Raw genomic sequence first — 57,671 nt, 5'->3', positions numbered from 1 at the left:
TTTTGCGCAGATTAAAACAGTAGTCATAAAGTTTCGGATGAGTGTCTTTGATCAGTTTGGCGATAGCAATCGTCGCATAAACATCAGACATAGCATCATGGGCCTGTGTATGAGCCAGGCCGTTTTCTTTGGTTAATAACTCTAAACGGAATGACGGTACATCATTATCATCTACCGGCCAGTTGATGCCTTCCGGACGTAATGCGTAACAGGTGCGTACCAGATCGATAATATCCCAGCGTGAACAGCCGTTTTTCCATTCGCGCTGATAGGGGTCCTGAAAGTTTCTATATAAGGTAAAGCGTGTCACTTCATCATCGAAGCGGATGTTGTTATAACCCACCACACAGGTATTTTTTTTACTGAACTCCTGGTTAATAAGGTCGATAAACTGGTTTTCCGGCACACCATGCTGCAGAGTCTGCTGCGGTGTTATACCGGTTATTAAACAGGCTTCCGGGCTGGGCAGGTAATCACTCGGTGCACGGCAGAACCATTCATCGGCTTTAGATACGACGTTTAAATCCAGATCTGTACGGATACCGGCAAACTGCGAAGGGCGGTCCGCACCCGGATTAAGTCCGAATGTTTCATAATCGTGCCAGTATAAGGTGGGCTCATTGCTTACTTTTTTTATTGTTGTTTCTTGTGAAGAGTTACCCATTTCATGCCTTGTAGTTACTGTGTTTGTATTGAATTAATATCAAGAGGTTAAGCTAAGTAATGCTTGAGAGCAAGTGATTAAGCTGAGACGTGCGTGGCTTGAGGGTATTGATGCTCAGTATTTTGCTACATTCGCGTAATACTGAGCTTAGAGAAGCTTTGGGTTGATAAGTTTGGTTTCAAGTCGACAGTTTGGATCCTGACGATTTTAGACACACTATTGTCACCCGCTTAAGTAAAAACGACATCATGCCCCATGTAACTGAAAAAATGCTTGGTCATGAACTCGGTGGAATAATGGCAATCTACAATAAGCACGACTGGCTTGATGAGCAGCTGGTTGGATATGAGTTGTACTGGCAGTTGCTGGAAAAAGAACTGCTTTAAATCCCTTCTATATATAGTCATCATTTTCAGAGGTAAGCTTCTTACCTCGCACCTGCCTTTTTTATAACCTAATGATTTTTCAGTGATGATGTAATGGGGTGTAATATTTTTTATTTTCTATTTCGTATAGTATCTCGCAATTAACCATACCTTTTAAAAGGATATGGGTTTGGATGTATTGCTTCTTCCATAGTGACGCACTGGTCGACGCACTACTCTGCTTTAAACATTACTAAGTCTTTGACTTTGTGGTTGTTGTGATGTTGTGGGGCATTAATATATACAACGGAACAATCGCGTCACTCTGACGTATATAAAGCTGTTAGAGCTATCGCAAATTTATACTATTTCATCAAGATAAATATGGAGTTTAAATGTTAACTAGAGCATTAAATCAATGTAATGAAGCATTACCAAATTATCAATGTTGCAAAACTGATGGAACGGCATGTAACTGTCTTTCCTCTTTGAAAGATGATTATTACAACAGAGCAGATACATATAACTGTAACAAAAAAATGAATACATATGTACTTAGGTTTGGCCTTGCATATGCGAGCGAAATTTATCATTATTTATCATTTTCAAAATTTAAAAATAAATTTGATTTATCTAAATCTCTCAATGTTAAGTCTCTCGGGTGTGGTTTTTCCCCTGATTATTATGCTTTAAAGCAATATTTCCAAAATCAGAATATTCAAACTCAAATAAATTATGTCGGTCTGGATAGTGGTGAGTGCTGGAATCTAGCTCGTCCTAATGACGATAATTGTACTTATCCTTTATCGGATTTAACTATCCCATTTGATCTTTCAAATACTGATGTTGTATTTATATCTAAAGTATTCTCTACACTCTATAAAAACGGTAACGGCCCTGTTTTTCTGCTTAATTTAGAAAACGCTGTTAAACAAACACTAAAAGCTGGTGCTTTAATTGTTTTTATAGATATTAATACTAATAAAATGGGAAGAGACCAATTCCATAGCTCAGTAAGTAAATATTTGCCAAATTTTAACCAGTATTACTTCGAAGGTTACCCAGGGTATAACTGGTTGCAAATAAATGAAAATGAAATGGTTTTTCCAATTCCTCCCATGCTTGCTATTGAACCGTTGACTTCAACAGGGCAAACTGTTGTTTTTGAGTATAGGAAGTGATTTGTGATAATAAGCGCTAGCCGAAGAACAGATATTCCCGCGTTTTATCATCGCTGGTTTATGAATCGCATTAGAGATGGTTTTTTATTAACAAGAAATCCATATAACGCTAACCAGATTAAAAGGGTCTCACTTTTACCTTCTGATGTTGATGCTATTGTTTTTTGGACTAGAAACCCTGAAAAATTGATAAAACATCTGCCAGAGTTAGACCGTTTAAATTATAAATATTATTTCCAATACACAATTACAGGGTACTCAAAACCAATTGAAAAACATTTGCCTAGTCCTTATAAAGCAATTAAGACGTTTACGGAACTAAGTGACTTGATTGGAAAAGATAAAGTAATTTGGCGATATGACCCTATTTTATTATCTAACGTCACTTCCCTCAATGAGCATAAAAGGCTTTTTAATAAAATTGCACAAATGCTATCAGGAAAAACAGAAAAAGTTGTGATTAGCTTTGCTGACTTATATCAAAAAACAGAGCGAAATTTGAATGCTGTAACTGATTTAGAATACTATGATATTTTAACTAAAACAGATGAGTTGAAAGATTTAAGTCGTTATATGGAAGAGGTTGCAGCTAAAAATGGTATGGAAATTTCTACTTGTGCAGAGGATCTTAATTTAGAAAGCATAGGTATAAAAAAAGGTAAATGTATTGATGAAAAGCTACTTAAAGAATTATTTAATTTAGATTTTTCTTCTGTAAAAGATCCTGGTCAAAGGGAAGCATGTGGTTGTATTAAGAGTATTGATATAGGGCAATACAATACTTGTTTACATGGTTGTTCATACTGTTATGCGACATTTAGTGAAAATATGGTTAAAAAAAATCAATTGAACCATGATCCTGAAAGTCCTTTCTTGGTTGGAAATGCAGATGGCGTCGACAAGAACCTTCTTTTAAAACCTATTATTCAGCAAACATTATTTTAATATTTAAAAAAGCTGTAACAAGTACAAGCAAACGGACGTTGCAGTCGTGGCGCTATTTTTGTAAAAGAAAATCCGCAAAAATACAGCCAAGCCTGCACGCCATTGTTGTAAGCGATAGGTTTTTTGAGGAAAATGCGATGGAACAAGATCTTACTATTTCGCTTGAAGACTTTGCTAGTGAAACGGATGCAAATTCTTTGGGTAATGCCGTGATGAGTGCTATTCGAGCTTTACATAAGCAGCATCAACTTGATTTAACTGGTTTAAAGATAATCTTGATCTCTTTCGATTTTGCAAGTGCGCTAAAGAAAGTGACTGAGGGATACGGTCATATATCACCTTCTTCATTTACTGACTCAAAACAAGCGATAGCTATAGCGCAGTTAGTAACGAAAGGGGCTCGTGAAGAGTTTACGCTTGTACTCGGTATTGATTTTTTCTTCGAGTGGTTCAATAATGACGGTAGGTGTGAAATTAGAGAAGACAACATATCTGTTGTTTTACACCGAATTCATCATGAGTTGATCCATATTCACGAGAAGAACGTTTTAGCGCAATTAGACGCTTCTCTTTTAATTGATGCTTATGATGATGCTCTATTAATGTCAGCTACAAGATCTTGGTCAGAGTATCTAGCTAATCTGAAATCGGCGTCGTCAGCTCCTGAAGAAACAGTCGACCTATTTCTCGAACAACTAGATACGATAATCAAGGAAGTCCCAAATGAAATCGAGTCTTTGGTTCGTAAGTATCAGTATCGCTTAATTCTTCTTGATGAAATGTACATAGCTGTAAAAGATAGAATTAAGCTTATTTCCAACTCATATGCATACGCCTTCGGATATGTTGATGCTTTCGGAATCGACTTAGAAAGCAGCTTTCCCGAAATAACTAAGAGTCTTAAGGAAAGTCAGTTATCAGATACGCTCCAGCAATTGGGAATTAGTTTTAAAGTTGTTACAGAGTCATATGAGCAAGGGTTTATTGAAAGCTACGACGCATTCGATGAGATAGTAAAAGTGATTGATAGTATGTTTAAAGTTTTCGGTCTAACCTTGGAGCGGACTCAGAGTGATAATGGCATTGGACTATATATACATGTCGAATGAATCACGTCTTTTAGGGCGCTTTAAATGAAACCAGACTCTAAGCTACTGGAATAAATAGGGGCACCAAAAGAGCTGGACACCCATACCTTTTTGATTGATTGCTAAGGGGGGCTGGGTCAAATCTTGCGTTTTGCCTTTTAGATAAAAAGGCAAAAGCTTGATTCTTGAACGTGCTAATCTGCTGACGTTGCTTGGTTCTTCCTGCTTTCAATAAACTTCAAAACATCTTTTAACTGGTATTTTGGTGCGCCGTTGCCGTAAAGGCGAACTGGCGGGGCTATCTCTAAAAAGTTGGTGTTTGGTACTATCTTCTGGCTGAAATAGGTGCGCCCAACGCCCAGCAATTTGCTGATTTCATTTACGTTAATAAGGCGCTCTAGTCCGAATTCATCTGTTGTATCTATTGCTGCAGTCATTTTATTCTCCTTAAGCTATTTCTGGTAACGGCATCCACGCTTTAAGCGCATTGGCACATTCGTATTCAGTTTTAAAAAAAGTGTCGTTACGTTTGCCCTGATACAGGTCTACGTCAACCAGGGAAAATACCCATTGCTGTTTGGGCTCATTCCATGTTGCAGAAACAGGTATCGGACAGTCATCAAAGCAAGCAGTGATAATGCTGTCTTTCGGTGCGTTTTTAGCCGGCTGCCAGCCAGTGATTAGAGTTGATTCAAATTCTTCCATTTCTATGAGTAAAACACTCACAGTTAAAATTTCGGATGCGTTGATTAAACGTTATGCCGGTGATACAGATGTGGGAACGCTGCGTGATGCCCGCCATCCTGAGCTTAGATTTCGTTTTAAATCCGAGGCGCGTGGTTCATGGTTTTTGGTACTTCACCAGAACGGTAAGTCTTCGTGGAAAAACTGGGCAATTATCCGGCCGTTAAAACCGCCAGTGTGCTGAAATTCTTCCCTGATGTGTTGGCGCAATATGCGCTGATGCCTCATGCGAGTGTGGTTTTACCGGAATGGGACTGTGTGGCGGATCTATTAACCTGGTATGAAAACCGAGTGCTTGTGAATCGTTTTTTATCGCTTAAGCGTAAACGTTCGATTAAGTCTGTGTTGAAAGTGCATCTGCAGCCGCGCCTTGGACATGTGCTGATTGAAGAGTTAGATCATGCGCTGCTTGATGAACTGCTCATCTGGCCGTTGCAGGAACAATATGAACTGTCGACGGTGCGTTTGATTTTGTCTGTGTTGAAAAAGGCGTGCAAACAGGCGCGAACCCTGAAACTGATTGCGTTTAATCCGATTGCTGAGATTAAGTTTTCTAATTTTACCGATGCGAAGATTTTACCCAAAGGCTGTGCGCTGCAGTCCAATGCGGTGCCGATGTTGTCCAAACAGCTACAGAATTATCCCTGCGGAAAACACCAAAACCAAAACGGCGCATCACCTGCCGCTTTCTGATACGGCATTGATGATTTTAATGACACATCGCGGGGTGATGAACTCGGGCTTTATTTTTAAAACTCACCCAAAGCCAAGACTTTCTGAAGTAGGGGCCAGTTGATTTCAAATAATACGGGATGGTTATTATCTCAGTGGGCGAGATGGGCCAAGCAGGGCAGTGGTGCTCCAGTCGGCTTTACCAGCCCGATGTTTCAGGACGTTCTTTCAGAAGTGAAGAAGCCCGATTTACTGTTCAGCGAAGAAGAAGCGATGCTGATTGATTCGATAATCGCCAAGCTGAAAATACGCGATCGGGAAATGGCCAAAGCCCTGGTGCTTTTTTATTTCAGCAACGGTAACGCATCTCATGTTGCCCGGGTACTCTCCGCCGGCACCGAGCAGAAGGTAAACCGTAAACGCGTCGATGTATTAGTAAAAGCCGCCACCGCCTGGGTAGATGCATGTTTGTTTATGAGAGAGGTGGCTTAGTGGTGAGCGATCACTACATTTTGATTTAATAGAGCGTAGTGTTCTGAGTCTCCCATCTTTGTCCCTTATCGAGAGCGTGTAATAGAGTGTAATAGCCGTAAACTTATTATGGTCTATTGTTGTTGATAGTTATTGATTAAATGTAGATAGGTGACAAGTGTTTTCGTGCATAGTGCCGTCTATAAAGCTGTTATGCCTCACGAGGGTGAGAGGAAGCACAATGGAACGCTGTAGAGATATATTTAACAGAATAAAAGATCAAGGATTGGAGGCCATAGAGTCCTTTGTCGAAGACAGGGCGTCGGAAGAGCTTTTTTTAGATTTCAAGAGATCTGCAGATAACGGCGCAGGGCGTAAGCTTCATAATAATGATCGAAATAATTTTTCAAAGTGTGTTTCTGGTTTTGGTAACTCGGAAGGTGGGGTTGTTGTTTGGGGAGTAGATTGCTCAAATAATAATACCGGTGCAGATGTAGCGCACACGCTTGTCCCTCTGGAAGATCCTAAGAAATTTTTAAGCCTATTGGAGGGAGTCGTGTCTGGTTGCACTATTCCTCCACATTCAGGGGTAGAGCAATACGCGATTGAAACTGAAGCTGGTGCTGGGTATGTCGTTACATTAATACCTAAGAGTAATTCTACGCCTCATCAAATGGTACAGAAGAAGCAGTATTATATTAGGGCGGGCTCTGATTTTGTTCCTGCTCCCCATGATGTTTTAGCTGGAATGTTTGGGCGAAGACCACAACCACACGTGTTTCATCATTTTATTTTGCCGAAACCGACTATGAACTTAGGTGAGTTAAAAGTTTCATTTGGAACCATGTTGCATAATGAAGGGCCTGGCATTGCACAAGATTTGTTTGCGATTTGCCTATTGGAGCAATTGCCAGGTGATAACTGTCAGGTAGAGTTTGAAACACCTGATAGAGAAAACTGGACAGGCATGTGGGAATTTGACCGCCAATTAAGCGCTATCACCAAACCAGAAGTTAGATTACCTCCCGGGGCAAATTTGCAGCCTTTTATTGTCCATATTTCTTTAGCACCTCCTTTTGATAGAGAGTTGGTTATATCTGGCTCTGTTGGAGCATCGAATACTAGGCAATATCAATTCAAGATCGATACATCGTTTGAAATGATCCAGAAAAAATATGAGCTATTTGCTGAAAAGGCCCTTAATAATTCGTTTTCTGAAAATGAAGAGCATGAAATTGCTACTGCAATCCTCAAAGATGGTAGGGCATAACAAGCCATCTTTGAGAGGGCCCAAAAATGCTCTTTCGTTCTGGTTTTTCGATCCCTGCTGGCTGCGTTATGTAATGAACAAGCAGAAAAACAATCTATTTCAAATAAGGAATCTGTAAATGGAACCAATGGACAAAGATCAAGTAGAGTTAGAAGTAAGAAGAGTTTTAGCTTCTGAAGAAACTAAGTATCGAGACTTTCTCCAGTCACATTTCAAACAATTAACTTGGGCAGTTGGAATTATTTTTACAGCTGCTGGTATTGTTTTCAGTTTCTTGTTCGGAAATTCTATGGATAAGCTTGAAAAAAGAATGGATAGTCTAGTTGATGCCAAAATGCTGGAATACAGCATTGACAAAAAGGTAAGAAATGAACTTATAAGTAAAATTCAAGATTCTGTTCAACAACAAGCTACTTCACCTGAAATTGTTAAAACAATAAAAGAACTTGTAACAAAAGTTAGCGAGGAAATTGGTTCAGATTTCGCTGATGATGCACTAAGAAAGACATTGAAAGTAGAAATAGAGAAATTAGATCTGCTTAATCAAGAAACCATCTTATCAAGAGTTTCGATACCAAAGGGGAGTGTGCTCGCATTTGAAAGACAAACATGCCCAGAAGGGTGGAGCGAATATGTTCAGGCATATGGTCGGTTTATACGTGGTATTGATAAATCTGGAAGCTCTATTGATCCTGCTGGAGCAAGATTAGTAGGTAGTTTACAAAGTGATGCTATTAAAGTGCACCATCATCATGGAGGTTATCCGGCTCATATAATATCAAGATATGGAATAGAAGATGGACTTCCTTCACCCAGTGGTACTCGATATGATTTTAGTGACAGCCAAGGACCTGCTGGTTGGACTAAAGCTGCCAAGACTAACTCTGTTGGTGAAATCGAAAATAGACCTAAAAATGTAGCACTACTATATTGCAAAAAAGAATGATTTGCATAACAAACGGGTCAACACGGACTCGCTGAAGCTCGCCGATTACCCTACATGAGTATGAATTGGGACGTGTCTTGCCTTTTGTTTTTTAGGCAAAGCAACAATAGTTGCTCTTCAAAGCTGATTAACTTCAAAACCGTGACATTATCGAGATAGCTTTTTTTGCGAATGTAGAACAAACCCAATCACACCAAGGCTTAGAGAGTTTTTAAATATTTATCATAGAGGAAGATATTTAACGATAAAAATGGACGGGCATTATAAATGCTAATTCGTATAGAGCGTAGGTTGTTTTATCTGGCTTTTTATAATAAGTCGGTATTTTTACATACTGCCAGTGTTTTTTGTTGTTCTTTCTTGTGATTTGTATTTGACTTTTTATTCTGGCGTGTTGGTGTGTGCCTTAAATCAAGTAATATGACCTCATATTTCAATTAATAATCGAATGCCGTTTTTCCACTGGAAATACGGCATTTTGTCGTATAAAGCGGTTATATTTTTAAGGAGGGCAAATTGAGATCTTTTCTCAGCATTATCTTATTCATAACACTAACAGGATGTTCGTCTATAGAACGTGTATCAGAAATTAATAACGTCAAATTAGTTGTTGGTGAAGCTGTAAAAATGGACGTGGTTGACCAAATTGGTTTACCTAATAAAGTAGAACGAAGAGACGGGAATGAATATTGGTTGTATTCAGGTAGACCATTAAGAAGTGATCTGTTTATTCCTCTTCCAGTAGGAGCAAATCAAATGTCTGCAAATATATACCAAGTTTTTTATACTGACATAGGTCCGTCTACTAACATTGATTTTAAACCTATCCTCGTCTGTGTCTTTAATAATGAAAACATATTAATCAATACTATTAAACCTATGGAAAGTAAATAATGAAAGTAGCAAATACCTTAATAATCCTGTTTGTATTATTCATAACAGGCTGTGTGAGTACAAGTCAGATTGAGGAAACCGACTTAGCAAACATGCAAACAAGTAAAGTCGCCACTAATTTTTTTATTGCTAATGAAAGAATCCACTATACAGAAACTTTGTATAGAGTTTTATGGCTAGAGACAAAAACATCTTCTATGGATCTAAGTGGTATTTGGGATTCAAAAACAGATATATTGAATTTGGTCGATGAGTCAGTATCATCACTAGGTATTAATTCACTGAAAATTTCGAATACAGGCACGGATGATGAGTTGTTAAGAGATTATGTAGCAGGGCTAAACAAAGATTATGACTCTAACTCTATTGAAATTCCGGAAACACCTGAAACAAAGCTACAGCCATCTAGCAGTTATTTTTCAAAGTACCCAACATATAATGAATTTGAAAATTTACGAATAAGTCTTTTAAACAATGGAGTAGATTTTCTTTTTGAATATTTATCTCCGGAGATATACGGAAATGCAATAGGCTACGGCATTGTTCAAATCATAATGCCTTCTCAATTGAGGATAATTGACCTTAAAAACAAAAAGGTAATATGGAATTACTCTGGTATTGCTGTTGAGCAATATCAGTTAGGCGGAGATTTGAAGGAACTAGAAAAAAATAATTTAGCTATATTGAAAAAAGGCATAAGAGCTGGGGTGACAAATGTATTGTCAAAAGACCTCCATGGCCCAACATTTGGGGTAAAGGAAATATAACGAATAAGGATAGATCGTGCGCTCTGCGCGGATCACGATCTATCCTATTGTTGAACAAGCCCTGAGTGCGTTAATGAGGGGCTTTATAAACAAATATATTGATTTTCTTTTACGGTGAAACAGCTCATTTATTTAGGACCTATTTCCTGCGGACGAGTTTATCCCTTAACCTATTGTCAGTTAAAATTTTCACTGATTTTCTGTTTCATATTAGTATTGATTCCTCACCTTCAACGGTATGTTAATGTTTTGTTTAGCGCCTTTGTTCAAACCGTGATATTTCCGAGACAGCTTTTTAAGCTGATGTTTGATGCACCCAATAACTGCAAGCGCTACAGCGATTTAAGATATTTATCATAGGGGAACATCTTTGGCGGTAAAAGGGATGAATATTATATAGGGGGCGAGTTAGTTTTCTCCCACTTGTTAAGTTGTACATAATATTGCACATGTTATGCTTATTAGTTAGACTTGTCTTATTAATTGTACAACTAGATAGGTGGCTTATATGCGTATTGTATCATTCACGGAAGCACGAAATGGGCTTAAATCAGTTTTAGATCATGTTGTTGATGATGTTGACTGTACTGTAATTACTCGTCGAGATGCCGAAGACGCAGTTGTAATGTCTATGGAACATTACAATAGCTTGATGGAAACTGTTCATTTATTAAAATCGCCAGCTAATGCTGTGCACTTATCAAAGTCAATCGAACAATTTCAATTAGGTAAAATTACTGAGAGAGAAATTCCAAATGACTAGGCTGCTTGCGTGGACTGATGAAGCATGGAAAGATTATGTTTATTGGCAAGGGCAGGATAAAAAAACGTTAAAGAGAATTAACAAACTAATAAGCGATACGAAACGCTCTCCATTTGAAGGAATCGGCAAACCAGAAGCATTAAAAGAGAACTTATCTGGTTTTTGGTCTCGTCGTATCGATGAAACAAATAGGTTAGTTTATGCTGTTACTGATGCTCATTTGACAATAATATCTTGTCGATATCATTATTAAAATACGCTGGCTTTGCTCCTCTATCGCTAAGTATAGCCAGCAATTTTTCACCGTTAAGCTGACGGTAAGATCCCCCATCCAAAGTTAACTGTGTAAGTTATTGCTCCTGGTGCACTTCAAATTACCTTTTTCTCCCTTGTCTTAATCCCCAATAATCACATTAAAAATACAGGGTATTAGTGGAATTCTATATGTCTCTAATATTTGCTTTAAAACCGTGACATTGCCGAGACAGCTTTTTTAGCCGATCTTTGATGCGCACAATAACGGCAAAAGCAACAGGAGAAGAGCACTAAGTTACCTGCGGCATTGCGTCGGTTAAGAAGTTACGCCAGCCGTATGAGTCTGCGGAGAGCGCAAATCAGGTCTGTAGAGATGAACTGATTAAAGTTAAGCGCCAAGGTTCAAGTGTGAGAATGGATTTGCCCGGTGATCCGTTTCTGGTTGCCGAGGGTTTTTTAACCTTAGCTAATAATTTTCCGAAATAAATGACGGGTAGCTGGTCAATAGATAAGGTTACAGCTAAAAGTGACTACAAAGGCGGTTACCGTTGTGCGGTAGTCGCGACACAACCTGTAAAGTGAGGGACGCAGAATACACGCTCGATAACTCCCTGATATAACAATCACTAGTGCCTGCTTGGTAATCCATACTATTAGGCACATATACTCATTGTATGCGGTTTCTAAATATTCATCAGGAACTGCTACAATGTTGAAATATCATCATTCTTTGTTGTTGTATTATCAGGATTAATTGTATGTTTCAGATGCTTACAATTGAAATAGGGTATGTTATGGCCGGGATTGTTGTTACGCTCCTGGCGGGATCTGTTGCCATTGTATCGCTTCGGCCGAAATTTTCCGTCGAAACAGGAGTGAAGCATCTGGCGAGTATGAGATCGTGGTGGATACTCGTTTTTCTTTTCTTTCTCGCAATATCGTTCTCAAAGTTTATTTATATAGCTTTGTTCTGTGCTCTTGCGCTGTTGGCATTCAGTGAGTTTTGTCATTTTTCCCGAGCTCGTCTTAATAATTATCCTATTATATGCTGTTTCATACTTATCTGTGCCCACTACTTTGTAATTAGTCAGTATAGCTATTATTACTTTTGGGGAATCGCTGCCGCAACTCCATGTGTTATTGTTTTGGTCGTTAAATACACTCTTGGGTATTCTAAGGTCCTGCGGTTCTCTTTTAAGTTAACTGTTGGCGTACTAATCTGCGGGTTTATGCTTGGTCATGCCGCTGTTGTTATTAATCTCCTGCCAGCAGATAATTACTCTTCAGCCGGGGCTGCTCTTTACCTTGTACTCCTTACAGAGCTTAATGACGCATTTCAGTATGTTTGGGGTAAGGCTCTGGGAAAACATAAGGTGGTTCGAGTGTTGAGCCCGAATAAAACATTAGAAGGTTATGTCGGTGGAGTTATCTCTACTGTTGCTGTCGGGGTGGCTATTTATCCTATGCTGGTACCTCTTTCTCTTTACCAGTCCTTTGTCGCTTCGCTTATCATAGCTGTTGGTGGTTGTGGTGGTGATCTTTTCATGTCGTCTTTGAAACGTTATTTTAATGTTAAAGATACCAGCTCTATTCTTCCCGGACATGGCGGGATACTTGACAGGCTTGATAGTTTGTGTGTATCAAGCCCGCTTTTCTTCTATTATTATCTGAGCTTATAAAGAGTTTCTTATCTTTTCTTTTCACCGGTTATTGCAGAATAACCTGAGCTGTCGTTTAATTCGCTCCATGATTTCATTTGCTAAAGGTTTTGAGCATCACAAGAAAAATACAAACGGGAATGTAAGACGCTAGCCGAACTATTTAGGTTATATAGGCAAAAGCTAAAATGAGATCCTGTCGTTATTTAAACCCCCAAAGGCAACCAGGTGTGCCTTATCCTAAAGTGATTGAGTTAATTAAATCATTGAGCTTGCTCTACAGCCGTGAACGAGAGTTCTTGATCCCCGGCCAGTCACCTAAAAACCATTAACCACTCATGCGCAGAATCGTTTTGTGCAGGCCTATTGCTATCTCTAAAAAGCGGCTCTCTGGTACTGTTTTTTGACTGAAATAGGGGCGTCCATGGCCAGTCATTTACTGCCTCCATAATTTTCGCTGTCGCAACTGGATCATTATGAGGTAAAACATTATGTTCAAGTCGATGTTTTATTTATGTTTTTTTGGTAAGTTTCTCACATTGCTTCTATACTCTATTCTATTCCTATATTCTGTGATCCACTGCTTCTTTTTAATAACCATTAAGTCGAGGAGTTGTACCATGAATAATTTGAAATTAGTTAGTCTAGCTGGTGTACTTTTCTTAGGGAGTAATTCGAATACTCAAGCTTCTGTTTTTGATGCTGATGTTTTTCAAATTGGTGATTGGAGTCGTGCTGATCCTACTCTATTTTTAGGCATCAAGTCTTACCATTTCCAAAAGACTAGTCATAAATACCTTAATGAGAATAATCCCTCAATAGGTATTGAACTTTGGGATATTAGTGTTGTGTATGTTAGTAAGAACAGTTGGGATGATACTTCCTTCTTTGTAACATATGTTCCTGATTATGATGTGAATAACTATTTATCATTAAGAGCGTTTGTAGGTTTTGCAACTGGTTATTATGATACTACTTCAATTAGAGTCCAGTCTGGTGAAAATACATATACTACTCTCACTCCTTCAGTTAGTTCTTCTAGTGGAGTAATACCTATAGCTGGAGTAGGGTTAACTGTATACCCTCTAGGCAGTAATTTTGGTATTAATACTGATTTAACTCCTGAAGTTTTGATGTTTTCAGCTTCTTATAAATTTTAACAATCCGAACTCAACACATTGGCGCATATATTAGCCACTGGGTCGTCAGTTTTGTTGAACGTAATGGATTGCTGGTAAGCGAAAATAAGATCTGAACAGCCAGAAGCTGTTAGGATCAAGTCTTATGTTTTGCCTTTTAGAGTAAAAGAGAAGGTTTTGATCCCTGATAGTCCTAACCTGCTGGTGCGGCTGGCTCTTTCCTGCTTTCAATAAACTTCAACACATCTTTTAACTGGTATTTGGGTGAGCCGTTACCGTAAAGGCGAACCGGCGGGGCTATCCCTAAAAAGTTGGTGTTTGCTATTATTTTTCGGCTGAAGTAGGTACCTCCAACGCCCTGTAATTTACTGATCTCATTTACATTAAAAGGCGTTCTAGGCCGAATTCATCCGTTGTATCTATAGTTACTGTCATTTTATTCTGCTTAAGCGAGCTCTGGTAACGGCATCCACGCTTTAAGCGCATCGGCACATTCTCGTATTCAGTTTTAAAAAAAGTGTCGTTACGTTTGCTTTGATGAAGGTTTACGTCAACCAGGGAAAATCCCCATTACTGTTCTCCCGGTCTTGATGGCGAGCGTTTAACCATTCCATAAAACACACAAAACCTAATCCTCAATCTTTCCTGCTTTTGCTGCATGCCGTGTTTCCGCCATATATACAGTGCTAACCCGCCTTTCTGCTATAGATAAATCCGATACATAAAATATAAACATTTGATAAAGGTCACAAAAAAATGTAAGGTGCATTTTTTTTACATATTGTTGATAGGTTTTTTCCTGCGGGAATATGGAAGTTTTCTGTCGAATACAATTCGATATTTTTATAGTTAAGGAACAACGATGACACACGAGACCCCCTATTTTGTTCATTCAGGAAAAGCGACTGCAACTTCAATTCTTTTAATGATTATCTTTGGAGCATTTGCTGCTTTGCTGCTAAGTACAGTTTACGGTTATGCAATTGCTTATATTCCGTTCATTTATATTAATTTTTTCATCACCCTAGGTTTTGGGGGACTTACCGGAATGGCGGTTGGTATGGGGGGCAAAATTGGCAAAGCGCGAAGACCTGGGCTTTATTTTTTGATTGGACTGGCTGCCGGTTTGTTAGCTGAATATGCCGGTTGGGTTGCCTGGATTTATGCTAGTTCAGACCAGACGCTTTTCTTTGTGCATCCTGATGAATTATTACCAACTATGGAATTAATCGCTGTAACAGGCGCCTGGAGTATTTTCGGGTGGACGCCGACAGGGTTTGCTCTTTACATCATATGGGCTATAGAGGCATTAATAGTAATAGGCGGGAGTGCGCTGGTTGCTTATGTCCATGTAGAGTCTACGCCTTTTTGCGAGCAGTGCTCGAAGTGGGTTGAGAATGCTCAAACTATAGCTGGTTTTCAAGCAATAGACGATGGTGAGGCTTTCAAGCGTAAGCTGGAAGAAGGCCTGGTTGATATGGTGCCAGGTTTGGAAATAGCCGGCGACTCTAGCCTGGCAAGTACTGTAATTGAAATTAATCGCTGCAATTGCTGTGACAACAGCAATTATTTATCGTTAACAACCGTTAACGTTTCGGTGGACGATAAGGGTAAGGAAAGTAAAGACACCGATACATTTGTTCGCAATTTGAAAATAACGAGCAGCCAGTATGCCCAAATTGAGGCCCTCAGTTAGAAACAAAATCAAGGCATCCAATAGTTGATAAATCATAAGCAGATTATTTTAAGTAATTCAATATATGGATGTCCCATCTTTTTTACTAAAAGAACGAAAACAACATTATAAAACATGCGTGGCAACAGTTTCATGGGGAATGAAAATGGATTTCATAAGTAAAGCAAATGGGCTGTAAATCGGTCTTTTTAAGTAGATTTAATTGTCCTGCACCTTATCTTAAATCAACTCTCGTTAAGTGTGGGCCAATCAAACATCTATATATATTTTTATTATTGGCCATTGTGGGCTGTAGTATAAATTCAGGCGAATATGAGAGAGACAGGTTACAAGATAAACTTTCACCTTTAAAGTTTATCCCAACACATTTTATTAAAGGAGATTTTAATGGAGATGGGTTATTAGATGAAGCAACTATTGTTCAATATAGAGGTGAATTTCATGTGCCAAATAGTGTAAATGAAAAACAGTATTGGGCAAAAAGCCAGAATAACAATGAAATAGAGGAAGCGTTAATCGTTGTTTTAGATATTGCTAATGAAGATAGTACGGTTTATGCGCTGCGTTCTGATTTTTCTCGATTTAGTACGCCATCCTTTTCGCTTCTATCCATACCCCCTAGTGATAACTCTGTTGCAGAGTTGGTGGCAGATGGCCATGTAATTGTGGTTCCTTCAGAAGCTGGAATTGATGAATTTATTTTTGTAAAAAATAATGAATTATCATTCTATTCGCCTGAGGAAATTCAATAAAGTTAAAACAAAATTGAGAACATCTAATCATTATTAAATCATAAGTGAATGATTTTAAACAATTCAACGCATGGGGCCCTGCCTTTACTTAACTAGCGTTATTTTAGCAAAAGGGTGTTTTTTCTGAAAATGACGTAATTCTACAGTTCTATTTAAATTTTATAAGGAAGTTATTATGGATATTATTCACGAGTCACCAGATTCTAACCAAGAAGTAAGTACGCTAAAAGAGGCTCCTTCAGTTTTTGCTATTGTGTTTTGGCTTTGTGCTGCATCGGTTTGTGCCGGATTACTAATCTACCTTGCAGAATACTTGCTTGATAAAGAGCTGCCTAGCTCTGGCTTTATTTCAACAATCTTGCCGGCAATGGTGGTAGGGGCTCTTTATGGTGGGAAAAGTGGAGAAATGATTGCCTCCAAGGATAGGTGGCTTGCGATACTGCTATGGGGAGCTGTGAGTTTCTTTGTATTTGGCGTGTTGATGTTTCTTTTCTATCCCTCCCTTCTCAATGAAATCCCTCATTCTTGGGGGCTCTATACAGTAATGTTCGGTGCTGTTATTTTATCTTTTGGAATAGCCTATCTTGCGTTTCGCTCTGGAGAAAAAATGGGGATAAAAACATGGGAAAAGAAGAAACAACAAAAACAGGAGCAACTTACTCACTAATGAGCTGAGTGTTAAGTAAAAAGCCCACAACCGTGGTTTTTTTGTTACAACAAAAAAAGTTGGGTTAAGTTCCTGCTGCTGACTATAAGGAAAAAATAAAAGATTTTAACCGGGAATTAAACAACTGTTTCTTAACGGCACATATCATAAGATCCAAAGAGAGTATGGTGTTGTGCCGTAACGTAAGGAATTTGCTGAAGCATCTTAAAATTATTGAAAAATATTGAAAGTGATTAAGCTATACTGAAATTCCTAAATTATTTAGACATTTATCAAATCAATAGCGTAAAGTCGGATCTACACATTGGTAGACTTGTCCGATGCTTTCGCTGCTGTTTAGGAGCTGGTGGGTCAGCCTTGCCACTTCACTTCTATTAATTAATCCGTGCTCTTCTACATTTTGTGAAAGCTTTCCCTTTCCAGTAGCACTGCCGTCTTTTAAACCGCCGGGCCGTAAGATAGTAAAATCGAGACGACTGCTTTGAAGCCAGGATTCAGCTAACGATTTTTCTCTAACCGCTGCACCAAAGCCGCTTTTTGAACGCTCTGATAAATATTGCCATGAATCCCCGCAGCCTAATGAGGTTATCATTAGAAACCGGCTAATATTTCTTTTTTCTAGTGAGTTGATTAAATACCTGTGGCCAATGTAATCGACGTAAACATCAGCTTGGAAATTTCCCATAGTAGAAACAACCCATGCATCTGCAGGTATGGCGTCAACAGCTGTTTTAACCTGTGTTTGATTTGTGGCGTCACAAGTAATTGTTTTAATTCCCAGCTCAACCAGGCGTGGATTTTTTGCCGGGTTTCTGGCTATTCCAATTACAGTGAAGTTTTGCTTATGAAAGTATTCAACCATTGCCGCCCCTAAACTGCCTGCTGCTCCCCATATTGCGATAGTTTTCATATACACCTCTTTTTTAATTGATAATGATAATAGTTTGCATGCTTTGTGCTGCTATTACCAGAGAAAGGTAATAAATTTATGCAGCAGACAAATACGAAGTTCGTGAGGCATTTTGTATAAGGAGTTATTGTTGTTGAGTAAGCCTCTTAACAATAATTCTCAAGTGGAGAGTTTGTTCTTCACAAATTTAGCAGTTTAAAATGCTGTTAGGGGGCGAATTGGTGCGAGAGGTTGTTTCATTTTTCGAAGACCATACGGGCAAAGAAGCGGTAAAAAAACAACTTACCGAAACAGTGAAATATCTTAATGAAATGCCGGACGTTAAAGAGTTTGGTGATGAAAAACTCATCAAGGATAAAGCAGGCACTTCAGATGTCGAGTTGTGCCAGTCACAGTACATTTACCAATATATATTGCCCAATTTCTTGTTTCACATAAGCATGGTTTATGCGATAGCAAAAACGAATGGTGTGGCGCTAAGTAAAGGAGACTACGATGGAATTCATTCATATCCTTCGGGTTTCAGCTTGGTGAAACAGCTCTAACAAATAAGGATAGGTGCCGCGCGCCGTTGTTGTACGTATTTTGATTTCAGCTGCATTTTAGATCTTAACTTATCGAGTGCAGCCTTTAGCAATCCACTGCTGCCAAACAGCTTTATTATTCGTTAGCCAATACTCTGCGGCCTGTTTATAAGTAAGCTTATCAATATCGACTAATGCGGCCAGGGCGGCGATTTGATTATTATCAAAACTAATATTCTGCAGTGTCTGGTATGCACAGCTCCATTTAGCCTGCATTCCTGACCATGCCGCTTTTCTTAGCCAGCCGCCAGGGGGATTACTGCAGTCATACAGATACTTCTTATTAATTCCCCAGGCTGGATCTGTTTCGCATTCAGGGGAATATTCAGGAAACTCAATAAATCGGCCTTGGTAATGAGAGCTAATCCAGTTAGGTGTCCAGTTATATAAGACAATCGGCTGTTTCTTTTTAAATGCTTTATCTAATTCCTTCCACAGCTTATTGCCTGTGCTAAGGAGCTGCACTTTAAAATCCATCTGCAGCGCTCGGATCCTGGCCTTGTCTGACTTTTCCCACGGCCCGGCAAAATATACGCCTTTACCGGCGGAGCCTGGTCTTGCAAATAAAGCGGCACATTTATTTAGTGCCTGCCAGTCAGGCAAACCAGGACAAAGATCTTCAACATAGGCGGGATACCACCAGTCTTCGCGCGTTTTTGCCTGATGAGCCCCAAGATCACTGATGCGGCCTTTTGCAATCATACGTTTAAACTCATCTGACATTGTACCTTCCCAGACCTCTATCTGAACATCGGCAAAACCATGAGCAAGCGCTCCCCACTGATCCGATACAGCGAGAGGTAAGTAGCTAATGTTATAACCCATTGACTTAAAAATATTTCCGGTAATATTGGAAAGTACAATTTGACTGGTCCAATTATTAGTGATTATTTTGATCGGCTCATTATTAGTAGCATCAGCGTTAAGGCACAGGTGTAATAATATAAAAGCAGGTAAAACTCGATTATTCATAAAGATCCATATTTTCATTTATTACTGCACTTTGTTTAGTATAGGCAAACTACTTAATGTTATGCACTGGGTTTTCCAATACGGTGTAATGCTAATAGTGCTGCTGTTTAGGTTGTTTAACGATATCTCAAATATGAATAAGATAATCCCGAATTCAACATCAAAGTGCATCAATATATCTAACTTTTTGAAATAAGAAGTCGGCCTGAAGTTTCTATTATTTAACTCAGACAAAACAGCTTATTGATATGGGCGGTTTTTTGCCATCACTAAATGTGATGACCAGGCATCTAAATGTATTAAGCATCTATGGGGCAGCGCTTCCTCTTTTATCTGTTAAGTCTCTGAGCAGGCTTAAAAAACTAAGATTGGTGACAATGTTTTTATAACTTTACGATGCCTGTTACAAAACAGAGTGATTAAGCTAGTGTTATATTTCATGTTTTGTCACAATAAAGCAATCTGCTCATAATATTTTGATGAGTTAGTAATGTAGAATGAGATTAGGATTTCATGGAGGAAATCAGACGTGCAGCTTGAAGATTATTCACACATTCAGCAGAAATATAAAAGCCAGCAGCATATTGTTTTTAATGCAGTACGTAATCAAGACAATCTTCTAGTCAGCATAAAAACTTCAGCACAAGAGTTCCCAAGTTCGCGTCAGGCCGCATGCTTAAGTCGTGAGTATGAGATATTAAGTGCTATTGAAGGAAAAGGAATTCAAAGCGCTTTAGCATTTATTGATACAAATAATTCTGCAGCTCTGATAACGAAAAGGGCAGATGGTATTTCGCTGAAAGAATATGAAAAACTGTCCCGCATCGACCTGTTAACCGCTCTTAAAATCAGCATAAGTGTTACAGAGATAGTTGCTGATATTCATCGCCAGTCATTTTGTCATCGGGATCTCTCTCCTAATAACATCATTATTAATCCTGAAAGCGAAGAAGTGACAATTATTGATTTTGGCTGTGCTTTAGAGTTTCCCCACAGCGCAAGGGCGATGATCAAACCAAATTTTATTGAAGGCAGTCTCGCTTATATGTCGCCTGAACAAACAGGCAGAATGAACCGCGGGCTTGACTACCGTACTGACTTTTATTCGCTTGGTGTGGTGCTTTATGAGCTGCTGGGCAAAAAACTGCCTTTTACTGTGAATGATTCAAATGAATTAATTCACAGCCATATTGCGCTGCATCCCCAGCCCCTCTGCGAGTTTGATCCTGCTGTTCCGCAAGTTTTATCGGATATTGTTGCAAAGTTAATGAGCAAAGATGCAGCTGAACGTTATCAAAGTGCGCAGGGATTACACTCTGATCTTAGTAAATGTCTGAAACAATATAAATTAAGCAGGCAGATAGAAGCCTTCCCGCTGGCTGCTGATGATCTGCATGATCGCTTTATTATTCCTGAAAAACTCTATGGCCGCAGCGCAGAAACTAACAAGCTGCTGGATACTTTTACTAAGGTAAGCAACGGTAATGGTCATTTTGCTTTTATTGCGGGCCGCTCAGGTACGGGTAAAACATCTTTAATTAAGGAGCTTTACACTGCTGTGATAGCCGAAGGCGGTTATATTGCAGCCGGTAAATTTGATCAGTTTCTGCGTCATCAGCCTTATTCTGCTTTCATTCAAGCTTTGTCTGCCTTGTTTAAACAGATAATGGAGGAAAGTGACGAGAAAATAGCAGGCTGGAAAAAGACTGTACTGAATGGTATTGGCGTTAACGGGCAGATCTTAATTGAGGTTATTCCTGAACTGCAGCTGCTTATCGGAGAGCAGCCGGCTGTTGCTAAACTTAGCACGGAAGAGCAGTCCATACGTTTTAATACTGCTTTTCTTAATCTGTTATCGAGTTTGGGAGACAGCCGTTATCCTCTATTAATATTTATGGATGATCTGCAGTGGGTTGACGCCGCAAGTCTTTCTCTGCTTGAAGCTTTAGCGCCGTATATTGAACAGAAATCACTATTTATTATTTCAGCTTACCGCAGCAATGAAGTGCCGAGCAGCCATCCTTTATTACTTTCAATGCCTGTACTGCAGGCCGCAACTCAAAACATTGTCTCGCTTGAGTTAGCTGAGCTGGATGCTTCTGTTCTTGCCCTGCTAGTACAAGATACGCTGCCGTTATCTCGAGATGATGCAGGCCGGTTAAACCACTTACTGTTTGAGAAAACCCGTGGTAATCCGCTGTTTTTCAAAACCATGTTTAATACTCTGTATAACGATCGGCATATTTTCTTTGACTACGAGCTGAGATCATGGAGCTGGAACCGTAAAGCGATTGAAGTACTGCCCTGTGCTGATAATGTTATTGATATGCTCCAGAGCAATATTAATAACCTGCCGCGGCAAAGTGTGAAACTGTTACAGCTGGCGGGTTGTATCGGCAGTCTATTTGATTTAGCTATTCTAAGTAACGTGGCTCAATTACCACGGGCTAAGGTCGCCGGCTCGCTTCTACCTGCTGTTTCTGCGGGATTAATTCAACCACTGCATGATGATTTTGAACTGCTGACGGTAGATCAGGCTGTGCAGATGCCGAGCATGTTATTTCGTTTTGCACATGACCGTATTCAGCAGGCCGCATACGATATGCTGTCAAAAGAGAAGCAGGCAAACCTGCACTGGATTATTGGTAACCTGCAGCTGAGCCACATCGAAGAAAGCGGATCTGAGGATAAATTATTTAGCGCTGCTGCACATTTAAATCAGGGGGATTGTTTTTGTCCGGCGAATGAAACAGATAAGCTGATAAAATTGAACCTCAAAGCTGCAGTAAAAGCAAAAAAGTCAGCCGCGTTTAATGTTGCTAAAGCCTGTTTAACTCACGGCGCAAAACTACTCGGTGAAAACTGCTGGCAGATAAATCATGAATTAGCAATGCAGCTGCACTTAGAGTTAGCTGAAGCCTGCTATCTAACTTCACAGTTTGAAGATGCCGAGAAGCTTTATCTGATAATCAGGGATAACCTCAAAAAAGATCAGGATAAGCTCAAGCTGTGTAATATGCAGGCTAAACAGTACCATCATCAAGGCCTCTATCAAAAATCCGTTAATCTTGAGTACCAGGCACTGCAGTTATTAGGTTTTGATTTACCAGCTGATCAACAAGCGCTGCTGCAGATCTTTTCTCAGGAGCAGCTGAAAATAGAGAAGCTGCTTCTGGAGAAGGATTTTGATGTTTTATATCAGCAGCAGGAAGTCACCGATGCTGATTTTATTCTTACCCATGAACTGTTATTTGATACCTTCGTAGATGCTTATCTGCTGGGAAACGGGCCTTTGCTTTCTGCCGCCGCTGCTATCAGCACAAGATTATCAATGGAAAAAGGTAACTGCCCTGTGACATCAGTGGGTTATGTTAATTACGCGACTGTTTTGTGCTCCAGCGGTTTTTACCGCGAAGGTCATGCTGTCGGCCGCCTTGCTATGCGTTTAGCTGATAAATACCAGAATCCATGCATGAAAAATTATACCTATCATGTTTTTTCTCTGGGTATTAATCACTGGTTAAAACCAATAAAAAGCAGTCACGGATACTGGCACGAAGCGTCCAAACTTTCAATGGAGTCAGGCTCTCCCTATGCCGGCTGGGTATTTCTGCAGTTAGCTCATGTGCTGCTCGCATCGGGATCACCTCTATGCAAAGTTGAAAAACAGGCAAAGGAAAGCTTGTTATACCTTACGAATGCAAAACTTGATGATATTGCGCACTTACTTAAACTGATTGTACTGCAGCCGTTAAAGCATTTAAAAGGTGAAACGATTAATTTTAACAGCTTAGATGATGCTGATTTCTGTAGCCGGACGCTTCTTGATAATTATCAGGAAAATCCATTCTTTTATGGCCATTGCGCCTATTCAATACTGCGTTCATCATTATTAGCAAGAGATATTCAGCCGCTGCCTGTTATCAATAAATGGCTGCCTGTTATTGAAGCGACTGTTCAGGCACAAATCATTCAAATCGATGCCAGCCTGTATGCAGTCTTACACCTTACCGCTGCGTATTCAACGTTAGATGAGCAGACAAAAATAGAATATAAAGCAGCTATTGATTTTCATCTTCATCGATTTGCGCAATGGGCTGAGCTATGCCCCGAGAATTTCTACCATAAATACCTGTTAATCAAAGCCGAAGTTGCCGGCATTGAAAAAGAGAGTTTAAGCGCGATTGAACTCTATGAACAAGCGCGGGAGTTAGCGTTAGGCTCAGGTTTCCTGCTGGATGCGGGGCTGATCGATGAATTAACAGCACTGTTCTGGAGTAAACTGGATAAACCACATCTGATGAAGTTCCGTATGGAACGCGCTATGGCGGTATATCAGCGCTGGGGGGCGTCTGGAAAAATGAAGTGGTTAAAAGAGCAGTACCCGGATTATTTCCAGAGTGCTCCTGCGATAGCAGACAGCCAGGCTGCAGTGAGCAGTTCTATCGCCACCGAAGACTTTTCCAAAATACTTGATCTTGCTTCTGTGATAAAAGCTTCACAGGCTGTTTCAAAGCATATCGATGTTGATAAATTAACTGTTGAACTCTTAAATCTGGCAATTGAAAATGTCGGTGCGACAAGAGGAGTGCTGCTGTTAAAAGAGAAGCAGCAGTTTATTGTTAAACGCCTGGTCGATAAAATGGATATAAACGCTAAAGATGAAGAGCAGGATTTAGCATTTAATAAATCAAAATATCTATCTCCAGCGGTAGTTAACTATGTGATAAATTCTGGAAATAGTGTTGTATTTAATGATGATAATAAAGATCAGCAGTTCAGCCGCTGTCATTATCTAAATACTCATAAAATAAAATCAATCTGCTGTGTGCCGATTGTTAAGCAGAAAATGTTAGTTGGCCTGCTTTATCTTGAACATTCACAGTTAACTTATGCCTTTAAATCTGACCGCATACAGCTGCTGAAAGTAATTGCATCTCAGTCTGCTATTTCACTTGAAAATGCTCGTATTTATTATGAGTTAGAGCTGATAAATAAAAATCTAGAATACCTTGTTAAAGAGAGAACGCAGGAGCTTCAACAGAAAAATAGAGAGCTTGAAATCCTTTCAATAACAGATCAACTAACCGGATTATATAATCGACGTCATGTAGAAGAACTGGTCTCGACAGCACTAAGTGGTTGTGAACGTTACGGACAAGAGATGTCATTGATCATGTTAGATATTGATCACTTCAAATCAGTCAATGATAACTTTGGTCATGATGTCGGGGATGCTGTACTTGTTCATATTGCAGATATCCTCAAACAAAATACCCGCAATGTTGATGCAGTCGGACGCTGGGGCGGCGAAGAATTTATTATCCTTTTACAGACAGACAGCCGCGGCGCGTCAGCTAATGCAGAAAAGCTGCGCAGTAAAATACACTCCGAGAAGGTCGGCAGTGTGGGGACTGTTACTGCCAGTTTCGGCGTCACACAATATATCCGCGGCGACAGCATAACCAGCATGTTTAAACGTGCTGATATCGCCTTGTATAAAGCTAAAACAAACGGCAGAAACCGCATAGAAGAGGTGGTTAACTGTTTACAATAAAAAAGAGGGATAGATGAATGAATGGATTCGTTAAAAAAAACGGCTTAGCGGGTGACTGTTTAAAGTCAGCTTTACTGGTTGTTACTAGTCATACTCAGTTAGACGGCTGTGATCAAAAAACAGGTTTTTGGTTTGAAGAGTTAGCCACGCCTTTCTGGGGATTTTATGATGCGGGTTTTAATGTCCGTATTGCTTCTATAAAAGGCGGTAAAGCTGATGCTGATCCGTTAAGTCAGCAAAAAGAATTCAGCTGTGTTTCTGTGGAGCGGTTTTTAGCAGCACCAGAAGCAATGCGCTTACTGGATGATACTATCTGTATCGATGACGTTGACAGTCGTGAATATACCACCATCTTTCTCTGCGGCGGACACGGCACGCTTTGGGATTTTAAAGAGAGCAAAGGCCTGGCACGTGTTGCCGGTGAGTTTTATCAGGCAGAGAAGTTAATCGGCTCTGTCTGTCACGGCACCACGGGCTTACTTTCTGCCAAAAAAAGCAATGGAGAGCCGCTGGTAAAAGGGCTGAAAATGACCTCTTTTACAGATGCAGAAGAGGAGTTAGTACCACCGGCTTATATTAAAGCGCTGCCTTATCATTTAGAAGATGCATTGCGCAAACAAGGAGCTAATTATAACCTTGATAAACCTAACAGTCGCTTTGTTGTCTGCGAAAAAGGACTGATCACAGGACAAAACCCGCAGTCGACCTCATTAGTTACTAAAACTATTTTAGATGCGTTAACTAAAACGTCTGTGTGGATTGACAGCGATCTTTCTGCTGACAGGATTGATAATACCTATGCTGTTTTAAACCTGTTTAATGCCGTATCGGTGAAAATAGAAGGGATCAGTACTGTTTTCGGTGATACAGATGCGGAGACTGCTTTTAAGCTTGCCTGTGAGCTCAGTAATCGTTTCGGACCTATCGGCTTAACTGTTGCTCAAGGTGCTGACAGTGCATTACAAATAGGGCTGCTTAGGGAAACGGATGCAACCCGTGCACTTGCTGAAAAGCTGAAAAAACAAAAGCTGACGATTGTAGCAGCAGGTCCTGCGACTAATATTGCCGCGTTTGCACTGCTCTATCCAAACCTCGTTTCGCAAATTGAACGGGTCATCCTGGCTGCAGGACGCAGCAGTCAGCAAAGTCATTTTATCGCCGGGCCAAAACAAACACTGCCTTTTTCTGACCGCAATTTTGATTTAGACAGCGACGCATTTCGTATCCTGTTAGAAAGTGAGATACCTGTCGTATTAGTGCCTTACGAACTGGCAGATAAATGTCTTATAACCCAGAAAGAGTTAGATCTGCTGGCTGGAAAAAGCGGTGTCGGCCAGTATCTGCAGGCGCATTCACAAGCTTATTTAAATAAGTGGGTGACAGAATTTGGTGCTCCTGGTTTTAGCCCGGTCGGCGCATTAGCTGCCGGGTTTGCGGTTAACCCTAATATATTTACCTGCAGCACCGTGGCGGCTGAAATCAAAATTTTAGCCGATGACAGCAGAAATACTGGTTATGCCGATCCGACAAGTTATAAACCCTGTTTAATCGCATCGGAGCAGAGTGTCAGCCCCAATAAAGTGCTTTTCTGCCATGATGTGGAAGCTGATTTCAGCGCGCAGATGATTCAGCGGATCAGCTCGCCGAATGACCCTTCAAAGTTTATTTGTGCCGTATCACACCTTAATGTGATTGTTGATGATGTCGATAAAGCGGCTGCTTTTTATCAGCGCACGCTGGGTTTTGAGCAGGCTTACGATGAAGAGGGCAAGATGGATTACCCTAATTTGACGCTGCCTTCATTTGCCAAAGATGCGGGCTTTCTTGATGGAAAAGTGGATGTTGATATTCGCTTTCTGCATCATCCTACGGCGGGTCTCTATCTTGAGTTAATGTGTTATCACACGCCTCAAGGTGAGCAGAATGTCAGTATAAAAAATACCAATGATATGGGCGGAATTCGTCATGCTGCCCTTGAAGTTAATGATGTTTTTGAGGCGTTTGAGTATCTGAAAGAGCAGCCGGGTGTTGAACTGCTTCATTATCCTAAGAGTAAAAGAGAGGATGAAGAGGCTGCGCCGCCTATGATGCTTAACCCGTTCCCCGTCGCATTTTTTTACTGGCGTGATCCCTATGGCGTACAGTGGGAGATGGAAGGCGGCAGAAAAAGAGGCTATCTACGCGGCATTTAATTATGCTTGCAGATAAATACAGCCGCCGTTTGACGGCGGCGGCTTTTGTTCCACCTATTATACCAAATCCACTAATTTTCTATTCATTTATGTTTGTTAAAATGGATGCTAGCTTCGTTCTTGATTTTGTAATTAGAATAACTAGTTACTGCAATCAACGCCTTGCTTTCATCCATTTTTCCTACGCCTAAATAGATCATCTAATTAATGGAATTGGTATTACTATCGGAAATACAATGAAAAACAGCAAGTTATTGATAATCATGATCTTTGTACTGCTGCCTAAACCGGCACTCGCAGACAGCGCTTTTAGTGTACAGCTCTATTTTGGCCAGTCTATTCCAGGCGGCGGCTCTGTATCAGAGATGCAGTGGCGTCACTTTATGGAAAATACAATTACAGCATCATTTGCAGGATTTAATGTTGTAGATTCAACAGGTTTTTATAAAGGTAAAGCAGAGCATTCAAAAATAGTTACCATTGTTATTGATGAAAGTGAACTGGCGAAAGTGGTTACAGTTGCACAATCCTATGCTGAAAAATTTCACCAGGACTCCGTGATGATGATAAAACAGCCGATAGTGCAGTGGGATTTTATTGAACCTAGGAAAGTAGTGACTGCTGAATAAGTGGTTGATGACACTCTGCTGTTTTGCTGCCAATTGACTCTTTGATTATGGCTTTGGGGCCCTCAATAGATAACCCCAGCAGTAGAATCATTACTTTCATTTAGGTGATTTGTTTTATAGAATCCGTGTTTCTACTCACCTCAAATAAATAAGTATTTATGCCCGCTCACTTTATAAATAATGTCCCCGCCGGTGTCAGGTATATGCTGCTGTCAGCTTTTGCTTTTGCGCTTATGACCAGCTGCGTTAAATTAGTCAGTACCTATGGTATACCCGTTTTTGAAATCGTTGCTGCTAGAGCATTGGTTTCATTAGTCATCAGTTTTATAGATGTGAAAAGGAAAAAGATTTCTGTCTGGGGAAATAATAAAAAACTACTGATAGCAAGAGGGGCTGCCGGCTCACTGGCTTTAATATGTGTTTATTTCGCAGTCGCTACTTTACCTTTAGCTGAAGCAACTATTCTTCAATATCTACATCCTGTATTTACTGCTGTCCTGGCGCTGCTTTTTCTCCGGGAAAGAATTCAGATCTCAACGGTGATTTGTATCGTTTTTTGTATTGTCGGGCTGTTTGTAATAGTAAGCCCAGGTTTTACATTTGAAAATACGGCAGAATTACCTCTGCTTAGTGTTACGGCCGCGCTGCTGGGGGCTTTCGGGAGCGCTGTTGCTTATGTAATTGTAAAACGCCTTAGCAGCAGTGAAGACAGTTCCGTTATTATATTTTACTTTCCACTTATTGCTTTACCTCTGTCTGTTTTCTTACTTGGCAGTGATTTTGTAGTGCCGGATAAGGAAGCGCTGCTGTTACTGCTGTTTGTCGGCATTTTTACTCAAGTAGGGCAGGTCGGTCTGACCAAAGCAATGCAGACTGAAGTAGCCAGCAAAGCGACTGCATATTCTTATGTACAGGTGGTTTTTTCAATCATACTCGGCTGGTTATTCTTTAGTGAAATCCCTTCTGTCTGGACCTGGGCAGGCGGCAGCTTGATTATTGCCGGCGCTTTAATAAATGTTTTCGGCAGTAAAAGCTTCAACAAGCTAAAATTGAAACATGCAGCTTATAAATCACTAAAATCAAACTCATAATCATCGGCAGAGTTTAACTTTACTGCACATTATAAGCGCTGTTATCTGCCCTTTAATGAGGTCTTAAAACAACGGTTCCAGGCTTAGAAGCTTTGTTTATTGACCACACGTCTGAATAAACAAAAAAATCAAATACATAAGGCTTATTGTTATTTTGTCATTATAATTACTGCAGGCATATCTTAAACCTAACTGCGTTCGGGCATAAGTTTGGAGAGCAGAAGCAATGACAACATCCTGCAGATCATGCTGGCGGAACTGCGCTCAGGAATCTGATTCAGAGATAAGAGCCATCGACAGAATGGAGGACCGTCTTGTACCCTTTTCTGCAGACGTATTGAAGATTCGTGAACTGATTTCCACTATTGAATTGTGTCATCACAAGGCCGAGCAGCGGGTCAGCAATATAATTGCAGCGATCGCTGCAGGGGAGACAATAAAAGGACTGGGCACCCGTTTGCCCGGTCAGAGACATCCTGCGGAAATAGTCTGGCGGAATGCCTGCGCAGCCCTTTCTGCATGGATAGCAGGATGCCCTAGTACAGAGGTCGATTTGTCTATCGGCACTGTTCCTGCATCTCACCTCCTTGCCTGTCTTGGCGAGCGTTCGCCGCTGAAGGAATGGCAGGTGCAGCGGGTGATTGATAAAATCCGCTGCACAGCCTCTATGCGGCAGTCACCTGATGATTCTGCAGAACAGTACGTGTGGCTCCTGTTAAACGAAGGCGAAAATGAAATCACTACCTGCAGACAGTGCCCGGAGCACTATAAGGAACACCAGGATTTCTGGCTGAAAACGGTTCGGACTATCATTTATGACACAGAAAACGGCGATAAGGCGGCTCTCTCGCTGGGCTTTGTCATCGACATGCTTTGGCCGTGTCACTGGGGATTCGTGTCGAACCTGGAGATTGTGCTCGAGGCGATCAACGGCAGGCTCATTGCGCAGAGGCCGTTTGCCGCATGCGCTAGAAATATAAGCATGCTGCCGAACCGCCGTCGAATGAAGCTTGTTTCTGATACGTTACAGCTTTTCTGCTTCGGACAGGACTTAGATCAAGAGGTAGATGCGGATCTGCTGGTCATGCTGGGCGAGTCAACGGAGGTGAAGAAATGGCTGGCTGCCTCGCTGGACAAGACAATAAGGCTTCAACTAGGGCCGCCGTTCTGTTCAGAAATATTGTCTGCTCTGGCTTTACCTGACTGGATAAGGCAATTTAAACAATGAGTTCCCCACAATAGCGATCTAAGTTGTGGATTTAATAAACTGTTATTTAATTCTATTCGTATTGGTTATATTTTGAATGTAAAGCTCTACCCGCACAAGCTGCCGGCAGTGTGTTATATACACAGGAGGAATTATGGATAAAGTGGAAATTACAAAATATCAGGAAACACTTATGCAGGTTAGTAAAATTGTCGAAACTGAATGTGTTCAAGATGCAAGTAAATTACTAGCTGATGGTTTTGTTTTACTTGGTGTAGGTAATAGTATTTTTGAAGACAGTGAAAGCCGCTTTGTTTATACCCTTGGTTTTCCTAAACCAATTGAGGAGCTTAGTGACTGGGCTCGTTGTAATTTTTAGCAAAGTCTAGGTAACAAGTCAGCAGAAAATAGGGTTTTACGGTGAGGTAAATATGAAAAGAATTTCAGTGCTGTTGTTTGTGTTTTTATGGTCGACAAATTCACCGGCGGCGTTACCGCCAAAATATCAAAACGCCAATGATTTAGATGTAATAGTTGGATTTATTAAAAAGCATGAAAAAGTAATAACGACTTTAAAATCAATAGATTTTGAAAAATTCACTGTCTATTTTGCAGAAGACTGCAAAGCCGTATTTGCTAGAAAAGAAATCTACAGGCCGTCCGGCTGGGTTGGACCGGCTGATCCTCTCGAGTTTAAGTTCTCGACATGTGACCTGGACTGATCATAACCAGCGATCGTTTATGCAGGTTATCAGAAGTAAAAACAGCCGCCGAATATACTTGGTCGCTGTAGTTTTGACCTACATATTACCGCAGGCAATAGTTTATATATAAGTAACGTCTCAACGTAGAAGTGCAGAAAATGAACTCCGAAACTTGAGTTAGCATTAGATAAGGCCAACTTTTTGTAGAAAGTAAAATATACTTAGAGTAATGGAGATATCTTCAACATCCTATGCCCAGCAACCACAAATATTGAGGAGGAAGAGAAATGTTATTTCCTCAAGCAATGTTAAGGCTGGTTTGGTTTCTACCTAGTGTGCGTTTGACAGGCGGGCTACAGCGGCTGTCAGAAACCAAAGCATTCCATCTGACAGATCGTTTTAACCTGGGAAAAGATCAAGATTTTGAGCCTTTAAAGAGCCAGTTATCGGCAAGCAAATGCTTTCAGCGGCAGCAGTCAGCCCAGCAAATACTCCAGAAACTACCTGACAAGACCTTACTGAGCTACCAAATTCTCTATCCCGCCAGCCAGTCGTCATTACCAGCGGGGTGTGTGCAGCATGGAAATCAGTTTTCACTTTGGGTGGGTGATTCACCATTGAGCGATGTCGACACACAAAAGATAGTGATCACAGAAGCTCCCAAATTAAACCTGACAGAAGATCAATGTGCACTTCTGTTCAAAACAGCTCAATCTGTCGGCTGTGTTGGTTCGCACAGTGTTATCGATGGCTGGGTTCCTGCAGCCGAAGCACAACAATTTTCAAACTTACTGAAAGATGAAGTGTATCTATTGATTGCGGCCGAACAAAGCGGCCTTCCTCCATGTCGGATACCTAGTTTGTTTAGGCGAAACCAGGCGCTGCAGGGATTTGCTGCTCTGATGGGGCTCTATGATACAACTGGATATCGTGAATTGGATCCAACCCCATTTCTCGCTTTTAGCTTTACCTTAATGTTCGGCATGATGTTCGCTGATCTGGGGCAGGGGCTGCTGCTTTTTTTATTAGGAATTTTTCTAATTCGCACGGATCTTTCTTTCATTAATCAAACAACAGCCGCGAAAGCTGGCTGTCTACTCATGCCAGTCGGTTTGTCTGCTGCTTTTTTCGGCCTGTTATTCGGCAGTGTATTTTCCTCTGAAGAATTGATCCCGGCACTAGGATTTCATCCGATGGAAAATGTACTGCTGTATCTCTTGTCTAGCATGCTTCTTGGCGTGCTGCTTATCTGTCTAAGTATGACCCTTGGGTTATTCAATGCCTGGCGAACACAACGATTGACGGCCATTCTGTGGGACAATTATGGACCAATTGGACTGCTGTTTTATCTTTCACTGATCCTTTTTGTACTTGGGCTGCAGGGGGAATCAAATAGTCTTAGCAATGTCGGACTGGTTCTAGCATGCAGCGGCTTGCTGACAATGTCTTTTCATTATTATAAAGCAATGGAAGGAGAAAGTGCGGGGTTACGCTTGTTTGCATCGCTATTGGAAAGCTATGATTTTGTGATGAAATTTATTATGCAGACATTTTCTTTTATCCGTATTGCCGCCTTTACGTTTGCCCATATTGCCCTGTCGGCAACTGTCATGATTTTTGTTGATATGGCATCGGGCACCCCTTGGCTGGCGGGATTCACCCTGGTTGTCGGAAATCTTTTTATCACACTGCTTGAGGGGCTTTTAGTGAGCATTCAAGCCATCCGTTTGCACTTCTTTGAACTGTTTACTAAATTCGTTACAGGGGGAGGCATTGTCTTTAGTCCGTTTACGAATATATCAACAATCCCCAACTCAGCGGCAGAGGAATCTAAGCTCAGAGGAGTAGTTCAATGAATGTATCTAAAATAAACCAATGGATCTGGGGGCTCTGTATCACAGCGGTTTCTTTTATCGCTATGTCAACGCTGCTCTATCTCTTTTTGCCGGAAGCGGCCGCTGCTGAGCCGCAAGCCGGCGGCGTGAGTGATCTTCCTGGTTGGGAGTATTACATGGCGGCTGCCTTAGCAACCGGTATGTCAAGCATAGCCGCGGGTATCGCAGTGAGCCATGTAGGCGCGGCAGCGGTTGCCGCCGTTTCTGAAAAACCGGAACTGCTGGGGAAAGTTCTGATTATTTTGGGACTTTCTGAAGGTATTGCCATCTACGGTTTAATTGTCTCTTTTGTGATCATAGCTGAGATTTAATATGGAGCTTAAAATTAAGGGCAGCGCTCAGGAGCAGCTGCTGTTCCACTTACTGGGGATTAAGCAGATGGGCTGCAAATATCACGACAGTCACCAGGTGGTAGGCCTAATACTGGGCAAAGAAGAGGAGATTGAAGATTCTTTATCAACTCTGGTTGAAGGCTCTTTGCTCTATGTACGGCTGCCGGATACTGATAATCCGCTTAAGGAAACGCAAAAACTATCAAGACTCCTGGCAAAAGCGATTGGACAGGCAGACGTTCACCTATGAGCGACGAAAAACTGCAGCCGCTGCTGAATCAGCTCAACCAGAAGCTTATCGCCCGCCTGGAGGCGATCGAGCAGGAGTGTCAGTCGCAAATGAGTTCCCTTGAAGAAGAGAGCAAAAAGGAATTTAAAGCTGCAGCCGACAAAATGAAAGAGAACAACACCCGTCATCTGGCGCAGCTAAAATCCAGCGCTTTGCGGGACGCCAGAATGCTGCGGCAGGAATCAATTTGGAATTGTGAGCGTGACTGCATCAATCAGACACAGGTTCGATGTCAACAACTGCTGGCACAAAAAACATTGGATAAACAGTATCTGGCGAACTGGATTAAAGAGGCACAAGTAAGACTGCAGCAGCCCGAAAAAAAATTTTTAAAACTGCAGCTTAACGCATCGTGGCTCAATTCGTTTGCGCAAAAGGATATAGCCGTTGAAGTCTCGCCTCTGCTGGGGGGAGCTATACTAAAAGACACAGCTAGGCATATTGAAATTGACGGCTCATGGGAGCAGAGAATGGAATTATTGATTCCTGAACTTTGGCAAAGGTGGAAGCAGGTTGTCAGCGAAAATAACCAGAATTAGCGGTCCTGTAGTGGCTTGTGATCGTTCCGAATTATTTGCAATGGGTGAGCGGGTTGCGGTCGGCAAGATATCCCTGGTGGGGGAAGTCATCCGCATCACCACTGAATTTGCTTTTATTCAAGTCTATGAAGATACCATGGAGTTAAAGATCGGTGAACCTGTGGCGGCTACTGGCTCTTCAATTATGGTAGAGCTTGGCCCCGGGCTGCTGACCACTATTTACGACGGCATACAGCGTCCTTTAATAACTCTGCAGCAGCAGTCAGGGGATTTTATTGCACGCGGCGCAGCAGCAGATGCGCTAAACCGTGAGCGAATCTGGCAGTTTATACCCAGTCAATGCGTGGGCGCATCACTGTCAGCAGGCTCTATTCTCGGCACGGTACAAGAAACTGCTGCCATTAATCACAAGATACTCGTTCCTCCCTTACTATCTGGGCGCCTTATATATTTGGTTGAAGAAGGGGGCTATCAGCTCTCTGATGTGATAGCTAAACTGAAAACTGATAAAGGTGAAGAGCATAACCTTTATCTCTATCAACGCTGGCCGGTGCGCACCAAACGCCCCGTAGGAAAGCGCTTAACACCCGACCTGCCGTTAGTGACCGGGCAGCGTATCATAGACACGCTTTTTCCCATTGCCAAGGGAGGCACGGCGGCAATGCCTGGCGGCTTCGGGACAGGAAAAACGGTGACACAGCATAATCTAGCCAAATGGTGTGATGCTGACGTGATTGTGTATATCGGCTGCGGTGAGCGAGGCAATGAAATGACCGGCGTACTGACAGATTTTCCCAATCTGATCGATCCTGCAACCGGCTGCCGCCTGATTGAGCGCACTGTGATGATCGCCAATACTTCCAATATGCCGGTTGCCGCCCGAGAGGCCTCCATCTATACCGGGATCACAGTGGCAGAATATTTCCGCGATCAGGGATTGGACGTGGCGTTAATGGCCGACTCCACATCGCGCTGGGCTGAAGCGCTGAGAGAAATCTCGGGGCGGCTCGAAGAGATGCCGGCAGAAGACGGTTTTCCTGCTTATCTGCCCACACGAACGGCGGAATTTTACGAGCGCTCGGGTAAAGTACAGACACTGAGTGGTGAAGTCGGATCTGTCACCTCGATTGGTGCAGTATCACCTCCTGGCGGTGATTTTTCTGAACCGGTAACCCTGCATACGCAGCGTTTTGTCAAAGCCTTTTGGGTACTGGATAAAATGCTCGCTAATGCCCGTTTCTTTCCGGCCATTCACCCGCTGGACTCTTACTCCGAATACGCAGCTGAACTGGGACAATGGTGGAGCAAGTTATCACCACAATGGCAGCAGGATCGAGATCAACTGTTAAGACTATTGATGGAAGCAGACAAGCTGCAGGGAATCATTCGCATCATGGGTGAAGAAGGTTTATCCGATCATCAGCGCAAAATAGTTATGGCTGAAAGAATTATTAAAGAGGGCTTTCTGCAGCAGTCCGCTTTCAGCCCTAAAGATCGATACGCTTCGCCCGAAAAACAAGCGCTGATGCTGCAGCTTATTATGCGGCGCCTGAATCAGATGCTGGATGATCCGTCCCCCGCTGCAGAAGCCGTGAAAAAGTTTGCGCTAATCGAACTTATTCGCCTTAAAGATGATCTGGGCTCAGACGAAAGCGACAAAATTTTAAGCTGGCAGGGGGGATCATGAAAGACCCGGTTATTTATACCCAGTTAGACAGAATCGAGGGCCCGTTGATAGCCATGCTGTTAGAGCTCTCTGACATTGGCTATGGCGAAGCGGTTCAATTGGTGGACAAACAGGGGCGAACCCGGAATGGGCGACGCGTAGTGTTAATAGTGCTGATGGATGGTGACAAAGTCACTATTTTTTAAGCTGGCGGGGGGCGCATGAAAGACCCGGTTATTTATACCCAGTTAGACAGAATCGAGGGCCCGTTGATAGCCATGCTGTTAGAGCTCTCTGACATTGGCTATGGCGAAGCGGTTCAATTGGTGGACAAACAGGGGCGAACCCGGAATGGGCGAGTTGTACTGATGGATGGTGAAAAAGTCACCATTGAAGTCTTTCAAGGAACGGCTGGGTTGGCTAAAGAGAATATGAGAACTCGGTTCTTAGGTAGACCTATTACACTTAATCTTGATCCTTCTATTATCGGCCGCCGACTCAGCGGCATGGGAGAGCCAATCGACGGCGGGCCGCCATTGGCCGGCAGCGGACGTGATATTAACGGCAGCGTTATCAATCCGACCGCTCGTGCTTACCCTCAGGAGTTTGTGCAGACCGGCATCAGCAGCATTGATTTGATGAATACGCTGGTGCGGGGGCAAAAGCTGCCTATTTTCTCCTCATCGGGCCTGCCCCATGATCAGCTCGCCATCCAGATAGCCCAGCAGGCACGTATTCGGCCCGACCTCAGCGGGCATACGCAGGATCTAAATGACAGCAGCAAGGAGCTGGTCGTGGTATTTGCGGCCATTGGGGTAAAACATGACGTAGCCGTACGCTTCGCGGAAGAGATATCCGGTCGTACCGTGTCGTTCCTGAATCTAGCTGATGATCCTGTGATGGAGCGCTTATTAACGCCCAGAGCGGCACTAACGGCTGCCGAATATCTGGCCTTTGAGTTGGGACTGCATGTACTGGTTATTCTCACTGACATGACAGTATACGGTGAAGCTCTTCGCGAAGTCGCTTCCGCTAGGGGAGATGTTCCCTCCCGCAAAGGGTATCCAGGTTACCTATACAGTGATCTAGCAGCATTATTTGAGCGTGCGGGGCAGATTAAAGGTAAAAAAGGCTCGATTACGCAGCTTCCCATACTGACCATGCCCAACGATGATATCACCCATCCTATTCCCGATCTCACAGGGTATATTACGGAAGGACAAATAGTGCTTTCACGAGATCTGCACAGGCAGGGAATTTATCCACCTATCGAGCTTTTACCTTCACTTTCCCGACTGATGGGGGACAGTGTCGGAGAAGGCTATACCCGTAATGATCACCTGCCGTTAATGGAGCAGCTCTATGCAGCCTATGCTCGGCGGGATGAAGTACGCATGATGAGCCGCATTATGGGGGAAGATGATCTGTCTGAGATTGATAAATGTTATCTTAAATTCGGCAAGCAGTTCGAGCAGCACTTTATCGCACAAGGTGCAGGAGAAAACCGCAGCATTGAACAGAGTCTGGCTATTGGATGGCAGTGTCTGAGCCGTCTGCCCGTCCGGGAGATGACTCGACTCAGCAAAGAGGAGCTGGCAAAGCACCAGGATATTTGGCAAACCAGTAGCATTGGAGTAACCGACTGATGCGCGCGCAGCAGATCCGCCCAGTCACCAAAGCTGAACTGGTTCACTTAAGAAAGGAAATTAAAGTTTCTCAGGAAGGGCTGGAACTGCTGGAGCATAAAAGAGATATATTAATGGCAGAAGGGCTGCAGTTACTAAAGTCGGCTAAAGCCCTGCGTGCCGCTTTAACCCAGTCTTGGGGAGAAATAGAAAAGCAATGGCAGGCAGTACTAAATCAGCAGTCGACTGACAAACTGCAGTGCTTAGCTGACGCTCTAAAACCGCTGGCTGAGTTGCAGGATTGTGAGCATCGCTGGATGTCGGTAAAATTTGCCCAGTATAAAAGCGATGCGCCGAAATTGGATCTGCTGGGCTCCATCTGTGAATTAGACCTCAGAGTAGAGTCAGTACGCGGTCAATTGGCGCAGCGAATTCCCCAACTTATCGAGCTGATGAATATTGAAAGTAATATTCGCCGTATAGCCGCTGCATTGAAACAATGTCACCGTCAGGTTAATGCCTTAACACAAGTTGTTATTCCGGAACTGCTTAAAGCAAAAAGTCGTATTGAACAGCGGCTGGAAGAAAAAGAACGCGAAACTATCTTTCAGGTTAAATTACTAAAGGCCCGGCTATTATGAAACAAGATGAACTCGAAGCTTTTGTTGAGCTGCTGGCGGAAGCGGAACGAAAAGCTGCACAAAGCATCTGCGAGGCGGAAGCAAAGGCAAGCGTCCGAATAACGGAAAAACGCCTTCAACTGGAAGCCGAGAAAAACAGATGGACAGAACAGCTGCTTAAAGAGTTTGAAAAAGAAAAAAAAGCCCTGTTCGAAGAGATCGAAATCGAAAAGAAAACCCTTGCTGAGGAGACAGAAGAGCAGGTTGAAATGATAAAAAAAAGCCATGCATCAATTCAAGAACAGCTGGTGGACTGGCTGCTTGACCGCGTTGTTAATGGCCAATGAAAGCTGCTTTGTGGACTAAACTTAAAGTCGCAGGAGCTGTTCAAAGCTTCGATGAAGAGCTGGAACACTTCAAGCGATGGCTCCCTCCGCCCCTCAGCCCTTTACTTAAAAATTTTCAGAGTTGGCTCGCCCGTTACCGACAGGCAAGTACTGTCAGCGAACGCATCAAAATAGAACAAATGGCGCTGCAGCAGTTTCTGCAGCTGCAGCTGAAAACTCCAGAGCAGCCGTTTTTCTCAGAATTTTTTAGGCGCATCGAAAATATCTACAATATAAGCCTTGATACCCGTAATACTGCATTGCAAGGTGAATTAATCGATCCGATGCTGGAGGAAAAACTGCTTGATGAATTGATTACTTGGCTGCAGAGCTGCAGGCATGGCGCAAACAGGGAATATTCCACCTGGCTGCTGCGCCTGCTGGCTGCCTGGAGGCTTGACAGAAATTCTTGAATGACTCGCAGCATTGAAAATGCTAATAGAAAAGAGTTCGTGTAAATAAGCGATGCGCTGCAGGATCCGACTGTTAAACTGAGTGCCGGCAATGCTGGTACAAAAAACAACTATTTTGCTTTTATGACAAGCCTCCTGACAAAATTGCATGTCAATATAAATGGTAACGGCATTTTTCCCTTTATCAAATTTGGACAGCGAAGTTTTTTGATTGATTCGGCAGCCAATTGTTTCAAGTAGACTGGATTATTATTTTACAGTTCAGGTGGTTGAAACTGGGTAAAATTTATATGGGGGAGCTCTACACCTGCAAAATTAAATTAATCCATATGCCGTTTACACACGGTTAATTAACCCTGCACCGCTTCACCTTTGGATTTATCCCATTCAGATTTAAGCAGTAACTGCGTATTTCGTTCAATGCGCAGCATCTGGCGCGAGATATTGTCAAAATCCCCCAGACTGAGCTGATTAACTACGCGGTTCATTGCACGGACTAATTTAGCATCGGGCTGGTTAATCGATTCATGCGGATTAACGCGTAATCTCACCCTTACTTTTAATTCATTTAAACGGGAAACATGTCTGCAGAACAACTGCTCAATAAGCTGCTCGTCTTTGAACTGGCATTCGTGCTGAATGCTGTAAACCAAAGCGCAAAATTCTGCCACCTCTTCGCGTAATGATTCGCGCCAAAGGCTGCGTTCGCGGGTGACATTTTCTAAAAACAACTTTTTACTGGCATTTTTATGTTCAAACAGGCTTTTAAACAGGCTGATAAAAAAGGTAACCGACAAACCTGCTGCAAACCATAACAGATGAGAATCAAAAACAGTGTTTGAAAATTGCCCCATAAGCCGACCTTTAATCTAAATGAAATTGCTTTAAATTTACGTGATAATTTAAATATAGCTGAATGTCGCTATTATTTTCCTTTGTTTTTCTGCCGCATAAATAAAAATGCTGAATTTGTTAATTAGAGCAGGCCGCCGCTGCTGTTTTCTGCCTAGTAAATATTTTGCGGATATATTTCTGACGGTCTGATCACCTCTAGAAAAGCATTATCAGGATGATAGGGTGCTGGTCTGTTACCTTCGCCGGCTTCGGGTTTATGTTGAATTTCCGTAGCGGCCATATTAATTTTGTGTTGTCCCCACTGCGGATATAATCCATTTTCACCATCTTCAGGCCAATAGGCTTTGTCCGGGTGTTCACTTTTAATATTCTAGAATGATGCACCGTCGCGTGAATGCCTGCCAATCAACTTGGAATATTAATAGAGGTTAAGTATTTGACCTCTTCCATTACCACATAGGTACGTGAGTCTTTTATATCAGGCAGTGCCAGCAGGGTCTGGCTTAAGACTTTACGGTATGCCGACATATCTGCCACCCGGGTTTTTAGTAAATAATCAAAATCTCCGGATACCATATGGCACTCTAAAATAGTATCCAGCTGGTTGGCCGCTGCATTAAAGCGCTCGAAAACGTCGGCACTGGAGCGGTTAAGCTTGATTTCAACATATACCAGCAGAGAAGCATCTAAGTATTTCGGATCAATCAGCGCAGTATAGGATTTAATCACCCCCTTTTTTTCCAGCCGTTTAACCCGCTCTATACATGGAGTGGGGCTTAATCCTATTTTTTCTGCCAGTGCCACATTGGATATGCGGCCGTTTTTCTGTAGTTCACGCAAAATATTGCGGTCAATCTTGTCTAGTGGCATGTGTCACAAAACTCCATGTGGGCAGTGTAATTAACTGTATTTAATATTCTTTGTAGTGGCATATGCCAATATATCTTTAAAATAGATGGAAATACAGTCAAAAAATCTAAGCTAAAGCTTTTATACTTTCAGCACCTAATAAAAACGTGTCATCAATCAATGAAAGGAAAGAGTTATGCTTATCGGAGTACCTAAAGAAATAAAAAACCATGAGTATCGTGTTGGTATGGTTCCTGCGAGTGTTCGTGAACTGATTCACAACGGCCATAAAGTGATTGTTGAAATGAATGCCGGTATCGGTATTGGTTTTACCGATGAAGATTATATTAGCGCCGGTGCTGCGATTGAAAAAGATGCACAAAGTATTTTCGCTAAAGCCGATATGATTGTGAAGGTAAAAGAGCCGCAGGCTGTAGAGCGTGCTATGCTGCGTGAAGGGCAAATTCTGTTTACTTATCTGCATTTAGCACCGGATCTTGCACAGACACAGGATCTGATCGACTCGAAAGCCGTGTGTATTGCTTATGAAACGGTGACTGATGCAAACGGCGGACTGCCTCTGCTGGCTCCTATGTCAGAAGTTGCTGGTCGTATGGCCATTCAGGCCGGTGCGCAGGCATTAGAGAAATCAAACCAGGGCTGCGGTATGCTGCTGGGCGGCGTACCGGGTGTTGAACCGGCGAAGGTTGTGGTTGTCGGCGGCGGTATGGTTGGTAATAATGCCGCGCAGATGGCGGTGGGCCTTGGTGCTGATGTGACTATTTTAGACCGTAATATCGATACACTGCGCAATCTGAATATTCAGTTTGCTAACAGTGCAAAAGCGCTTTACTCAACAGCGGCTACATTAGAAAAAGAGGTGCTGGCGGCAGATCTTGTGATCGGCGGGGTGCTTATTCCCGGTGCGGCCGCGCCGAAACTTATCACCAAAGAGCATATTGCTAAAATGAAACCGGGCTCAGCGATTGTGGATGTTGCCATTGATCAGGGCGGGTGTGTTGAAACTTCTTATGCTACAACGCATCAGGAACCCACTTACATTGTTGATGAAGTAGTGCATTACTGCGTTGCAAATATGCCGGGAGCAGTGCCTAGAACGTCAACTTTTGCACTTAACAACGCGACACTGCCGTATATTATTAAACTGGCAAATGAGGGTTATCAAAGCGCCCTTAACAGTGATAAAGGTTTCTTAGGCGGACTGAACGTTATTAACGGAAAAGTAACCTGTGAAAGTGTTGCTGAAGCTCTTAATATGGAATATGTTGCACCGGAAATTGCTCTTGCCCAGGAGCTGGATTATGCCAAATCGGAAGCCGCGGTTGCATAAATTCTAAATTTACTGATAAAAGGGGAAGCACTGTGCTTTCCCTTTTTTTTGTGGCTGCATTTAGTTAAGCCTGACAAAGACTCTAGGGGCTGTTGATCTTTGCCGGTTGAATTTTGTTCTATCTCAAAGCGTTTTGATCGCGACGAACGAGATGTGGCTTAGTCACCTAAGTAAATTTCGTTCAACAAAGAGCAAAACGCTTTGAGATGAACCCGAAGGGCAACGTTTGCTGACAATTTCTACTGCGTTATCGTCTATTTATGTAGAATAACTACACTACATAGACTCTGCCTTGTATAAATAGCCAGCAAACTGTTGCAAAAACAACCTTGAAAGATCAACAGCCCCTAAGCCTCTATTTTTCTCTCTCCCAAAACCATTTTGTTCTTATCTGCTGCTTGTTTTGTTCCAACGGCTGCTGTGTATTGATGTTACAAAATAAGCACACAGCTTCTATAGTTAGGATATATAGAATACTGAGGTGAGCTATGAGAAGAGCAAAGCATTCAAGTCGGTTTAATCGATTTATGAAAGATATTTCAGCACACACTCCGTTTACTGAGATGCTGCTTTTGTTAATTGTACTCTGGCTGATATTTTCTGCCGGTGTGTATTATTCGGAGCTAGCAGCCTCCGGCTCTTCGATTCATTCCTATGGAGATGCCCTGTACTGGGGAATCGCCGCCTTTTCTACTGCCGGGATAGCGGATGCGCCTGTTTCTCTTACTGCTAAATTTATCGGCGGATTATGGATAGTGATCGGCTCTATGCTGTTTTTCGGGACAATTGTGGCAACGGTAACAACTTATTTCATGAGGCCCATGCAGCGGCCGCACAAAAGGATTATTGATACAATTGAATATAACCTTGAACAGTTAAATGATCTGTCTATTGATGAACTGGATTTATTAAAGGATACCGTTGATACATTGATCGTTCATGTCGAGCGCATCAAGCAGAAACAAAGTGAGTAATGATATGGATAATGTAATTCCATTTCCTATTGATCCGGGAAATTTTCAAGAGGTAAGGCAGTTAATTTCTCAGGTCGGGTATAAAGCGGGGCTGTCTGCAGAAATGATCACTCATGTGACTGAAGAATATCATGAATATTATAACCAGCTTTTTGTAAGAGATGAGAGAGTTATGGATCTGCCGGCTGATTTAGGTGCCCATCAGGCGCTGCTGGAGGCACACATTAAAACGCTGCAGGAGCAGCATAACAAACAGATCCGTCATGCCTGCCACCTTATTCTCGGCCTCTTAATAAAGGAACAGTTGAATTTAATCCGCTGAATCAAGCGAGTTTACAGCACAGGAAAAATTACGCAGGTTATGCGTCCGAGGAGTTGCGATGATATCTGAGCAGGAATATAAAATACTGGCAGCTGCACAGAAAAGCTTAAGTGAAGGGGCCAGATTACGAACCAGAGTGCTTCAATTTGTGCTCTCGACTGTACTGATAGGCGCCGGATTATTTAAGCTGTATTTATTTAATATGATCATCTCCTCTGTCGCCTACGAGACAGCTGTGTCCTTCTTCTATCTGCCTGTTTTAGGTGCTGTATTTCTGTTCCTAGGTGCAGTAACTCTTGCCGCGGCAGTGAAAAATCCCTGTCGGGAAGCCGCCTTAGCTGTATTAATTAAGCATGTTATACAGACAAACAGTGAGCCCTTAATAAAAAATGATAAAAAAAAGGCGTAATGCTGAACATTACGCCCGGAAGCTTTACAGCCGCAGTAGCGGCACGGACTGTTTAGCTGTTAATCACTAAAAGTAACTGTGCCTATTGACTGATAATCATCAGATGAATGCCCTAGATAGACATCGCGTTTACCAGAGGCCGTAACCCAGCCGTTTTGAGCCGCAGACCAGTATTTGAAAGCTTTAGGTTTAATATCAATACTGACTGACGCACTTTTACCGCTGCCGAGTTTTACTTTGCTGAAACCGGCTAAGCTCTTCACTGCCATTGCTACAGGCGCTTTTGCTGGAGCACCAAGATAAACCTGTGCTACATCTGCTCCTGCGGCGCCGCCTGTATTAGTCACTTTAAAGCTGACTTTATAACCGCCGTCTTTATTTGCTGTGATTTTCTGTTCGCTGTATTCAAACTCCGTATATGATAAGCCGTGTCCGAACGGGAACAGCGGTTTCTTGTTCTGCTCATCATACCAGCGGTAGCCGACGAAGATGCCTTCACTGTATTCCTGTTCATTATTGACGCCGGGATAATCATTCGGATCAGTTGCAATACCAGATTCAAGGTCGATCGGGAAGGTAACAGGCAGCTTACCGCTTGGGTTCGCGACACCTAACAGCAGATCAGCGGTCGCCTCTGCGCCTTCCTGGCCTGAATACCACATCTCCAGAATAGCGCCGGTCTGATCTTTCCAAGGCATAGAAACCGGGTCGCCGGTATTGAGCACGATAATGGTATTCGGGTTTGCTGCAGTGACGGCGTTTATAAGGGCATTTTGTCTGTTCGGCAGATTCAGTGACTGTCTGTCCTCACCTTCCGTGCCTTCATTGTAGGCAAAGATAATAACTGGTGTGCCGGCTTCTTCAGCCGCGGCGGCCGCAGCTGACGCTTCATCGATTTTCTGCTGACGCATTGCAGGAGTAACCCAGGTTAAGCGCACATCAAGTTCAGAATTTGTCTGCGGCGTAAGGATACTGGTCACACCGGCGTTGCCAGTGACTTCGATATCATACTCACCGACTTCAAAGTCCGTTGTGAATGTACCGTTACCTCTGCCGTCTTTAGTCGGCAGCAGGCTGATACCGCCGAACAGTCCGGCAGTATCCACATCAGAGAGCGGCGCACCGGTAAACGGATCCGTACCTCGACCCTCTTTGCTGCCTATATATACAATGCCCTGACCGCCTTTGGTGTGCATTTTGATATCATATGAACCCGCTTCTGTTATTACTAATTTACCCTGCCAGGTTGTACTGCTGCCTGCGCTAAGTGTTTCATCCACACCGTCTGTATCTATGCCACCGCCGACAATAGACAAGCCGCCGATACTGCCGTCCAGATCTCTCAGGCTGGCTGCTGGAATAACTTCACCTTCAATATCAATCCCGTCAAAATAAGCTGGTGCCGAACCGGTTCTTGCCTCAAATGCCTGCAAAGGGCTTACCCTGGTGAAGGTATCCACCTGAGAACTGCCGCCGCCGCCGATAATTGCGTGATAAGCTGAAGGCCCGATTATGACTGCATCTTTTAATTGTTCAATAGACAGAGGAAGAACACTGTTTTCATTTCTTAATAATACCGCGCCTTCGACAGCGACCCTCTTAGCGGCAGCCGCAGAATCGGCTTTAATGCTGTCTATACTGACTGACGCAGTGCCGCCGTCGAGAAGGCCAAACTTCTCCATCTGAGTCAGAATGCGCCGGACTGATTTGTCGATAACAGCTTCTTCCAGTCTGCCGTCCTCTACTTCATTTTTTAGATTGTCAAAATTAGCCGGCCCCATCATGCCGCCGAAGCCGTTACCCGGCATATCCATATCCTGGCCGTTGGTGACCGCTTTGCTGCTGCTGTGGGTCGCGCCCCAGTCAGACATAATAAAACCTTCGAAGCCCCAGCGCTCCCGAGCAATGTCGTTCTGGATCGCTGCGTTTTCACAAGAAGAGGTATCATTTACTTTGTTGTAGGCACACATAAAAGCGCCGACACCGGCATCAACCGCATCTTTAAATGCAGGCAGGTAGACTTCATTCAGGGTTCGCTCATCAATGGTTGCGTTTACTGCCTGACGGTTGTCTTCCTGATTATTAGCTACATAATGTTTTACCGTTGCGATCAGACCTTTTTCCTGTATACCTTTGATCTGCTGTGCAACCATTGTGCCTGCCAGTAGCGGATCCTCACCCAGGGTTTCAAAGTTACGCCCGGCCTGCGGCACTCGGACAATATTAACCATAGGAGAAAGTAATACGTCCTGGCCTAATGCCTTACCTTCGGCTCCTGTTGCCCGGCCCATTGCACGGGCGACTTTAGTATCAAAGCTTGCAGCCATTGCAACGGGCGCCGGCATGGAGGTTGCCTTGGTGCCGACTAAGCGGATCCCGGCAGGACCATCGGTTAATCGTAACGGCGGAATACCCAGCTCCGGTACACCTTTAATGTAACCGACAGCACCGGAGGATACAGGCTCTTGTGCACCGGTCATCATGTCTATTTTCTGCTGCAGTGTCATTTTACTTATCAGGGTATCAATTCTTTCTGCCGCATCGGGCGTTTGCGGTGTGTCCGGTGTATCCGGCGTCTGAGGTGTTTCCGGGATAATCGGGTTTTCCGGTGTTAGCGTTGAATCACCATCATTGTTACATCCTGATACAACAACTGATAAAAGCGCAGCGCTAATTGCCGTCGATAAATATTTTTTATTTAATAAACTTTTCGGGGTACTCATACTTTCTCCTAAAATAATCTGCTGATTTTTTTTATTACTCCATTTGAGTGGGTAAACTATAAAATGTTAACGTTTACCGTGCTTATCATCTCGGTGCCGTTTTTTTCCCCTTTGGTGCAGCGCTGTCAAAATGTGATCTGGTTAAAATACCGGCGGCCGTGTATGTTTTGCTTTCATATAAGCAGCCTGCAGAAAACCTTTACAGCAATCTTCACAGGGCGCTCAATGGCGGGAGAATAGCGTCTATACTGAGAACAGATGCTTTATGTTTGTGGAGAGCCTGAGCGATGAGCAATATAATGTTTTCCATCGAGTTCTGCCCGGTGTTATAACAATGAAGATATATCAGTGTGCCGCTGTTTTTTTATCTATTTTCGTATCCTGTGCCTTACAGGCGGCAGACAGGGAAATTGAGCTGGTACGTATTTGTGATGACAGCGGTGAATGGCCGCCTTTTATTCATTATCAGTCGAGAGAAAAAACAGACCAAATAGTTGGTTTTTCTGTGGATGTTATCGAAGCTGTTTTTGCTGAAAACAATATAAAATTCAGTATTGAACTGGTTCCCTGGAAACGCTGCTTACGCGAGGTCGAGTCGGGCAAGTATGATATGCTCCTGAACGCTTCTTATAGTGAAGAGAGGGCTGAAAAATATTATCTGTCCTCCGGTTATTATGCGATAACCCCTTATTATTTCTATTCCAGGAAACATAATCCGAACGGGCTGCCGATCCGCAGCAAAACCGATCTAAGCGGTTACCGGGTGGGAGGTATTATTGGATATAATTATGATTACTGGGGATTAGAAACATCCGAGGTGGATCGTGACGCAAACGATTACAATCATCTTATCGGCAAGCTTCATCGGCATCGAGTGGATCTGTTTGTGGAAAACCTGGAAGTGATCGTTGGTTTTACACTGCTCGGTCAAAATTATATCGATGATCCTGATTTGGGTTACGCACCGATCCCCGATGCTTTACCAACTCTGTTTTATATGTTGTTCAGCAAAAATGAACGCGGAGAGGAACTGATGCGGCTGGTTAATAAATCGCTTGCTGATATGCAGAGTTCCGGACAGCTGCAGAAACTATTAAAAAGTTATTTTCCATAGCTCAGCTGTTTTGTTGTTACTGCAGTCGCATCCAGCCTACGCACTTAGTAATTTATAACACTGATATCGGATATGATTAGTGAATTTTAAACTTTTACTATTTTAGGCTGCGGCAAACCTCGCATGATTACTCTGGTTAACAATTACTCCCTAATATTCAGTATCATAAAGGTTAAAAAAGAGTCTGTTGAGAGCGTTAATATCGACTTTTTCGCAATATGTTTAGTTTTTGCTGCGGTTTTGTAATATGTTAACGCAGTCTTAAAAATTATAGTCGCTATATTGCCTTCATATTTAACCTGAACTCGGGATAATGGGCATTAATACACATTAAATTAACTTGTAATTCACGATGTTATATTCAATGCCGAAATTTTCGTTCCTATCAAGGCAAGTTTGTGAAGTAATAGCAGGCTATTACAAGCAAACTTAACGCTGAAAGGGGCGAAAAGAACGGTATTGAGGAATGCCGCTTATCCCGAATTCAGGTTATTTACTTTAAGGAATCCAAATCCCATGCATATCAACAGTAGTTTTGACGGTGGAAATATCCGCTGCCTGAAATGTGAACACCCGTCTGACATTGAGTTAGAGATAAACAAAGACCATAACAGTGATTTTTATCAGTGGTTTTACTTTCGTTTAACGGGGGCCGAAGGACTGGACTGCACATTAAAAATCAGCAATGCGGCTAATGCATCTTATACAAGCGGCTGGGAAGGGTATCACGCGGTTGCCTCTTACGATAAAGAGTACTGGTTCCGCGTACCGACAACCTATAAAGACGGAGTTTTACAAATCGATCATATCCCGGAATATCAGTCAGTTTATTACGCTTATTTTGCACCTTATTCAACTGAGCGCTGTGCTGACTTTATCGGCTGGGCGATTAATGATGACAAAGTACAGCTTAATACCCTAGGTCAGACATTAGACGGCCAGGATCTAGATCAGCTGATTATCGGCACGCCTGAAGAAGGTAAAAAGAAAATCTGGGTTCAGGCCAGACAGCATCCAGGGGAGACAATGGCATCCTGGTGGATGGAAGGATTCGTTCTGCGGTTACTTGATGATAATGATCCGGTATCGCGTGCTTTATTAGAACAGGCGGTTTTTTATATCGTTCCAAATATGAATCCGGACGGCAGCCGCCGCGGTCATTTACGAACCAATGCAGCCGGGGCTAACCTTAACCGTGAATGGCTGGAGCCAAGTATGAAATCAAGCCCGGAAGTTTATCTGGTGCGGGAGCAGATGCATCAGATCGGAGTTGATTTCTGTCTGGATGTGCATGGTGATGAAGCGCTGCCTTATAACTTTATTGCCGGTGCAGAGGGCATACCTGACTGGAATGATAATTTAGCGCAGCTGCAGCAGCGTTTTGCTGAAGCATTAATGCAGGTTAATCCTGATTTCCAGATGGAGAAAGGTTACAGCATTGATAAACCCGGTGAAGCCAATATGACTGTGTGTACTAATTATATTGCGCAGACATTTAACTGTCCGGCTGTGACACTGGAAATGCCGTTTAAAGATACAGTTGAAACACCGCAGCCGATACAGGGCTGGTCGCCGGAAAGAAGCACCAAACTAGGTGCTTCCGGTATTGATGCTTTATATGCAGTGGCTTCTGATTTATAAAAGTGCTGAGCTAAAAAGACAGGTGAATAACCTGTCTTTTTAAGTTGAACTTGAGAATTATCAGCTAAGTGAAATACCTAAATCGGCAAAAGTGGCCATCTCTTTCATCACTTTTACACCGGCATCAACAACTGGCAGTGCCATAGCCGCACCGGAACCTTCACCTAACCTTAGTTCCAGATTAAGAATCGGTTTTCTGCCCAGCTTATCTAATGCCGCAATATGACCCCGCTCTACACTGCTGTGTCCGGCAATCAGAGTATCTACTACATCCGGATTAAGCGACTGGGCAATAAGTGCGGCTGCTGTGCAGATAAAGCCGTCCATCATCACAGGTTTCTGCAGGGCGGCGGCCGCCAGCATAACACCGGCCATTGCGCCGATTTCAAAACCGCCGACCTTGGTTAAAATATCCACTGCGTCGTTTTGATCCGGCTGGTGAAGTGCAAGGGCTGCGCTGATAACTTCTGCTTTGCGCTGCCTGCCCGGCTCATCCAGACCGGCTCCGCAGCCGGTGACTATATCAGCTGATAAATCACAGAGTACAGAAACAATTGCACTGCTGGCTGTGGTGTTACCTATGCCCATTTCACCTAGAACAAAAAGATCAAATTTATCTTTGATACTGTTTACCACTTCAATACCGGCTTCGATTGAAGCGACGGCCTGTTCGCGGCTCATTGCCGGCCCTTCGGCAAAGTTTGCAGTGCCTTGAGCTATCGAATAGTCAATAATTGTACCTTCATTGTAAAGCTCAGACAGATCGCCTTTTACACCGACATCAACAATAACCATTTCAGCGCCGATATGGTCTGCCAGTACATTGATGGCTGCCCCGCCTTTAGTGAAAGCCGCCATCATAAGAGGTGTAACCTCCTGCGGGCAGGGGGTTACTCCTTCAACTGCAATACCGTGGTCTGCGCCCATAACAATGCACGCCCGCCTGCTTATATCCGGGGTGATTGAACGGGTAATAGCTGCTATATCAACGGCAAGATCTAAACTGCGCCCTAATGCCCAGTGAGGCATAATTAGAGTTTCAATACGTTGTGTTGCTTTTTCACGCCACTCGCTGGAGCTGGGAGTGATCTGGCTAAGTGTTGTTTCTAGGAGTTTCATGTCACATCCGTTTGTATAGATAATTGAGTTTTAAGAATAATTCGGAGCTTTAATAACTGTTATTCAGACAATCATAACGCAGATTAAGTACAAAATCAGGCCTGCTTATTTATGAGCAGCAACACATGACAGCTGCATGACGCTGATTTCAAGTCATTAAAGCTCTGTTGCGGATTATTACTGCTCAGAAGGGGGGGAGAAAAAACAGAAGCAGTTTTTACCCTGTTTTTTTGCCATATACATGGCTGAGTCGGCTTTTTTCATCAGACTTTCAGAGCGAGTACCGTCACCGGGAAAAATGCTGATACCGATGCTTGCAGAAACAAATACCGGAGTATTATCAATCACAAATTCTCGGGCAATTAATGTTATTATTTTTTCAGCCACATACTCTACATCGGAGCGGTTTTTGATCTCACCTATTATAATCAGAAATTCATCACCGCCAAGACGTGCAACAGTATCCTCATTTCTTACCACCTTAGTCATATGCTTTGCAACGCTCTTAAGAAGTTCGTCTCCGGCATGATGGCCCAGTGTGTCGTTAACTTCTTTAAAGTTATCCAGATCAATAAAAAGCAGCGCCCCTTTATTATTATTTCTCTGTATAGCGGAAAGTGTCTGATTGAGTCTGTTTTGTGCTAAAAAGCGGTTAGGTAAACCGGTTAAGGTATCAAATGTAGCCTGCTGGATTAACTTATCCTCCTGCTCTTTTATGCTGGTAATATCTTCCAGTGATCCTAAATAATGAGTTACCCGGCCTGTTTCATTCTTAACGGGCGTAATTAAAACTCGATGCCAGCACAGCCGGCCGCTTTTGGTTTTATTATACAAATCTCCCCGCCAGCAGCTGCCGGATGATACCTGCTTCCAAAGCTGCTGAAGTTCCTCTTCAGATGTATGTTCAGATTTTAACAGTCTTGGAGTCCGGCCGACGGCCTGCTCTTTAGAATAACCCGATAACTGGGTAAACATCGGATTGACATACTCTATTACTCTGCGCGCGTTGGTAATAATGATACCAACGGGACTTTTTTCGACCGCTACGGTCAATTTTTTTAAATCATTCATTGCCCTGTTTAAGTCTCGGGTTCTTCTTTCTACACGCTCTTCTAATGATTCATTTTGATTTTGAATATAGTGGTGCTGCTCCTCTATTGTAATCAGCATTGCATTAAAGTTAGCTGCCAGTAGACCGAATTCATCATTGCTCATGATCTCTGCTCTTATGCCGTGTTTACCGCCGGCGGTTTCAATGGAGGCATTGGTTAGACTGAGCACCGGGGACAGCAGGCGTCTGGTAATCGCTGTACCTGTTATTATTATGATCACGAAAGAAAACAGGCAGAGGTATATATATTTAGTAAACAATGTAGATTCAATTTCTTCGAGCTCTCTGCGCGGCTTTAACAGCAGAATAGAGCCTGAGATGTCGCTGCTCATGCGCTTAATATTTCTAGCGGTTACAAAGTATTTCTGTTTTAAGAATTCAATTTCAATAATCTGACCGTGCTGCTTTAACAGCCGTAAATATTCGATGTAGGGCAGGGGGATATCGATCAGCGGATTATTATCGATTTTTATGGTGGAGGCCATAACTGCCCGGTCACGAACAATTGCTATCTGGACATCATTGTTAATCTGAATATCTGCCATATAGTTGTCATCAATTGTCTTGCCGACAATAACATAACCAGTATTTCTGCTGCGTGAGTTGTCTGTAAAAACGGGGCTGACAGAATAAAAAGCAAACCTGTCATTGTATGAGACGATGGCACTTTCAGTAGCTGAGGAGTCTGTTACCCGGCGTATAAGATCAACGCCTAAAAGAGAATGTCCCAGGTAATCACAGTTATCTGAGCAGTAAATTACTCTGCCGTTTTTATCAATAAAATTAACAAACATATCTGCAAAAAAAACAATCTCATGTTTGTTCAATAAGGTTTTAATATTCTCTAAAGACAATTGAGTTTCGGAAAATATTTTTCTAAGTTCGTGTTCATTCGCTAAGTGCTCAGACCAAGTCTCCGGTCCGACCAAAAATCGTTCAATGGCAAATTCATGTGCATCCAGAATCCCCTGAAACTGCGAATATGTGAGCAGCGAGTAGTTTTTCTGTACCATTTTCAGGTTGAAAAACAGGCCGATGGAAAGGACAAACAGCATTGCGATAAGAAAACTTGCCGTCAGTTTGTAACCAATCTTCTGTGTAAAAGGTATCTTTTTATCACTTTGACTTACGCTGTGGAAATTATTCATTGCCGCTGTATTCCGGATAGTGTTTCGCAAAAGCTTCTTTAGCCCAGTCTAAGCTTTTATCTGCATGGCAGCCTCCGTTCTGACATGAGTTAGGCATTTTGAATGTCTCTGAGGCAATGGGGGGCACTATTTTAAAGGCATGACTGCGGATAGGGTACGCACCTCCGGATTTTATAATATAAGGCATGTGGCAGTCTGCACATGAAGCCGCGCTTGGCGGGCATGGATAATGCGCTTTTCCGGTTTCAGCCGCCTTGTTTGAAAAGCTGTCGACATGACATAAACCACAGTGTTCAGCATCAATATTCTGGGAGTTGAACTGACGTCTTAATCCGTGCGGTTCATGGCAGACCACACAGGAAATACCATATTTTGCAGTTGCCAGGGTCAGTTTTGCATCATCTTTTGAAAATTTATAATCAGATGAATGACATTCAAGGCACTGATCAGTTAATTCTCCTCTAATTTCAGTATACTTTTCCTTTAGGTGTTTAAGAGACTTACTGTGTGTGGAAACAGAAAAATCGGCAAACTCCTGATGTCTGTTTTTTGATAAGCCGACTGCCCACCAGTTTTTACCTTTATGATCATTTTGTTTTGAAGACATCAGGTAGTCGGTCGGAAGACTGTTGCCGGGTTTATATTTTACTGGGAAATTAAAACTGGTCTGCATGTGCTCAGATTTATTACTCTGTTGACCCCGACTGTGGCATTGTCCGCAAACTGAATTATTAACAGAGACAATAATTTCTTTATCCGCAGACGCTTCTTTACCTGTATGGCACACTCTGCAGACGCTGCCCGGCTGTATCTGGCGCTGCTGTATCACATGTTTACCTGCAGGGCCGTGACAGGCTTCGCAGCCGATTCCGTATTCAGAAAACTCATAGGTATCAGGATTAAATCCAGTGGTATGACAGCCGTTACAGTTCGTGGAAAGAGGTGTTTCCCGCCAGTTATCCGCTTTATAGGGAACCCATTTTTGAGTTGTTATCAGCCACTTAGCCGGCAGCGGATAATACTCGTTATCGATCATTCGAGCATAAACCTGCTCCCACTTATTACCGATAATAAATTCAATATCCTCTTTTTTGAAGGTAACAGCTGCAGTCTTTAAGTTAAAGTCACCTTGAATATCAGTTAAATCAGTTACCGGGCGGAACATGACGGGGTGCAGAGTAGGAAGTGTATCTGGTTCTATGGCACTGCTCACACTGCTCAGAGGTTACATAGTGTGCTTGTTCGCTGATATCATAATGAAAAAAAGCTAAGACACCGGATATGCAGGCAAATACGGCTAATAAAACATAAAGCGTAATATGCATGTTTCTGTTTTCCATTAGCCCGCCCAAATTTTTGCTGGTATTTTTATATTAAATATATGCCGCATCAGAAGTAATTCAATGTATTGAATTGACTGGCTGTATTTATACTTATACCGGAAAGGGGCGGTGGACAGCTTAACTATTAATAATATCACCACTGGTAGAAGGGGGATTGGAAATGTAACCTTCTAAAAAAGCCGCAGTTTTAACTGCAGCTAGTTATTAAGCAAAATCAATAATCACGGTAGTGCCGACATCACTGTTTGCCTGTAGAGAAAACTTCCACTGCTGACTTTTAACAATCTGCTGCACAATATCCAGGCCGAGACCGAATCCCTGACCGTCGCTGATGCCGCGTTCCTGAAGTTTAGCCGCCGTTTCCTGGGCAAAACCACAGCCCGTATCTTTAATGGTGACTTTAGCCGCCTGCACTGTGATCTGCACTGTACCGTTGTCGGTATGTTCAAATGCATTTCTAATTAAATTACTCAGTACGATGCGGCAGGGCGTTATTGCTAACTGAAGTTCAACGCTGTTGTGTTCTGCCAGCTCAACGCTGACAGTTTTCCCTTCAAGCAGATAATTAAGATCGGCAGCCGCTGTTTCAACTGTCTGAAAAAGATTGATCTGCTCAGTTTGTGCCGCTTTGTGCTGCTCTCGCCCTGATAAAAGAATCGCCTCGCTAAGCTCTGCCATGGAGCGGTTGGAACGGCGGATATTCTGCAGCTGATCTTCTATCTGATGATTTCCTCGTGAACTGCGCAGCGCAATAATCTCTAATGAGCTGGCGACAACTGCAATAGGTGTGCGCAGTTCGTGGCTGGCATTCTGTAGAAATTTTTTCTCGCGCAGATGAAACTGATGAATCCGCTGCAGAGCACTGCGCAATGTGTTGGCGACATCGCCGATTTCAGTTTTATCAGACATTATTGGAAATTTAAGATCCGGGTTATTTTCATCTAAATTATTAGCCATTTCGCTGAGCTGATAAAGGGGATTTAATACCTTAGCAATTAAACGCTGTGCCAGCCAGAAAACCAGGAAAATAGCCAGTACTGCCGTTAATGCAATTGCTCCGGGCAGGTTTATTATCCAGCCTTTTCTAGGCGGCATCGCTAAATCAGCTAACGCCTTATCGTTGTATACCAGAAGCAGTTTGTGCCTGGAGTTTTTAAGCGGAAAAGCCAGCATAAAGTAGCGGGCCGCAGAGTTTTTATCCCCGTGATAGATATTCATCTGATAATCATTTACAGGCTGATCTTTAAAGTAATCCTGTACAGTTTGAGGCAGGTTATGCCTGCCGATATAAGCTGCAACACCGCCGCTTTGCGGCAGAGGGTAATCAGGCTGAAGTTCGAGTTGAGCGGAATAATGTTCAGCTAAAATCATCATGGAGCGGTGTGTTGCATTCGCATGACCCATAAAATAAAGGTTATAAAGCAGGGCAGAAAAAACCACAACCAGTAAACCGATACTGATAAAAAGCTGCTTTCTAAACTGATGACGCAGACGGCTTTTATGTTCAATCATAATGTCTGACTCTTAAGCACCAGGCCAACGCCGCGCACCGTTTGAATTAACGGAACGGCAAAGGGTTTATCAACCACTAAGCGCAGCTGGTAAATATGTGATTTTAGTACGTCTGAATCGGGGACCTGATCCGGCCAGATAAGCTGCTCTATTTCCCGGCGGGTAACTACTTTCGGACTTGCTCGTAATAAGATCTCCAGGATTTTCCAGCCGGCGCGGTTTAAAGTAAGGCTCTGCCCGGCACGGGACACTTCTCTAAGAGCCAGATCCATTTTTAAATCTGCAGCCTGGAGAATTGTCCTGGTGCCTTTGGAACGGCGGATAAGGACCTGCAGGCGGGCAAGCAGCTCAGACAGTGCAAAAGGTTTTACCAGATAATCGTCGGTACCGGCAGTAAAACCTTCGAGCTTGTCTTCCAGGGTATCTCGGGCGGTGAGCATTAGAACAGGGCAGTCATTCTGCTGCTCGCGAAGTTTTTTACAGACACTCATACCGTCTAGTCCGGGCAGCATGATATCAAGTATAACGGCATCAAAAGAGTGTGACTGGGCCAGAGCAAAACCTTGATCTCCGCGGTGAGCAAAATCGCATTCAAAGCCGTGTGCTTCGAGATACTCGATAATATTTGCCGCCAGCGAGCGGTTATCTTCAATAACTAAAATCATAATCTTCCTTCCCTGTTTAAGTTAAGTATATATTTATCAACAAAACTCAAGGGCAGCTAAATCCTATAAATACAGCGGCAGTCAAAAAATAAAATAAAATAAATTTTAAGTCGCGTAGTTCACCTGGATTTCACTAAGGTTTTGCTAATCTCCTCTAATGTAGTTTGCCGGTTATTTTATGGAAAATAAGTGAGGAACAGATGAGCATAAACTCAATTTCAGGAGGACTACAGCAGCCTTCTATACAGATAAATAAACCCACTATGTCGGCTGAGCAGCGCGAAACTGCCGTAGAGCTTTTGTCCAATTTCGATGCCGATGCGCTAAGTACAGATGATGCAGTCACTATTGCTGCAGGTTTAGCAGAGGCAGGTATCAGCCCGGGTAAAGAGCTGGCCGAGTTGATGAAAAACAATGGTTTTGATGCGCAGAGTATTGGTGAAACGGCCGGTGCAGACAGCAGGCCTATGCCTCCGCAGCCTCCTGCTGGTGAAATGCCGCAGGCTGAAATGTTCAGCTATTTAGAGGAAATACTTGCTGAATACGATTCAAGTCAATTAAGTGATTCCGATAAAGACTCAATACTGGCAGCTGTGCAGTCAAAGTTTGGACTGTCATCTTCTGATTCGATTATTGATATAACAGCGTAAGCCGGCTCAGCCACAGATCACGAATTCTACATTTAATGGAATAAATATTATGAATATTTTCAACACAAAGAGATCAAAAAACAAAGCCGCCGGCGCACTGATATTTGCATCGGCAGCTCTTTTAAGTGCCTGCGGAGGCAGTTCTGACAGTGCGGACAGCTCTACAACTAGTGATGACTCGCAGGCTGCGGTCAGCAGCAGCGATACTGTGTCTACAGCAGTTGACGGGTACAGCTATGCTGTTGTGGATACTAATCAGAGCAGCTGCTACAACTCAGTATCGGGGCAGAGCAACAGCTGCAGCGGAGCTGGACATGATGCTGATTATGCGGGGAATCAGCCTGATTATACGGTCAGTGAAGACGGTTTAACGGTTAGTGATAATGTTACCGGCCTTGTCTGGCAGCAGAGCAGTGATATTAATGCTGACGGAGAGCTCAACTACAGCGATAAGCTGTATCAGCATGAAGCGCTGAGTTATTGTGATAACTTAACGCTGGCCGGGCGGGAGGACTGGCGTCTGCCGAATATAAAAGAAGCTTATTCACTGATTTTGTTCAGCGGTAAAGATGCAAGTAATTATCAGGGTTCAGATACTTCAACGCTGGTGCCTTTTTTAGCAGCTGAATTTGACTGGGCTTTTGGTGATATTTTCAGCACTGAAGGCATAAACGCGGGAGACCGGATTATTGATGCCCAGTATGCGACTACCAGCCTGTATGTCAGCACTACCATGCAGGGAGACAGCACCATGTTCGGTGTTAATTATATTGACGGGCGTATTAAAGGCTACCCGGCCGATTTTAAGGAATATTATGTACGCTGTGTAACCGCCAATGAAGATTATGGTGTTAATCAGTTCACGGATAACGGTGATCTGACCATTAGTGACAGTGCAACCGGATTAATGTGGCAGCAGAATGACAGTGATTCAGTTAACTGGGATCAGGCTGTGTTTTCATGTGAAAGTGCTGATACAGGCTCTTATGAAGACTTAATGCCGATCGTTTAAGAAAACTTGAACGATCTTGCAGATAGATCATAATCCTCAATCTTATTTAAGGTTGGGGATTTTTTTTGTTTAATCAAGAAATGGAATTAGTTTATGAATCATTTGAAAACAAAGATTCATATGACAACGTATTGACCGCTATTGATGCTAAATGGATCGAAGAAGCATTATTTAGCACTCAAAAAGCCAGCATTCGACGACGTCGCTTACCCGCAGAGCAAGCTATGTGGCTCATTATTATGATGGGCTTGATGCGTAATCGTTCTATTAAAGAAGTTTGTGGTTCTTTGGATATTGCCCTGCAAACCAATCCAGATGAAATGTA

At 42.6% G+C, this 57,671-nt stretch carries 57 protein-coding genes (1 of these 57 running past the window's edge); 44 read left to right on the top strand and 13 right to left on the bottom strand.

The annotated features are described in order from the left end of the window. Positions 1-664 carry the start of an exodeoxyribonuclease I gene (gene sbcB, locus G337_RS0103180; RefSeq protein WP_051302919.1) on the bottom strand. The gene continues 797 nt to the left of window position 1, outside the view, so 664 of the gene's 1,461 nt are visible here — the first part of the coding sequence; the start codon lies at positions 662-664; its stop codon lies beyond the left edge, outside the window. A gap of 191 nt (positions 665-855) precedes the next feature. On the opposite strand from sbcB, the gene G337_RS28100 reads away from it, so the two are divergent. The 4 genes from G337_RS28100 to G337_RS0103160 all read left to right on the top strand — a co-directional run bounded on the left by G337_RS28100 (position 856) and on the right by G337_RS0103160 (position 4,264). Next, the gene (locus G337_RS28100; RefSeq protein WP_342665386.1) at positions 856-1,050 is read left to right on the top strand and encodes a hypothetical protein; all 195 of its coding nucleotides are present in this window, start codon (positions 856-858) and stop codon (positions 1,048-1,050) included. A gap of 374 nt (positions 1,051-1,424) precedes the next feature. Then, positions 1,425-2,210: a hypothetical protein gene (locus G337_RS0103170; RefSeq protein WP_028862591.1), complete on the top strand. Its 786-nt coding sequence runs from the start codon at positions 1,425-1,427 to the stop codon at positions 2,208-2,210. 3 nt (positions 2,211-2,213) lie between these two features. After that, positions 2,214-3,155, top strand: a complete 942-nt coding sequence (locus G337_RS0103165; RefSeq protein ID WP_028862590.1) for a DUF1848 domain-containing protein — start codon at positions 2,214-2,216, stop codon at positions 3,153-3,155. Between the two features lie 137 nt (positions 3,156-3,292). After that, positions 3,293-4,264, top strand: coding sequence for a hypothetical protein (locus G337_RS0103160; protein ID WP_037027009.1), 972 nt, complete (start codon positions 3,293-3,295; stop codon positions 4,262-4,264). A gap of 173 nt (positions 4,265-4,437) precedes the next feature. Here G337_RS0103160 and G337_RS0103155 read toward each other — a convergent pair whose 3' ends face one another. Both G337_RS0103155 and G337_RS0103150 read right to left on the bottom strand, forming a co-directional pair. Further along, positions 4,438-4,680 carry a helix-turn-helix transcriptional regulator gene (locus tag G337_RS0103155; protein ID WP_028862588.1) on the bottom strand — a complete coding sequence of 81 codons (243 nt, stop codon included), beginning with the start codon at positions 4,678-4,680 and terminating at the stop codon, positions 4,438-4,440. Between the two features lie 10 nt (positions 4,681-4,690). Then, positions 4,691-4,969 (bottom strand): hypothetical protein, encoded by a 279-nt coding sequence (locus G337_RS0103150; RefSeq protein WP_157619195.1) that lies wholly within the window; start codon positions 4,967-4,969, stop codon positions 4,691-4,693. 153 nt (positions 4,970-5,122) lie between these two features. Here G337_RS0103150 and G337_RS0103145 point away from each other — a divergent pair, with 153 nt between their 5' ends. The 13 genes from G337_RS0103145 to G337_RS0103080 all read left to right on the top strand — a co-directional run bounded on the left by G337_RS0103145 (position 5,123) and on the right by G337_RS0103080 (position 16,937). After that, entirely contained in the window at positions 5,123-5,680 is a 558-nt protein-coding gene (locus G337_RS0103145) for a hypothetical protein (protein WP_028862586.1), read from the top strand. A 99-nt stretch (positions 5,681-5,779) separates the two neighbouring features. Further along, positions 5,780-6,151, top strand: coding sequence for an antiterminator Q family protein (locus G337_RS0103140; RefSeq protein ID WP_028862585.1), 372 nt, complete (start codon positions 5,780-5,782; stop codon positions 6,149-6,151). Positions 6,152-6,371: 220 nt separating this feature from the next. Then, positions 6,372-7,400 (top strand): AlbA family DNA-binding domain-containing protein, encoded by a 1,029-nt coding sequence (locus G337_RS27545; RefSeq protein WP_051302918.1) that lies wholly within the window; start codon positions 6,372-6,374, stop codon positions 7,398-7,400. Positions 7,401-7,518: 118 nt separating this feature from the next. Continuing rightward, positions 7,519-8,346, top strand: a complete 828-nt coding sequence (locus G337_RS0103130; protein ID WP_028862584.1) for a hypothetical protein — start codon at positions 7,519-7,521, stop codon at positions 8,344-8,346. Positions 8,347-8,862: 516 nt separating this feature from the next. Next, a complete protein-coding gene (locus G337_RS0103125) occupies positions 8,863-9,240 on the top strand; it encodes a hypothetical protein (RefSeq protein ID WP_028862583.1) in 378 nt (125 codons plus the stop codon). Beyond that, positions 9,240-10,007, top strand: a complete 768-nt coding sequence (locus tag G337_RS0103120) for a hypothetical protein (RefSeq protein WP_028862582.1) — start codon at positions 9,240-9,242, stop codon at positions 10,005-10,007. Before G337_RS0103125 ends, G337_RS0103120 begins: the two co-directional genes overlap by 1 nt. Positions 10,008-10,515: 508 nt before the next feature. Beyond that, entirely contained in the window at positions 10,516-10,770 is a 255-nt protein-coding gene (locus G337_RS0103115) for a type II toxin-antitoxin system Phd/YefM family antitoxin (protein WP_019613502.1), read from the top strand. After that, positions 10,763-11,023: a Txe/YoeB family addiction module toxin gene (locus G337_RS0103110; protein ID WP_019613501.1), complete on the top strand. Its 261-nt coding sequence runs from the start codon at positions 10,763-10,765 to the stop codon at positions 11,021-11,023. The genes G337_RS0103115 and G337_RS0103110 overlap by 8 nt, the downstream gene beginning before the upstream one ends. Positions 11,024-11,783: 760 nt before the next feature. Continuing rightward, complete coding sequence (locus G337_RS27540) at positions 11,784-12,704, top strand: phosphatidate cytidylyltransferase (RefSeq protein WP_051302917.1); 921 nt, start codon at positions 11,784-11,786, stop codon at positions 12,702-12,704. A gap of 599 nt (positions 12,705-13,303) precedes the next feature. Then, a complete protein-coding gene (locus tag G337_RS0103100) occupies positions 13,304-13,843 on the top strand; it encodes a hypothetical protein (RefSeq protein WP_028862581.1) in 540 nt (179 codons plus the stop codon). Between the two features lie 841 nt (positions 13,844-14,684). Further along, positions 14,685-15,518 (top strand): hypothetical protein, encoded by an 834-nt coding sequence (locus tag G337_RS0103090; RefSeq protein ID WP_028862580.1) that lies wholly within the window; start codon positions 14,685-14,687, stop codon positions 15,516-15,518. 167 nt (positions 15,519-15,685) lie between these two features. Next, complete coding sequence (locus G337_RS0103085; RefSeq protein ID WP_028862579.1) at positions 15,686-16,270, top strand: hypothetical protein; 585 nt, start codon at positions 15,686-15,688, stop codon at positions 16,268-16,270. Between the two features lie 175 nt (positions 16,271-16,445). Next, positions 16,446-16,937, top strand: a complete 492-nt coding sequence (locus G337_RS0103080) for an ABZJ_00895 family protein (protein ID WP_028862578.1) — start codon at positions 16,446-16,448, stop codon at positions 16,935-16,937. Positions 16,938-17,214: 277 nt separating this feature from the next. Here the strand turns inward: G337_RS0103080 and G337_RS0103075 are convergent, their stop codons facing one another. Further along, positions 17,215-17,847 (bottom strand): NAD(P)H-binding protein, encoded by a 633-nt coding sequence (locus tag G337_RS0103075; RefSeq protein ID WP_028862577.1) that lies wholly within the window; start codon positions 17,845-17,847, stop codon positions 17,215-17,217. A 200-nt stretch (positions 17,848-18,047) separates the two neighbouring features. Between G337_RS0103075 and G337_RS25460 the strand changes: the two genes are divergently transcribed. Continuing rightward, a complete protein-coding gene (locus G337_RS25460; RefSeq protein WP_051302916.1) occupies positions 18,048-18,392 on the top strand; it encodes a DUF1993 family protein in 345 nt (114 codons plus the stop codon). A 69-nt stretch (positions 18,393-18,461) separates the two neighbouring features. Here G337_RS25460 and G337_RS0103065 read toward each other — a convergent pair whose 3' ends face one another. Further along, positions 18,462-19,403: an ABC transporter substrate-binding protein gene (locus tag G337_RS0103065; RefSeq protein WP_157619191.1), complete on the bottom strand. Its 942-nt coding sequence runs from the start codon at positions 19,401-19,403 to the stop codon at positions 18,462-18,464. 529 nt (positions 19,404-19,932) lie between these two features. Here G337_RS0103065 and G337_RS0103060 point away from each other — a divergent pair. The 17 genes from G337_RS0103060 to G337_RS0102980 all read left to right on the top strand — a co-directional run bounded on the left by G337_RS0103060 (position 19,933) and on the right by G337_RS0102980 (position 38,548). After that, complete coding sequence (locus G337_RS0103060; protein WP_028862575.1) at positions 19,933-24,960, top strand: diguanylate cyclase; 5,028 nt, start codon at positions 19,933-19,935, stop codon at positions 24,958-24,960. Positions 24,961-24,977: 17 nt separating this feature from the next. Further along, entirely contained in the window at positions 24,978-27,152 is a 2,175-nt protein-coding gene (locus G337_RS0103055; RefSeq protein ID WP_028862574.1) for a nucleoside hydrolase, read from the top strand. A gap of 236 nt (positions 27,153-27,388) precedes the next feature. Further along, on the top strand, positions 27,389-27,781 hold the full coding sequence (locus G337_RS0103050) for a DUF3574 domain-containing protein (RefSeq protein ID WP_051302915.1): 393 nt from the start codon (positions 27,389-27,391) through the stop codon (positions 27,779-27,781). 203 nt (positions 27,782-27,984) lie between these two features. After that, positions 27,985-28,872 (top strand): DMT family transporter, encoded by an 888-nt coding sequence (locus tag G337_RS0103045; RefSeq protein ID WP_245597625.1) that lies wholly within the window; start codon positions 27,985-27,987, stop codon positions 28,870-28,872. A 301-nt stretch (positions 28,873-29,173) separates the two neighbouring features. Continuing rightward, complete coding sequence (locus G337_RS0103040) at positions 29,174-30,100, top strand: hypothetical protein (protein ID WP_028862571.1); 927 nt, start codon at positions 29,174-29,176, stop codon at positions 30,098-30,100. Between the two features lie 133 nt (positions 30,101-30,233). Beyond that, complete coding sequence (locus G337_RS0103035; protein ID WP_028862570.1) at positions 30,234-30,458, top strand: hypothetical protein; 225 nt, start codon at positions 30,234-30,236, stop codon at positions 30,456-30,458. 52 nt (positions 30,459-30,510) lie between these two features. Next, positions 30,511-30,801: a ssr3402 family protein gene (locus G337_RS0103030; protein ID WP_028862569.1), complete on the top strand. Its 291-nt coding sequence runs from the start codon at positions 30,511-30,513 to the stop codon at positions 30,799-30,801. Between the two features lie 269 nt (positions 30,802-31,070). After that, positions 31,071-32,639, top strand: a complete 1,569-nt coding sequence (locus G337_RS0103025; protein ID WP_028862568.1) for a V-type ATPase 116kDa subunit family protein — start codon at positions 31,071-31,073, stop codon at positions 32,637-32,639. After that, a complete protein-coding gene (locus G337_RS0103020; protein ID WP_037027005.1) occupies positions 32,636-32,989 on the top strand; it encodes an ATP synthase subunit C in 354 nt (117 codons plus the stop codon). Before G337_RS0103025 ends, G337_RS0103020 begins: the two co-directional genes overlap by 4 nt. Position 32,990: 1 nt before the next feature. Further along, positions 32,991-33,260, top strand: coding sequence for a hypothetical protein (locus G337_RS0103015; RefSeq protein ID WP_028862566.1), 270 nt, complete (start codon positions 32,991-32,993; stop codon positions 33,258-33,260). Next, the gene (locus G337_RS0103010; protein WP_028862565.1) at positions 33,257-33,838 is read left to right on the top strand and encodes a hypothetical protein; all 582 of its coding nucleotides are present in this window, start codon (positions 33,257-33,259) and stop codon (positions 33,836-33,838) included. Before G337_RS0103015 ends, G337_RS0103010 begins: the two co-directional genes overlap by 4 nt. Then, on the top strand, positions 33,813-35,525 hold the full coding sequence (locus tag G337_RS0103005; RefSeq protein ID WP_028862564.1) for a V-type ATP synthase subunit A: 1,713 nt from the start codon (positions 33,813-33,815) through the stop codon (positions 35,523-35,525). The genes G337_RS0103010 and G337_RS0103005 overlap by 26 nt, the downstream gene beginning before the upstream one ends. Continuing rightward, on the top strand, positions 35,522-35,710 hold the full coding sequence (locus G337_RS0103000) for a hypothetical protein (RefSeq protein ID WP_028862563.1): 189 nt from the start codon (positions 35,522-35,524) through the stop codon (positions 35,708-35,710). Before G337_RS0103005 ends, G337_RS0103000 begins: the two co-directional genes overlap by 4 nt. Positions 35,711-35,725: 15 nt before the next feature. Then, complete coding sequence (locus G337_RS0102995) at positions 35,726-37,150, top strand: V-type ATP synthase subunit B (RefSeq protein ID WP_051302913.1); 1,425 nt, start codon at positions 35,726-35,728, stop codon at positions 37,148-37,150. Then, positions 37,150-37,770: a V-type ATP synthase subunit D gene (locus tag G337_RS0102990; RefSeq protein WP_028862561.1), complete on the top strand. Its 621-nt coding sequence runs from the start codon at positions 37,150-37,152 to the stop codon at positions 37,768-37,770. Before G337_RS0102995 ends, G337_RS0102990 begins: the two co-directional genes overlap by 1 nt. Continuing rightward, positions 37,767-38,096, top strand: a complete 330-nt coding sequence (locus tag G337_RS0102985; protein WP_028862560.1) for a hypothetical protein — start codon at positions 37,767-37,769, stop codon at positions 38,094-38,096. Before G337_RS0102990 ends, G337_RS0102985 begins: the two co-directional genes overlap by 4 nt. An 8-nt stretch (positions 38,097-38,104) precedes the next feature. Then, the gene (locus G337_RS0102980) at positions 38,105-38,548 is read left to right on the top strand and encodes a hypothetical protein (RefSeq protein WP_157619189.1); all 444 of its coding nucleotides are present in this window, start codon (positions 38,105-38,107) and stop codon (positions 38,546-38,548) included. Positions 38,549-38,898: 350 nt separating this feature from the next. On the opposite strand, the gene G337_RS0102975 is transcribed toward G337_RS0102980, so the two are convergent. Together G337_RS0102975 and lrp are read right to left on the bottom strand one after the other, a co-directional pair. Next, on the bottom strand, positions 38,899-39,402 hold the full coding sequence (locus tag G337_RS0102975) for a hypothetical protein (RefSeq protein ID WP_028862558.1): 504 nt from the start codon (positions 39,400-39,402) through the stop codon (positions 38,899-38,901). A 406-nt stretch (positions 39,403-39,808) separates the two neighbouring features. Continuing rightward, positions 39,809-40,273: a leucine-responsive transcriptional regulator Lrp gene (gene lrp / locus G337_RS0102965; RefSeq protein WP_028862557.1), complete on the bottom strand. Its 465-nt coding sequence runs from the start codon at positions 40,271-40,273 to the stop codon at positions 39,809-39,811. A 175-nt stretch (positions 40,274-40,448) separates the two neighbouring features. Here lrp and ald point away from each other — a divergent pair, with 175 nt between their 5' ends. From ald to G337_RS0102945, 4 genes are all read left to right on the top strand, one after another. Beyond that, positions 40,449-41,603, top strand: coding sequence for an alanine dehydrogenase (gene ald, locus G337_RS0102960; RefSeq protein ID WP_028862556.1), 1,155 nt, complete (start codon positions 40,449-40,451; stop codon positions 41,601-41,603). A 527-nt stretch (positions 41,604-42,130) separates the two neighbouring features. Then, the gene (locus tag G337_RS0102955; protein WP_245597624.1) at positions 42,131-42,577 is read left to right on the top strand and encodes an ion channel; all 447 of its coding nucleotides are present in this window, start codon (positions 42,131-42,133) and stop codon (positions 42,575-42,577) included. Between the two features lie 4 nt (positions 42,578-42,581). Further along, on the top strand, positions 42,582-42,899 hold the full coding sequence (locus tag G337_RS0102950) for a hypothetical protein (RefSeq protein WP_157619187.1): 318 nt from the start codon (positions 42,582-42,584) through the stop codon (positions 42,897-42,899). Between the two features lie 58 nt (positions 42,900-42,957). Continuing rightward, the gene (locus G337_RS0102945; RefSeq protein WP_028862553.1) at positions 42,958-43,308 is read left to right on the top strand and encodes a hypothetical protein; all 351 of its coding nucleotides are present in this window, start codon (positions 42,958-42,960) and stop codon (positions 43,306-43,308) included. 59 nt (positions 43,309-43,367) lie between these two features. Here G337_RS0102945 and G337_RS25455 read toward each other — a convergent pair whose 3' ends face one another. Further along, positions 43,368-46,031, bottom strand: coding sequence for a glycoside hydrolase family 3 C-terminal domain-containing protein (locus tag G337_RS25455; RefSeq protein ID WP_051302912.1), 2,664 nt, complete (start codon positions 46,029-46,031; stop codon positions 43,368-43,370). Positions 46,032-46,365: 334 nt separating this feature from the next. Between G337_RS25455 and G337_RS0102935 the strand changes: the two genes are divergently transcribed. Together G337_RS0102935 and G337_RS0102930 are read left to right on the top strand one after the other, a co-directional pair. After that, complete coding sequence (locus G337_RS0102935) at positions 46,366-47,145, top strand: substrate-binding periplasmic protein (protein ID WP_169719604.1); 780 nt, start codon at positions 46,366-46,368, stop codon at positions 47,143-47,145. A gap of 516 nt (positions 47,146-47,661) precedes the next feature. Next, a complete protein-coding gene (locus G337_RS0102930) occupies positions 47,662-48,786 on the top strand; it encodes a M14 family metallopeptidase (protein ID WP_028862551.1) in 1,125 nt (374 codons plus the stop codon). A 60-nt stretch (positions 48,787-48,846) separates the two neighbouring features. On the opposite strand, the gene cobT is transcribed toward G337_RS0102930, so the two are convergent. The 5 genes from cobT to G337_RS0102905 all read right to left on the bottom strand — a co-directional run bounded on the left by cobT (position 48,847) and on the right by G337_RS0102905 (position 55,684). Next, positions 48,847-49,905, bottom strand: coding sequence for a nicotinate-nucleotide--dimethylbenzimidazole phosphoribosyltransferase (cobT, locus tag G337_RS0102925; RefSeq protein WP_028862550.1), 1,059 nt, complete (start codon positions 49,903-49,905; stop codon positions 48,847-48,849). 177 nt (positions 49,906-50,082) lie between these two features. Continuing rightward, positions 50,083-52,164, bottom strand: coding sequence for a putative bifunctional diguanylate cyclase/phosphodiesterase (locus G337_RS27535; RefSeq protein WP_028862549.1), 2,082 nt, complete (start codon positions 52,162-52,164; stop codon positions 50,083-50,085). Beyond that, positions 52,157-53,377, bottom strand: a complete 1,221-nt coding sequence (locus tag G337_RS25445; RefSeq protein WP_157619185.1) for a cytochrome c3 family protein — start codon at positions 53,375-53,377, stop codon at positions 52,157-52,159. The genes G337_RS27535 and G337_RS25445 overlap by 8 nt, the downstream gene beginning before the upstream one ends. 334 nt (positions 53,378-53,711) lie before the next feature. Continuing rightward, positions 53,712-55,019: a sensor histidine kinase gene (locus G337_RS0102910; protein ID WP_028862548.1), complete on the bottom strand. Its 1,308-nt coding sequence runs from the start codon at positions 55,017-55,019 to the stop codon at positions 53,712-53,714. Next, entirely contained in the window at positions 55,016-55,684 is a 669-nt protein-coding gene (locus G337_RS0102905; RefSeq protein WP_425414422.1) for a response regulator transcription factor, read from the bottom strand. The genes G337_RS0102910 and G337_RS0102905 overlap by 4 nt, the downstream gene beginning before the upstream one ends. Positions 55,685-55,884: 200 nt before the next feature. Between G337_RS0102905 and G337_RS0102900 the strand changes: the two genes are divergently transcribed. From G337_RS0102900 to G337_RS25435, 3 genes are all read left to right on the top strand, one after another. Further along, the gene (locus G337_RS0102900) at positions 55,885-56,334 is read left to right on the top strand and encodes a hypothetical protein (RefSeq protein ID WP_028862546.1); all 450 of its coding nucleotides are present in this window, start codon (positions 55,885-55,887) and stop codon (positions 56,332-56,334) included. A 49-nt stretch (positions 56,335-56,383) separates the two neighbouring features. Beyond that, complete coding sequence (locus G337_RS25440) at positions 56,384-57,346, top strand: DUF1566 domain-containing protein (RefSeq protein WP_245597623.1); 963 nt, start codon at positions 56,384-56,386, stop codon at positions 57,344-57,346. Positions 57,347-57,411: 65 nt separating this feature from the next. After that, on the top strand, positions 57,412-57,671 hold a 260-nt coding region (locus G337_RS25435; RefSeq protein WP_211235774.1), incomplete at its 3' end, for a transposase domain-containing protein.

This window comes from Psychromonas aquimarina ATCC BAA-1526 (assembly GCF_000428725.1).
Taxonomy (GTDB): Bacteria; Pseudomonadota; Gammaproteobacteria; order Enterobacterales; family Psychromonadaceae; genus Psychromonas; species Psychromonas aquimarina.
This window is presented reverse-complemented; position numbering and strand designations above follow the sequence as displayed.

What these genes read in the sequence shown, in the direction of transcription:
- G337_RS0102935 (WP_169719604.1), top strand. Translation starts at nt 46,366, where the DNA reads ATGAAGATATATCAGTGTGCCGCTGTTTTTTTATCTATTTTCGTATCC.
- G337_RS0103115 (WP_019613502.1), top strand. Translation starts at nt 10,516, where the DNA reads ATGCGTATTGTATCATTCACGGAAGCACGAAATGGGCTTAAATCAGTT.
- G337_RS0102995 (WP_051302913.1), top strand. Translation starts at nt 35,726, where the DNA reads ATGAAAGACCCGGTTATTTATACCCAGTTAGACAGAATCGAGGGCCCG.
- G337_RS0103035 (WP_028862570.1), top strand. Translation starts at nt 30,234, where the DNA reads ATGGATAAAGTGGAAATTACAAAATATCAGGAAACACTTATGCAGGTT.
- G337_RS25460 (WP_051302916.1), top strand. Translation starts at nt 18,048, where the DNA reads ATGCTGTTAGGGGGCGAATTGGTGCGAGAGGTTGTTTCATTTTTCGAA.
- cobT (WP_028862550.1), bottom strand. Translation starts at nt 49,905, where the DNA reads ATGAAACTCCTAGAAACAACACTTAGCCAGATCACTCCCAGCTCCAGC.
- G337_RS0103020 (WP_037027005.1), top strand. Translation starts at nt 32,636, where the DNA reads ATGAATGTATCTAAAATAAACCAATGGATCTGGGGGCTCTGTATCACA.
- G337_RS0103000 (WP_028862563.1), top strand. Translation starts at nt 35,522, where the DNA reads ATGAAAGACCCGGTTATTTATACCCAGTTAGACAGAATCGAGGGCCCG.
- G337_RS0103045 (WP_245597625.1), top strand. Translation starts at nt 27,985, where the DNA reads ATGCTGCTGTCAGCTTTTGCTTTTGCGCTTATGACCAGCTGCGTTAAA.
- G337_RS0102975 (WP_028862558.1), bottom strand. Translation starts at nt 39,402, where the DNA reads ATGGGGCAATTTTCAAACACTGTTTTTGATTCTCATCTGTTATGGTTT.
- G337_RS0103030 (WP_028862569.1), top strand. Translation starts at nt 30,511, where the DNA reads ATGAAAAGAATTTCAGTGCTGTTGTTTGTGTTTTTATGGTCGACAAAT.
- G337_RS0102930 (WP_028862551.1), top strand. Translation starts at nt 47,662, where the DNA reads ATGCATATCAACAGTAGTTTTGACGGTGGAAATATCCGCTGCCTGAAA.
- G337_RS0103160 (WP_037027009.1), top strand. Translation starts at nt 3,293, where the DNA reads ATGGAACAAGATCTTACTATTTCGCTTGAAGACTTTGCTAGTGAAACG.
- G337_RS0103110 (WP_019613501.1), top strand. Translation starts at nt 10,763, where the DNA reads ATGACTAGGCTGCTTGCGTGGACTGATGAAGCATGGAAAGATTATGTT.
- G337_RS0102955 (WP_245597624.1), top strand. Translation starts at nt 42,131, where the DNA reads ATGAAAGATATTTCAGCACACACTCCGTTTACTGAGATGCTGCTTTTG.
- G337_RS0103025 (WP_028862568.1), top strand. Translation starts at nt 31,071, where the DNA reads ATGTTATTTCCTCAAGCAATGTTAAGGCTGGTTTGGTTTCTACCTAGT.
- G337_RS0103120 (WP_028862582.1), top strand. Translation starts at nt 9,240, where the DNA reads ATGAAAGTAGCAAATACCTTAATAATCCTGTTTGTATTATTCATAACA.
- G337_RS0103050 (WP_051302915.1), top strand. Translation starts at nt 27,389, where the DNA reads ATGAAAAACAGCAAGTTATTGATAATCATGATCTTTGTACTGCTGCCT.
- G337_RS25440 (WP_245597623.1), top strand. Translation starts at nt 56,384, where the DNA reads ATGAATATTTTCAACACAAAGAGATCAAAAAACAAAGCCGCCGGCGCA.
- G337_RS0103085 (WP_028862579.1), top strand. Translation starts at nt 15,686, where the DNA reads ATGGGCTGTAAATCGGTCTTTTTAAGTAGATTTAATTGTCCTGCACCT.
- G337_RS0103090 (WP_028862580.1), top strand. Translation starts at nt 14,685, where the DNA reads ATGACACACGAGACCCCCTATTTTGTTCATTCAGGAAAAGCGACTGCA.
- G337_RS27540 (WP_051302917.1), top strand. Translation starts at nt 11,784, where the DNA reads ATGTTTCAGATGCTTACAATTGAAATAGGGTATGTTATGGCCGGGATT.
- G337_RS0103075 (WP_028862577.1), bottom strand. Translation starts at nt 17,847, where the DNA reads ATGAAAACTATCGCAATATGGGGAGCAGCAGGCAGTTTAGGGGCGGCA.
- G337_RS0102990 (WP_028862561.1), top strand. Translation starts at nt 37,150, where the DNA reads ATGCGCGCGCAGCAGATCCGCCCAGTCACCAAAGCTGAACTGGTTCAC.
- ald (WP_028862556.1), top strand. Translation starts at nt 40,449, where the DNA reads ATGCTTATCGGAGTACCTAAAGAAATAAAAAACCATGAGTATCGTGTT.
- G337_RS0103170 (WP_028862591.1), top strand. Translation starts at nt 1,425, where the DNA reads ATGTTAACTAGAGCATTAAATCAATGTAATGAAGCATTACCAAATTAT.
- G337_RS0102945 (WP_028862553.1), top strand. Translation starts at nt 42,958, where the DNA reads ATGATATCTGAGCAGGAATATAAAATACTGGCAGCTGCACAGAAAAGC.
- G337_RS0103080 (WP_028862578.1), top strand. Translation starts at nt 16,446, where the DNA reads ATGGATATTATTCACGAGTCACCAGATTCTAACCAAGAAGTAAGTACG.
- G337_RS0103130 (WP_028862584.1), top strand. Translation starts at nt 7,519, where the DNA reads ATGGAACCAATGGACAAAGATCAAGTAGAGTTAGAAGTAAGAAGAGTT.
- G337_RS0103065 (WP_157619191.1), bottom strand. Translation starts at nt 19,403, where the DNA reads ATGAATAATCGAGTTTTACCTGCTTTTATATTATTACACCTGTGCCTT.
- G337_RS25455 (WP_051302912.1), bottom strand. Translation starts at nt 46,031, where the DNA reads ATGAGTACCCCGAAAAGTTTATTAAATAAAAAATATTTATCGACGGCA.
- G337_RS27535 (WP_028862549.1), bottom strand. Translation starts at nt 52,164, where the DNA reads ATGAATAATTTCCACAGCGTAAGTCAAAGTGATAAAAAGATACCTTTT.
- G337_RS0103055 (WP_028862574.1), top strand. Translation starts at nt 24,978, where the DNA reads ATGAATGGATTCGTTAAAAAAAACGGCTTAGCGGGTGACTGTTTAAAG.
- lrp (WP_028862557.1), bottom strand. Translation starts at nt 40,273, where the DNA reads ATGCCACTAGACAAGATTGACCGCAATATTTTGCGTGAACTACAGAAA.
- G337_RS0102910 (WP_028862548.1), bottom strand. Translation starts at nt 55,019, where the DNA reads ATGATTGAACATAAAAGCCGTCTGCGTCATCAGTTTAGAAAGCAGCTT.
- G337_RS0103100 (WP_028862581.1), top strand. Translation starts at nt 13,304, where the DNA reads ATGAATAATTTGAAATTAGTTAGTCTAGCTGGTGTACTTTTCTTAGGG.
- G337_RS0103155 (WP_028862588.1), bottom strand. Translation starts at nt 4,680, where the DNA reads ATGACTGCAGCAATAGATACAACAGATGAATTCGGACTAGAGCGCCTT.
- G337_RS0102950 (WP_157619187.1), top strand. Translation starts at nt 42,582, where the DNA reads ATGGATAATGTAATTCCATTTCCTATTGATCCGGGAAATTTTCAAGAG.
- G337_RS0103015 (WP_028862566.1), top strand. Translation starts at nt 32,991, where the DNA reads ATGGAGCTTAAAATTAAGGGCAGCGCTCAGGAGCAGCTGCTGTTCCAC.
- G337_RS0102905 (WP_425414422.1), bottom strand. Translation starts at nt 55,684, where the DNA reads ATGATTTTAGTTATTGAAGATAACCGCTCGCTGGCGGCAAATATTATC.
- G337_RS0103040 (WP_028862571.1), top strand. Translation starts at nt 29,174, where the DNA reads ATGGAGGACCGTCTTGTACCCTTTTCTGCAGACGTATTGAAGATTCGT.
- G337_RS27545 (WP_051302918.1), top strand. Translation starts at nt 6,372, where the DNA reads ATGGAACGCTGTAGAGATATATTTAACAGAATAAAAGATCAAGGATTG.
- G337_RS0102985 (WP_028862560.1), top strand. Translation starts at nt 37,767, where the DNA reads ATGAAACAAGATGAACTCGAAGCTTTTGTTGAGCTGCTGGCGGAAGCG.
- G337_RS0102900 (WP_028862546.1), top strand. Translation starts at nt 55,885, where the DNA reads ATGAGCATAAACTCAATTTCAGGAGGACTACAGCAGCCTTCTATACAG.
- G337_RS0103010 (WP_028862565.1), top strand. Translation starts at nt 33,257, where the DNA reads ATGAGCGACGAAAAACTGCAGCCGCTGCTGAATCAGCTCAACCAGAAG.